The 52,558-nt window shown below is 64.7% G+C and carries 54 protein-coding genes and 1 pseudogene; 21 read left to right on the top strand and 34 right to left on the bottom strand.

The annotated features are described in order from the left end of the window. Nucleotides 1-707 (bottom strand): glycosyltransferase family 25 protein (locus JWR89_RS20650; RefSeq protein WP_299719588.1); only part of this gene is annotated, 707 nt, incomplete at its 3' end. A gap of 741 nt (nucleotides 708-1,448) precedes the next feature. On the opposite strand from JWR89_RS20650, the gene JWR89_RS20645 reads away from it, so the two are divergent. Further along, a complete protein-coding gene (locus JWR89_RS20645) occupies nucleotides 1,449-1,967 on the top strand; it encodes a hypothetical protein (RefSeq protein ID WP_299719585.1) in 519 nt (172 codons plus the stop codon). Nucleotides 1,968-2,105: 138 nt separating this feature from the next. Continuing rightward, the gene (locus JWR89_RS20640) at nucleotides 2,106-2,885 is read left to right on the top strand and encodes a FadR/GntR family transcriptional regulator (protein ID WP_299719583.1); all 780 of its coding nucleotides are present in this window, start codon (nucleotides 2,106-2,108) and stop codon (nucleotides 2,883-2,885) included. A gap of 159 nt (nucleotides 2,886-3,044) precedes the next feature. On the opposite strand, the gene JWR89_RS20635 is transcribed toward JWR89_RS20640, so the two are convergent. The 7 genes from JWR89_RS20635 to JWR89_RS20605 form a co-directional block, all read right to left on the bottom strand. Next, on the bottom strand, nucleotides 3,045-4,337 hold the full coding sequence (locus JWR89_RS20635) for a TRAP transporter large permease (RefSeq protein WP_299719581.1): 1,293 nt from the start codon (nucleotides 4,335-4,337) through the stop codon (nucleotides 3,045-3,047). A gap of 27 nt (nucleotides 4,338-4,364) precedes the next feature. Then, nucleotides 4,365-4,886, bottom strand: coding sequence for a TRAP transporter small permease (locus JWR89_RS20630; protein ID WP_299719579.1), 522 nt, complete (start codon nucleotides 4,884-4,886; stop codon nucleotides 4,365-4,367). 176 nt (nucleotides 4,887-5,062) lie between these two features. Further along, nucleotides 5,063-6,067, bottom strand: coding sequence for a TRAP transporter substrate-binding protein (locus JWR89_RS20625; RefSeq protein ID WP_299719577.1), 1,005 nt, complete (start codon nucleotides 6,065-6,067; stop codon nucleotides 5,063-5,065). Nucleotides 6,068-6,295: 228 nt separating this feature from the next. Then, entirely contained in the window at nucleotides 6,296-6,829 is a 534-nt protein-coding gene (locus JWR89_RS20620; protein ID WP_299719575.1) for a DUF2478 domain-containing protein, read from the bottom strand. A gap of 46 nt (nucleotides 6,830-6,875) precedes the next feature. After that, the gene (locus tag JWR89_RS20615) at nucleotides 6,876-7,007 is read right to left on the bottom strand and encodes a hypothetical protein (protein ID WP_299719574.1); all 132 of its coding nucleotides are present in this window, start codon (nucleotides 7,005-7,007) and stop codon (nucleotides 6,876-6,878) included. Between the two features lie 69 nt (nucleotides 7,008-7,076). After that, the gene (gene wrbA, locus JWR89_RS20610; protein WP_299719571.1) at nucleotides 7,077-7,676 is read right to left on the bottom strand and encodes an NAD(P)H:quinone oxidoreductase; all 600 of its coding nucleotides are present in this window, start codon (nucleotides 7,674-7,676) and stop codon (nucleotides 7,077-7,079) included. A gap of 90 nt (nucleotides 7,677-7,766) precedes the next feature. After that, complete coding sequence (locus JWR89_RS20605; RefSeq protein WP_299719569.1) at nucleotides 7,767-8,465, bottom strand: pirin family protein; 699 nt, start codon at nucleotides 8,463-8,465, stop codon at nucleotides 7,767-7,769. A gap of 93 nt (nucleotides 8,466-8,558) precedes the next feature. Here JWR89_RS20605 and JWR89_RS20600 point away from each other — a divergent pair, with 93 nt between their 5' ends. Then, nucleotides 8,559-9,494 (top strand): LysR family transcriptional regulator, encoded by a 936-nt coding sequence (locus JWR89_RS20600; protein ID WP_299719567.1) that lies wholly within the window; start codon nucleotides 8,559-8,561, stop codon nucleotides 9,492-9,494. Here JWR89_RS20600 and JWR89_RS20595 read toward each other — a convergent pair. Continuing rightward, on the bottom strand, nucleotides 9,486-10,562 hold the full coding sequence (locus JWR89_RS20595; protein ID WP_299719566.1) for a glycosyltransferase: 1,077 nt from the start codon (nucleotides 10,560-10,562) through the stop codon (nucleotides 9,486-9,488). The two genes, JWR89_RS20600 and JWR89_RS20595, sit on opposite strands and share 9 nt — an antisense overlap. 96 nt (nucleotides 10,563-10,658) lie before the next feature. Between JWR89_RS20595 and JWR89_RS20590 the strand changes: the two genes are divergently transcribed. The 3 genes from JWR89_RS20590 (at nucleotide 10,659) to JWR89_RS20580 (ending at nucleotide 13,024) form a co-directional block, all read left to right on the top strand. Beyond that, the gene (locus JWR89_RS20590) at nucleotides 10,659-10,901 is read left to right on the top strand and encodes a hypothetical protein (RefSeq protein WP_299719565.1); all 243 of its coding nucleotides are present in this window, start codon (nucleotides 10,659-10,661) and stop codon (nucleotides 10,899-10,901) included. Beyond that, nucleotides 10,898-11,896 (top strand): tripartite tricarboxylate transporter substrate binding protein, encoded by a 999-nt coding sequence (locus JWR89_RS20585; RefSeq protein WP_299719563.1) that lies wholly within the window; start codon nucleotides 10,898-10,900, stop codon nucleotides 11,894-11,896. Before JWR89_RS20590 ends, JWR89_RS20585 begins: the two co-directional genes overlap by 4 nt. A gap of 174 nt (nucleotides 11,897-12,070) precedes the next feature. Then, a complete protein-coding gene (locus JWR89_RS20580) occupies nucleotides 12,071-13,024 on the top strand; it encodes an ABC transporter substrate-binding protein (RefSeq protein WP_299719561.1) in 954 nt (317 codons plus the stop codon). A 200-nt stretch (nucleotides 13,025-13,224) separates the two neighbouring features. Here the strand turns inward: JWR89_RS20580 and JWR89_RS20575 are convergent, their stop codons facing one another. The 11 genes from JWR89_RS20575 to petA form a co-directional block, all read right to left on the bottom strand. After that, complete coding sequence (locus JWR89_RS20575) at nucleotides 13,225-14,121, bottom strand: HlyD family secretion protein (RefSeq protein ID WP_299719559.1); 897 nt, start codon at nucleotides 14,119-14,121, stop codon at nucleotides 13,225-13,227. Beyond that, a complete protein-coding gene (locus JWR89_RS20570) occupies nucleotides 14,118-14,327 on the bottom strand; it encodes a DUF1656 domain-containing protein (protein WP_299719557.1) in 210 nt (69 codons plus the stop codon). The genes JWR89_RS20575 and JWR89_RS20570 overlap by 4 nt, the downstream gene beginning before the upstream one ends. Then, the gene (locus JWR89_RS20565) at nucleotides 14,324-16,387 is read right to left on the bottom strand and encodes an FUSC family protein (protein ID WP_299719555.1); all 2,064 of its coding nucleotides are present in this window, start codon (nucleotides 16,385-16,387) and stop codon (nucleotides 14,324-14,326) included. The genes JWR89_RS20570 and JWR89_RS20565 overlap by 4 nt, the downstream gene beginning before the upstream one ends. Then, nucleotides 16,384-16,860, bottom strand: coding sequence for a MarR family transcriptional regulator (locus tag JWR89_RS20560; RefSeq protein WP_299719553.1), 477 nt, complete (start codon nucleotides 16,858-16,860; stop codon nucleotides 16,384-16,386). Before JWR89_RS20560 ends, JWR89_RS20565 begins: the two co-directional genes overlap by 4 nt. Before the next feature lie 89 nt (nucleotides 16,861-16,949). Next, a complete protein-coding gene (locus JWR89_RS20555; RefSeq protein ID WP_299719551.1) occupies nucleotides 16,950-17,495 on the bottom strand; it encodes an adenine phosphoribosyltransferase in 546 nt (181 codons plus the stop codon). Nucleotides 17,496-17,519: 24 nt separating this feature from the next. After that, nucleotides 17,520-19,682, bottom strand: coding sequence for an anthranilate synthase component I (locus JWR89_RS20550; RefSeq protein ID WP_299719548.1), 2,163 nt, complete (start codon nucleotides 19,680-19,682; stop codon nucleotides 17,520-17,522). Between the two features lie 198 nt (nucleotides 19,683-19,880). Beyond that, nucleotides 19,881-20,294 carry a PIN domain-containing protein gene (locus JWR89_RS20545; RefSeq protein ID WP_299719546.1) on the bottom strand — a complete coding sequence of 138 codons (414 nt, stop codon included), beginning with the start codon at nucleotides 20,292-20,294 and terminating at the stop codon, nucleotides 19,881-19,883. Then, entirely contained in the window at nucleotides 20,284-20,523 is a 240-nt protein-coding gene (locus JWR89_RS20540; protein WP_299719545.1) for an AbrB family transcriptional regulator, read from the bottom strand. The genes JWR89_RS20545 and JWR89_RS20540 overlap by 11 nt, the downstream gene beginning before the upstream one ends. A 54-nt stretch (nucleotides 20,524-20,577) precedes the next feature. Next, nucleotides 20,578-21,252 carry a dienelactone hydrolase family protein gene (locus JWR89_RS20535; protein ID WP_299719543.1) on the bottom strand — a complete coding sequence of 225 codons (675 nt, stop codon included), beginning with the start codon at nucleotides 21,250-21,252 and terminating at the stop codon, nucleotides 20,578-20,580. A 274-nt stretch (nucleotides 21,253-21,526) separates the two neighbouring features. Then, nucleotides 21,527-23,593 (bottom strand): cytochrome c1, encoded by a 2,067-nt coding sequence (locus JWR89_RS20530; protein ID WP_299719541.1) that lies wholly within the window; start codon nucleotides 23,591-23,593, stop codon nucleotides 21,527-21,529. A 59-nt stretch (nucleotides 23,594-23,652) separates the two neighbouring features. Then, nucleotides 23,653-24,180 carry a ubiquinol-cytochrome c reductase iron-sulfur subunit gene (gene petA, locus JWR89_RS20525; protein WP_299719540.1) on the bottom strand — a complete coding sequence of 176 codons (528 nt, stop codon included), beginning with the start codon at nucleotides 24,178-24,180 and terminating at the stop codon, nucleotides 23,653-23,655. A 345-nt stretch (nucleotides 24,181-24,525) separates the two neighbouring features. Here petA and JWR89_RS20520 point away from each other — a divergent pair, with 345 nt between their 5' ends. Continuing rightward, nucleotides 24,526-25,023: a tRNA (cytidine(34)-2'-O)-methyltransferase gene (locus tag JWR89_RS20520; RefSeq protein ID WP_299719538.1), complete on the top strand. Its 498-nt coding sequence runs from the start codon at nucleotides 24,526-24,528 to the stop codon at nucleotides 25,021-25,023. 282 nt (nucleotides 25,024-25,305) lie between these two features. Continuing rightward, nucleotides 25,306-27,048, top strand: a complete 1,743-nt coding sequence (locus JWR89_RS20515) for a methyl-accepting chemotaxis protein (protein ID WP_299719536.1) — start codon at nucleotides 25,306-25,308, stop codon at nucleotides 27,046-27,048. A gap of 191 nt (nucleotides 27,049-27,239) precedes the next feature. On the opposite strand, the gene JWR89_RS20510 is transcribed toward JWR89_RS20515, so the two are convergent. The 6 genes from JWR89_RS20510 to JWR89_RS20485 form a co-directional block, all read right to left on the bottom strand. Beyond that, complete coding sequence (locus JWR89_RS20510) at nucleotides 27,240-27,434, bottom strand: hypothetical protein (RefSeq protein WP_299719534.1); 195 nt, start codon at nucleotides 27,432-27,434, stop codon at nucleotides 27,240-27,242. Nucleotides 27,435-27,612: 178 nt separating this feature from the next. Then, the gene (locus tag JWR89_RS20505; RefSeq protein WP_299719532.1) at nucleotides 27,613-27,831 is read right to left on the bottom strand and encodes a hypothetical protein; all 219 of its coding nucleotides are present in this window, start codon (nucleotides 27,829-27,831) and stop codon (nucleotides 27,613-27,615) included. 186 nt (nucleotides 27,832-28,017) lie between these two features. Then, nucleotides 28,018-28,776 carry a Crp/Fnr family transcriptional regulator gene (locus JWR89_RS20500; protein ID WP_299719530.1) on the bottom strand — a complete coding sequence of 253 codons (759 nt, stop codon included), beginning with the start codon at nucleotides 28,774-28,776 and terminating at the stop codon, nucleotides 28,018-28,020. Nucleotides 28,777-28,961: 185 nt separating this feature from the next. Beyond that, nucleotides 28,962-29,333: a response regulator gene (locus JWR89_RS20495; RefSeq protein WP_299719592.1), complete on the bottom strand. Its 372-nt coding sequence runs from the start codon at nucleotides 29,331-29,333 to the stop codon at nucleotides 28,962-28,964. A gap of 185 nt (nucleotides 29,334-29,518) precedes the next feature. After that, a complete protein-coding gene (locus tag JWR89_RS20490; RefSeq protein WP_299719527.1) occupies nucleotides 29,519-29,689 on the bottom strand; it encodes a hypothetical protein in 171 nt (56 codons plus the stop codon). Nucleotides 29,690-29,803: 114 nt separating this feature from the next. Beyond that, complete coding sequence (locus JWR89_RS20485) at nucleotides 29,804-30,355, bottom strand: hypothetical protein (protein WP_299719525.1); 552 nt, start codon at nucleotides 30,353-30,355, stop codon at nucleotides 29,804-29,806. Nucleotides 30,356-30,515: 160 nt separating this feature from the next. On the opposite strand from JWR89_RS20485, the gene queE reads away from it, so the two are divergent. The 4 genes from queE (at nucleotide 30,516) to JWR89_RS20465 (ending at nucleotide 32,586) form a co-directional block, all read left to right on the top strand. Beyond that, entirely contained in the window at nucleotides 30,516-31,148 is a 633-nt protein-coding gene (queE, locus tag JWR89_RS20480; protein ID WP_299719523.1) for a 7-carboxy-7-deazaguanine synthase, read from the top strand. A gap of 30 nt (nucleotides 31,149-31,178) precedes the next feature. Next, entirely contained in the window at nucleotides 31,179-31,544 is a 366-nt protein-coding gene (locus tag JWR89_RS20475; RefSeq protein WP_299719520.1) for a 6-carboxytetrahydropterin synthase, read from the top strand. Between the two features lie 21 nt (nucleotides 31,545-31,565). Continuing rightward, nucleotides 31,566-32,294 (top strand): aspartate/glutamate racemase family protein, encoded by a 729-nt coding sequence (locus JWR89_RS20470; protein ID WP_299719518.1) that lies wholly within the window; start codon nucleotides 31,566-31,568, stop codon nucleotides 32,292-32,294. A gap of 91 nt (nucleotides 32,295-32,385) precedes the next feature. Then, complete coding sequence (locus JWR89_RS20465) at nucleotides 32,386-32,586, top strand: DUF2158 domain-containing protein (RefSeq protein ID WP_299719516.1); 201 nt, start codon at nucleotides 32,386-32,388, stop codon at nucleotides 32,584-32,586. A 161-nt stretch (nucleotides 32,587-32,747) separates the two neighbouring features. Here the strand turns inward: JWR89_RS20465 and JWR89_RS20460 are convergent, their stop codons facing one another. Beyond that, a complete protein-coding gene (locus JWR89_RS20460) occupies nucleotides 32,748-33,914 on the bottom strand; it encodes an ABC transporter substrate-binding protein (RefSeq protein ID WP_299719515.1) in 1,167 nt (388 codons plus the stop codon). A gap of 294 nt (nucleotides 33,915-34,208) precedes the next feature. Here JWR89_RS20460 and JWR89_RS20455 point away from each other — a divergent pair, with 294 nt between their 5' ends. Further along, entirely contained in the window at nucleotides 34,209-36,647 is a 2,439-nt protein-coding gene (locus JWR89_RS20455) for an EAL domain-containing protein (protein ID WP_299719513.1), read from the top strand. A 48-nt stretch (nucleotides 36,648-36,695) separates the two neighbouring features. Here the strand turns inward: JWR89_RS20455 and JWR89_RS20450 are convergent, their stop codons facing one another. The 4 genes from JWR89_RS20450 to JWR89_RS20435 are packed head-to-tail and all read right to left on the bottom strand — an operon-like array spanning nucleotide 36,696 to nucleotide 39,497. Continuing rightward, nucleotides 36,696-37,958 carry a CCA tRNA nucleotidyltransferase gene (locus JWR89_RS20450; RefSeq protein WP_299719511.1) on the bottom strand — a complete coding sequence of 421 codons (1,263 nt, stop codon included), beginning with the start codon at nucleotides 37,956-37,958 and terminating at the stop codon, nucleotides 36,696-36,698. Further along, nucleotides 37,955-38,218 (bottom strand): DUF6111 family protein, encoded by a 264-nt coding sequence (locus JWR89_RS20445; RefSeq protein ID WP_299719509.1) that lies wholly within the window; start codon nucleotides 38,216-38,218, stop codon nucleotides 37,955-37,957. The genes JWR89_RS20450 and JWR89_RS20445 overlap by 4 nt, the downstream gene beginning before the upstream one ends. Continuing rightward, a complete protein-coding gene (locus tag JWR89_RS20440; protein ID WP_299719507.1) occupies nucleotides 38,215-38,880 on the bottom strand; it encodes a CoA pyrophosphatase in 666 nt (221 codons plus the stop codon). The genes JWR89_RS20445 and JWR89_RS20440 overlap by 4 nt, the downstream gene beginning before the upstream one ends. Before the next feature lie 8 nt (nucleotides 38,881-38,888). Next, nucleotides 38,889-39,497 (bottom strand): DUF1285 domain-containing protein, encoded by a 609-nt coding sequence (locus JWR89_RS20435; protein ID WP_299719505.1) that lies wholly within the window; start codon nucleotides 39,495-39,497, stop codon nucleotides 38,889-38,891. 222 nt (nucleotides 39,498-39,719) lie between these two features. On the opposite strand from JWR89_RS20435, the gene JWR89_RS20430 reads away from it, so the two are divergent. The 7 genes from JWR89_RS20430 (at nucleotide 39,720) to JWR89_RS20400 (ending at nucleotide 49,838) form a co-directional block, all read left to right on the top strand. Beyond that, on the top strand, nucleotides 39,720-40,724 hold the full coding sequence (locus JWR89_RS20430; RefSeq protein WP_299719504.1) for a MoxR family ATPase: 1,005 nt from the start codon (nucleotides 39,720-39,722) through the stop codon (nucleotides 40,722-40,724). Beyond that, nucleotides 40,724-41,668, top strand: a complete 945-nt coding sequence (locus JWR89_RS20425) for a DUF58 domain-containing protein (protein ID WP_299719501.1) — start codon at nucleotides 40,724-40,726, stop codon at nucleotides 41,666-41,668. The genes JWR89_RS20430 and JWR89_RS20425 overlap by 1 nt, the downstream gene beginning before the upstream one ends. Continuing rightward, the gene (locus tag JWR89_RS20420) at nucleotides 41,665-44,481 is read left to right on the top strand and encodes a DUF4159 domain-containing protein (RefSeq protein WP_299719499.1); all 2,817 of its coding nucleotides are present in this window, start codon (nucleotides 41,665-41,667) and stop codon (nucleotides 44,479-44,481) included. The genes JWR89_RS20425 and JWR89_RS20420 overlap by 4 nt, the downstream gene beginning before the upstream one ends. After that, complete coding sequence (locus JWR89_RS20415; RefSeq protein WP_299719497.1) at nucleotides 44,481-44,642, top strand: hypothetical protein; 162 nt, start codon at nucleotides 44,481-44,483, stop codon at nucleotides 44,640-44,642. Before JWR89_RS20420 ends, JWR89_RS20415 begins: the two co-directional genes overlap by 1 nt. Continuing rightward, the gene (locus JWR89_RS20410) at nucleotides 44,642-46,705 is read left to right on the top strand and encodes a hypothetical protein (RefSeq protein ID WP_299719495.1); all 2,064 of its coding nucleotides are present in this window, start codon (nucleotides 44,642-44,644) and stop codon (nucleotides 46,703-46,705) included. The genes JWR89_RS20415 and JWR89_RS20410 overlap by 1 nt, the downstream gene beginning before the upstream one ends. 299 nt (nucleotides 46,706-47,004) lie before the next feature. Next, entirely contained in the window at nucleotides 47,005-47,367 is a 363-nt protein-coding gene (locus tag JWR89_RS20405) for a DUF2946 family protein (RefSeq protein ID WP_299719493.1), read from the top strand. 122 nt (nucleotides 47,368-47,489) lie between these two features. Next, a complete protein-coding gene (locus JWR89_RS20400; RefSeq protein ID WP_299719491.1) occupies nucleotides 47,490-49,838 on the top strand; it encodes a TonB-dependent receptor in 2,349 nt (782 codons plus the stop codon). A gap of 149 nt (nucleotides 49,839-49,987) precedes the next feature. Here the strand turns inward: JWR89_RS20400 and JWR89_RS20395 are convergent, their stop codons facing one another. Continuing rightward, a complete protein-coding gene (locus JWR89_RS20395; protein WP_299719489.1) occupies nucleotides 49,988-50,500 on the bottom strand; it encodes an N-acetyltransferase in 513 nt (170 codons plus the stop codon). Nucleotides 50,501-50,550: 50 nt separating this feature from the next. Next, nucleotides 50,551-51,039: an NUDIX domain-containing protein gene (locus JWR89_RS20390; protein ID WP_299719590.1), complete on the bottom strand. Its 489-nt coding sequence runs from the start codon at nucleotides 51,037-51,039 to the stop codon at nucleotides 50,551-50,553. A gap of 137 nt (nucleotides 51,040-51,176) precedes the next feature. Between JWR89_RS20390 and JWR89_RS20385 the strand changes: the two genes are divergently transcribed. After that, the gene (locus JWR89_RS20385) at nucleotides 51,177-52,061 is read left to right on the top strand and encodes a metallophosphoesterase (protein WP_299719487.1); all 885 of its coding nucleotides are present in this window, start codon (nucleotides 51,177-51,179) and stop codon (nucleotides 52,059-52,061) included. 138 nt (nucleotides 52,062-52,199) lie between these two features. On the opposite strand, the pseudogene JWR89_RS20380 reads toward JWR89_RS20385, so the two are convergent. Then, nucleotides 52,200-52,558 (bottom strand): annotated as a pseudogene (locus JWR89_RS20380) (hypothetical protein); the annotation flags it as partial.

Raw genomic sequence — 52,558 nt, 5'->3', positions numbered from 1 at the left:
TTCATCCAGCGCTTCAAATAGCGCCGCCGAAACTTCTGCACGGCGAACTGCACGCGCAGCCGTAGCTGGCCGTGGCCCTTGCGGTCGAGCGAGCTCTTGAACGCGCCGTTGAGGCTGCCCTGCTCCGCCAACGGCGGCTCGGGCCACAGAAATGGAATGCCCATGGCGGGATCGCCCGAGTTGAAGGCGATGTCGATCGGCTCGTGCATGGGATGCCGCGCGATCCAGTCGAGCCGCGCCTGCGCTTCGGGTGCGCCGAGCACATAGGCTTCCATGTTGCGAACGCGGTTACCGGGGTAGACGATCTGGCCGGCGCGGAGCTGCGCCGCCGGGGTGTAGAAATTGGTGGCGGCGCCGAGATGCAGAATGCGCGGCCGCGGCCAGCGTTCGGCCTCGGCCAGCACGCGCGCGAGCTGCGCGCAAAAATCCGGCACCAGCTGCGCATCGTCCTCGAAGATCAGCGCCTGGTCCTGGCCGCGCTCGCAGATCCGCTGCATGGCGACGATGTGCTTCAGCGCACAGGATTTCTGCCGCAGCGTCAGGTCGGCGCCTGCCGCGAAATAGGCCTGATCGACGTCGGAGGTGATCTCATCGGCGTCGAAATCCAGCACCCACTCGAAGGCAATGCCGGCGCGGTCGAGCTCGCGCTGGATGTGATCCGTGCGCTCGGGCAGCGATTTGGCATGGATCACATAGGCCGGCAGCATCGATATGTCTCTCCGCAACGGATCGGCCGGCGCAGCGCGCCGCCAAATGCCCGTATAGGGTCAAAACCGCCGGGAGGAAATGGCAGCGCACGGCGCCCGCCAACGAAAAACGAGCAGGCAATGCTGGGACTGCGCGCCCCGAATTGCCTGCTCGTCGAAGACTGGAACGCTATTGGCTATCCGCGTCCGGCGCCGTGATTGACACAGCGAGCGATCCTGTTTTCTTCGTCGGGACAACGGCACGGCGCAAAATCCGTTCCGTTCGATCTGGAATTTTCGTCTGCCGGCCGCGCCGGAAACAGCACAACCGCATCGCCATTTGCCCGCCACCAGTGCGGGCGTTGCTATTTTCGCGGCGGGCTGGACTTGGCCGCCGTGGCGCACGATTTTCCGGTTGTCGTCTGCAAGGACGTCAAGCCGCGCCGGATGCGCGGCGGTACCGGACCCCGACATGCGACTGAACAGCCCCATTCTCCGCAAGCCGCTCGCCAGAACCTGGCGCATGCTGGCGTCGATCGTCGCCGTGGCGGCTGAGGGCCTGCGCGCCACCGGCGCCTGAGCGGCCCGGTCACGGTCGACGTCAACAATCCCTGTAAATCCCACTGGCGATGGCTGACCGCGTTGTGCCTGCGCCCGCGGCCGTGGCAGATTGGCCGCGAGTCGCCGTTATCTTTATGTTGAAGGTATGGAACTACGGTACGCGCCGGAGCGACGAGAATTTTGTTCGGGGGACTTGGGACCATGCGGCTTGTGCCGATCAGCGACGCCGACCGGTCCTGGGGGTCGCTCAAGGGCCAGTGGCGCAAAGCGGCCGAAGCCATCGAAGAGGATTTTTCGACCTTCGCGCTCGGCCCGTTCGCGGCGCTCGATCTGCAGATGCAGCAAGGCGGCAAGGCCGGGCTGTTCGGCCTCTATGACGGCACGGTCCCGCACGCTTTCTGCCAGGTCAACAAGCTGTTGATGGCCAAGTTCGAAGGCCCGGTGCTACGCGCGCGCTTCATGACGGTGTCGCCGCTCTATGATTTTGGCGGCAAGGATCTCGCCGGCTACGGGCAGTTGCTGATCGAGCTGTTTTCCGGAATCGTCTGGCTGTCGCGCAACACCATGAGCGCCAGCCACGTGCTGTTTCACCTGCGCAGTCCGGCCGACGCCCAGTTCCTGGCGCCGCTGCAAAGCGTCGGCCCGGATTCGCCGTTTGTCCGGTTTGCCATCAAGGGCGCCTGGGTGGAGTGCGATCTTCGGCTTCCCGACGTCGAGTAGCCCCCGGGCCTGCTGCTACTCCTTCGACGGCTGCTCATCGCCCCCAATCCATGCCGGCCTTCTTCCTCCCCTGTAGAAGAGGGAAGACGCAGCGCGGACCTTGCCCGGCCACTCCCGCGGTGATAGCCAAGTTGTACGATGACCGTACAAGACAAAGCCAAGCCCGCACGCAAAAAATCAGGCGCTGCATCGTCCCCGCCGCTGCTGCGGCCGCTCGATCCGGTGCGGCGGCGCACCGAGGAAGTGGTCGAGCGCATCGCCGCCCAGATTACGGAGGGGCAACTCCCCGCCGGCGCGCGGCTGCCGACCGAACAGGCGATGATGGCGGCGATGGGCGTCAGCCGCACCGTCGTACGCGAGGCGATCTCGGCGCTGCGCGCGCGTGGCCTGGTGATGACCCGGCAGGGCGCCGGCGCATTCGTCAATTCGGATCCTACCCAGCAACCTTATGCCATCGATCCCGACGGGCTGGGTTCGCTCGGCAGCGTGATCGAGATTCTTGAACTGCGCACCGCTGTCGAGATCGAGGCCGCCGCGTTTGCCTCCGAGCGTGCCACCGCGACCCAGCTCAAGACCATCGCCCGGGCGGCGGCGACTTTCAGCCGCGCCATCGCCAATGGCGACCGCGCGGTGAAGGAGGATTTCGACTTTCATTTCGCGATCGCCATCGCCACGCAGAACTCGCGCTTCGTCGGCTTCCTGGAATTTCTCGGCGGGCTGATCATCCCGCGCCAGAGCATCCGTACCTTCGAGGGTAACGCCGAGTTGCAGACGCGCTATCTCGAAAGCGTCGAGCGCGAACACCAGGTGATCGTCGATGCGATCACCGCGCGCTCGCCGCGCAAGGCCCGCGACGCCATGCGGCGGCATTTGTTGAACGGCAAGGAACGGTATCGGCAGTTGGCGTTGGAAGTTTAGGCGGGCCTCTTCGCTGTCGTCCCGGACAAGTGAGCGAAGCGAACGCCTATCCGGGATCCATACGCCGTGCAGGTTTAGCGAAACGGCCGAGCCGCGATCGTAGCGTTACTCAAATCTTCAGCGTGTGAGTCCCCGCCTTCGCGGGGACAACAACTGCACTCACCTGAACCCGAACGCGTGCGGCAGCGCCATCGAGAACCACGGCACGTAGGTCACCAGCATCAGGACCGCGAACATCACGTAGTAGAACGGCCAGATGCCCTTCATCACCTCGTCCACCGAGACCTTGCCGATCGCGCAGCCGACGAACAACGTGGTGCCGACCGGCGGCGTCAACAGGCCGATGCCGAGGTTGAGCAGCATGACGATGCCGAAATGCACGGGGTCGATGCCGAAATTCTTCACCACCGGCAGCAGGATCGGCGTGCAGATCAGCAGCAGCGGCGCCAGATCGAGCGCGGTACCGAGCACCAGCAGCATGATGTTGAGCCACATCAGCAGCACGTATTTGTTGCCGGAGATCGCGACAAAGAATTCCGTCATATGCGCCGGCATCTGCATGATCGCGGCGACATAGCCGAAACAGGACGCGGTGGCGACCAGTGTCAGCACCATCGCCACCGTCTGCAGGGTGCGATAGGTCAGCATCGGCAATTCCGACCACTTGTAGTCGCGGTAGATGAACATGGTCACGAAGAAGGCCCAGACGCAGGCGACCGCTCCGGCCTCGATCGGCGTGAACACGCCGGTGAGGATACCGCCGAGCACGATGACTAGCGTGACGATGCCCCAAGTGGCGTCGCCGAGCATTTTTACCGCCTGCTTGATCGGCACCGGCTCACCCTTCGGGTGGCCGTCGCGATAGGCGAAATACAGGCACAGCAGCATGATCGAGAAGCCGAGCAGCAGGCCCGGCACGATGCCGGCGAGGAACAGGCTGGTAATCGAGACCACGCCGCCGGTGGCCAGCGAATAGATCACCGCGTTGTGGCTCGGTGGCACCAGGATCGCCTGCACCGACGCCGAGATGGTGACGTTGGTGGCGAACACGCGCGGATAGCCCTGCGCCGCCATCTGCGGGATCATCACCGAGCCGATCGCCGACGTATCGGCGACCGAGGATCCGGAAATGCCTGACATGATCGTGGTGGCGAGAATGTTGACCTGTGACAGGCCGCCGCGAATCCGCGTGAAGCCGACCACGACGGCGGCGAAATCGACAAGCCGCTTCGCCATGCCGCCTTCCGCCATGATGGCGCCGGCGAGCACGAAGAACGGCACCGTCAGCATCGACACCTTGCCGACGCCGCTGGAGAGCTGCTGCATAACCGCGGCGACTGGAAGATCGATCCACAGCGCGCCGACCAGCGCGGCGAGCGCGAGCGCGAACGCGATCGGCATGCCGACGGCGAAGAACAGACACATGCTGAGAAGCAGAACCGCGATGTCCATGTCAGTCTTTTCTATCTGGTATGATGTTTAATCGAGCGGGATATGGGCGTCGCTGCCGTCCTGCGGCGGCGGCCCGATGGTCAGTCGCTCAAGCACGAACAGCAACATCATGGCGCCGCTGACGGGGATCGGCAGATAGGTGATGCCGACCGACAAAAAGGGAAACTCATCGACCGAATTGCCCCATGTCGCGTTGACCAGCTTCAGGCCCCAGATCACCATGAACAGGGCAATGACGCCCATCAGCAATTCGCTGATGAAGGCGGCATGAACGCGAAAGCGCGGCGGCAACAGGTTGGTGCCCACCGTCATGTTCATGTGAATGCGCTGCCGGTAGCAGTTGGCAGCGCCGATGAAGGTGACGGCGATGGTCAGTAGCACGGCCAGCGGCTCGGGCCACGATGCCGCGCTGTTCAGAATGTAGCGGGTGTAGACGGCCCACGGGATGATCGCCGAAATCACCACCAGTGCCACGCAGGAAAACACCGCTCCGGTCCAGTAGACCGTATTCATCGCACGCCGGAACAAGCCGGCGGGTTGATCTGGCATCGCCATCTCGGAACTGACTTGGGACATACTGACCTTGGCTGTGAAATTTCAGTGACGTGAGAGACGATATCGTCCGGCGCGAGCGTCGCGCGCGCAAACCAAAGAATGTATCCCACTGGGAAAATACATTCCGGACTGCTCCCCAAAGGTGGAGCGCAGCCCGGAATGAGGACGTGTTAGCTGACCGCGGTAATGCGCTTGGTCATTTCGGCGTATTTGGAGCCGTACTTCTCCCAGACCGGCTTGACCGCTTCCTGGAACGGCTTCTTGTCGATCTCCGTGACGATTTCGGTACCGACTTCCCTCATCTTGGCGAGAGAGGTTTTCTCGGCCTCGTACCACAGCACGCGCTGTTCGGCCTGCGCCTCGCGACCGACCTTCTTGACCAGCGCCTGATCGTCCTTCGACAGCTTGTCCCAGGACGCTTTCGAGAACACCAGCAGCTCCGGAATGATCAAGTGCTCGGTCATCGAGAAGTATTTTGCGACCTGATAATGGTTTTGCGCGATAAAGGTCGGCAGGTTGTTTTCGGCACCATCGACGACGCCGGTCTGCATCGCGCTGTAGACTTGGTCGAAACCCATCGCGACGCCGTTGCCGCCGAGCGCGTTCATGGTGTCGATGAACAGCGGATTGCCGATCATCCGGATCTTGAGACCCTTGAGATCGGCCATCGACTTGATCGGCCGCTTGCTGTTGTAGATGTTGCGCGAGCCGGCATTCATCCAGGCCAGCGCGACCAGGCCGGTCTTCTCGTTGGCGGTGATCTTGTTCAGCAGCTCAGTACCGATATCGCCGTCCAGCACCGCTTCCATGTGCTTGGCGTCGCGGAACACGAACGGCATGTTGAAGACGTTGACTTCATCGACGACCGGACCCACCGCGCCGACCGAGATGCGGGCGATCTGCAGCGCGCCGACCTGGGCCTGCTCGATCATTTCCTTCTCGCCGCCGAGCTGCATCGAGGGGAACATCTGGATCGAGAGGCGACCGTTGGTAGCGGCCTCCAGCTTCTTACCCATCTTGATCACGGATTCGACCGTGGGATAGCCAAGGGGGTGCACGTCGGACGCCTTCAGCACCATCTTGCTCTGGGCGAATGCGGGGGTCAGGCGACCGAGGCCGGTGGCGCCGACCGCGAGCGCGGCGAGGCCGCCCTTGACGACATCTCTTCTTCTCATGGACGAAATCCTCCCTGTGAATTTCCGGTTTTCGGCACTTTGGCCGGTTTTTTGTTTGCCCGTTGCGGGCAAGATTGCAGCTAGTGTAGGAGCACCCGGGCGCGTCGTCTATTCGCTTCGTCGTTCGGGGGCATCATGAAGTTGTACGATGACCCGACATCTAGCACCGCCGCGCGACAGCGGCAAGCGCGCACGATGCAACCGTACATGGACTTAAGTCGAGGGTGTCTAGGCGACTTCAGCCGGGCGCGCCTGGGACGCCGCCGTCCACCACGCCTCGAGCGCTGCCCGATCGCAGGCCAGGCGCGTGGCCATGCCGCCCGAGAACGCCATCCAGTCGTCGAGCCGCGCGACGGGCACCGCGATGACAACGGGAATCCCGGCGCTGAGGGCGCGCTCGACCAGATAGGACAGCCCCTTGCCGTCGCGCTCCTGACGGCCGAAGCGATTGATAATGACGAGGTCGGCGCCTGCGTCGATCGCGTCGGCCACCTGTGTGCCGGCGGCAAGCAACTGTCCGAGGTCGAGTTTGCAGCCGGTGGCACCGGGGCCGAGATCCTGGAACAGCCGCATGGTATGGCCGCTATGGACCAGCAGCGCGGAGAGCTGCGGCGCGGCTCCGCCGGACTGGCCCAGTTGCACCATCCCGACGGCGCGCCGTCCGCAGCCGTTCAACTCCGCCGCGAATGCGCGCAGCAGCGCGTCGGGATCCTGACTGTCGTCATAGACCAGCGCAGCAAGATGGGGAAAAGCATCGGACATGGCGCCAGACCATGCTGCGCCGGCACCGGAAAATCAAATCGCCGGATTATGAGCGGCCGCATTCCGGGCAGCGGTATTCGCCCCGGGTAACGCGATGCAGGCCGCGGCACATCCAGCGCCGGGCTATCGCGTGGATCGGCCGGCGCGCCAGCTGATAGATGAAATAGATGTCGAGCATCGTTGGAATCCTCAACTCGCCACCTTAAATAGGGCGGCGATCTCCTGCGAGAACGCCGCCCCGGTCGTATCAGCCATGCAGCTTCTTGGCGGTCTCGGCGATTACCTTGCCCTGGTAGCGGGCGCCGGCGAGCTCGTTCGCGCTGGGCTGGCGGCTGCCGTCGCCGCCGGTGATGGTGGTGGCGCCATAGGGCGAGCCGCCGGTGACTTCATCGAGCTTCATCTGGCCCTGGAAGCCGTAGTTGAGGCCGACCACCGTCATGCCGAAGTGCAGCAGGTTGGTGATGATGGAGAACAGCGTAGTCTCCTGGCCCCCGTGCTGGGTCGCCGTCGAGGTGAACGCGCCGCCGACCTTGCCGTGCAGTGCGCCCTTCGCCCACAGGCCGCCGGCCTGGTCGAGGAAGTTGGCCATCTGCGAGGCCATGCGACCGAAGCGGGTGCCGGTGCCGACGATGATGGCGTCGTAATTGGCGAGATCGTCGATGGTCGCGATCGGCGCGGCCTGGTCGATCTTGTAGTACGAAGCCTTGGCGACGTCGGCGGGCACCAGCTCGGGCACGCGCTTGATATCGACGGTGGCGCCGGCCTCGCGCGCGCCTTCGGCAACGGCGTTCGCCATGGCCTCGATATGGCCGTAGGCGGAATAATAGAGGACGAGAACTTTGGTCATGGTCAGTCTCCTGTTGGGTAGTGATGGTCAGATAGTTGAAACGCTGTCATGGCCGGGCTTGTCCCAGCCATGACGAACGAGAGGTGAGGGTCAGGCCGCGTCGACCAGCACCAGTTCGGAATCTTCCAGCGCGGTGATGGTGAAGCTGGCCTCGTTGCGGATCGCGACGCCGTCGCGGGCGTTGACGCGGATGCCGTTGATCTCGATGGCCCCCACCGCGGGCACCAGGTAGCCGTTGCGCGTCGCGCCCAAGGCGTACTGCGCGCTCTCGCCAGATTTCAGCGAGGTCGCGAGCACCCGGGCGTCGGCACGGATCGGCAGCGCCTCGGTATCGGCCGGAAAGCCGCTGGCGATGGTGACGAGACTGCCGGAGCGGTCCGACTTCGGAAACGGCTTGGCACCCCAGCACGGCTGGCCGCCGGCCTGCGTCGGCTGCAGCCAGATCTGGAAGATCTTGGTGGTGGAGGGCTCCAGATTGTACTCGGAGTGCCGGATGCCGGAGCCCGCGCTCATCACCTGGACGTCGCCGGCCTCGGTGCGGCCCTTGTTGCCCAGGCTGTCCTGATGGGTGATGGCGCCTTCGCGGACATAGGTGATGATTTCCATGTCCTTATGCGGATGCGCCGGGAAGCCGGTGTTGGGCTGAATCTCGTCGTCGTTCCACACCCGCAGGCTACCCAGACCCATATTGTCGGGGTCATAGTGGTCGCCGAACGAGAAGTGGTGCTTGGCCCTGAGCCAGCCGTGGTCACCGCCGCCGAGTTTGCTGAAGGGTCGAAGTTCGATCATGACGAAATCTCCGGGGTTGCTGTTGCATCGGAGATAGGCCCTCCTCTATGCTTCATAAATAGAAATGATTGAAACTCATCGTTTAGGATTTTGATGTCGAAACTCCCCGACTTCGAGGCGCTGGCGATCTTCGCCAAGGTAGTGGAGCTGCGCTCTTTCGCGGCGACGGCTGCCGAGCTGGGGCTGTCCACCGCCACCGTCTCCAAGGCGGTGAGCCGCCTCGAGGAGCGGCTCGGCGCCCGGCTGTTCAACCGCACCTCGCGGCGCATCGCGCTGACCGACGCCGGCCGCACGCTGGCGGTGCGCGCGGCGCAGCTGCTGGCCGATGGTGAACTCGCGGAGAACGAGGCGCTGGCGCAATCGGCGACCCCGCGCGGGCTGGTGCGGCTGGCGGTGCCGATGACCTACGGCACCAACACGCTGGCGCCGCTGCTGCCGGAATTTCTCGCGGCCTACCCCGAGGTCTCCATCGACCTCAACCTCAGCGACGCCACCGTCGATCTGATTGGCGAAGGCTTCGACGCCGCGATCCGCATCGCCTCATTGCCGGACTCCTCGCTGATCGCGCGGCGGCTTTGCCCGGTGCGACGCTTCGTGGTCGCGGCGCCGTCCTACTTCGCCAGATACGGCCGGCCGACGCATCCGATGCATCTCGCCGACCATAAATGCTTTGGCTACACCTATTTATCGACGCCCGGCGTCTGGCACTTCACCAATGCCGCCGGCGAGCAGGCCAGCGTGCGCCCTGCCGGACCGCTGCGCGTCAACAACGGCGAGGCGCTACTGCCGGCCTTGATCGCCGGATTGGGGATCGGCGACCTGCCGGACTTCATCGTCGGCGAGGCCCTGGCGAGCGGCCAGCTCGAGGCCGTGCTTGCCGACTGGTCGCAATCCCAGAGCGGCGTCTATCTCGTCACACCGCCGGGCGGTCCACGCCCGGCGCGCGTCGAGGTACTACTGGAATTTCTGGCGAGGAAGCTTGCGACGGTGGCCAGGCACGGCAAGGGCGACCAGCGACCATCAAGCTAGGCCGCCTTTCATCATCTGACCGTAAATCGCGAAATACTGGTCACGCAGGTGGGCGATATCGAATTCGGCGACGAAGTGCTGCGCCGTTCTGGCAATGTGCGCCGCTATGTCCGGGCGCTCCGCAAGGGCCACGATCTTGTCGGCGAGATCCTGCGCCGAACCGACCTTGAACTTGATGCCGTTCGAGCCATCGACGACAAGCTCCGCCGGCCCGTCCACGTCGGCGGCAATCACCGGCACGCCCACCGCCATGGCTTCGAGCAGCACCAGCCCAAAGCCTTCATAGCGCGACGGCAGCACGAAAATGTCAGCCTCGCCGAGGGGTCCCCGCACGTCGGTCCTGCTGCCGAGGAAACGAATACGATCCGACACGCCCTCGGTGGCGGCGAGCCTCTCAAGCTCCGGTACCGTCTTCTGATCGCCTTCCGGCGGGTCGCCGACGAAATCGCAACGGACATCAAGGCCGCGGGCATGGCAGAGGCCGACCGCCCTGATCAGGATATCCTGTCCCTTCTGCCGCGGGTAAAGACGCGCGACATTGACGAGCCGCAGTGGCGCGGCGAAGCCACGCCGCCGGGCAACGGCGCCGAATGCCGCGAGCGGAATGCCGTTGTGGACCTTGAACACCGCCGGCAACCGGACCGCGCGACATTCGCGCTCGACGGCCGCAGAGATCGCGATGTTCCAATCGACAAAGCGCCGATGCAGCCGCAGCCTGACGCGGTCCCATGAAGTAGCGATGCCGGTATTGTGGATCGTGTAGCCCACGCTGATCGATCGGTAGAGTTTGCTGAGCATGGCTAAATGCTTCGCTCCGCTGTCGTGGGCATGGATCACGCGAATGTCGTGCCGGCGGATAATACGTAGCAACGTCAAAACGATGCGCGGGTCGCGATCACCCGGCCGCCGTTTCAGGAAGTAGGTCGGGTGGCCGGCGGCGGAGAGTTCGCTGGCCAGATCGGCGTTGCACTGATCGTTGATCACAACGAAGACCTGCGGCACGCCGTGGCTTTCGCAGCAACTGGCGGCGAAATTGATGAGCAGCCGCTCGGCGCCGCCGACGGTCAACGACGAAATCAGCTGAAGTACAGACGCCACAGCTATGCCCCCGGCCCGAAAGCCGGGCATGCCAAAATTAACCCTCGCCCTCACGCTGAAACGGGCGTGCTGATGAAAATCCTGTTGCCTGAAACCGCCCCTTTTCAGCAGCCGGCCACGGCTATTCTGCGGCGAAAGAAGTTTCTCCGTGAGGCGGAGGAACTCTTCTCGACGCGAGCCGCGGACAAATGTCCCGATGTGAGCCTCAATGATTTTGCTGGGCTGCGCGAAAACGCTGTTCTCAGCAGCACGCCGCGTTCTAGGCTCTGCAAAAAAGTCGAACAACCATTCTGGGGAGGTTTGCTATGAATCGACGCGATGTCCTGAAGGCCGCGGTGGCGGTTCCCGTTACGTATGCCGGGCTTGGTGCGCTGATGTCCATGTCGCGCGCAGAGACCGCCTGGCCCTCGCGCAACATCACCATGATCGTGCCGTTCCCGGCGGGCGGCCAGGCCGACCTCGCGGCACGGCCGGTGGCGATCGCGCTGGAACGGATTCTCGGCAAGCCGGTCATCGTCGATAACCGCGCGGGCGGCGCCGGCGGGTCCGTCGGCAATGCCCAGGCGGCACGCGCCGAGCCAGACGGCTATACGCTGCTGATGACGCTGTCGTCGCTGGCGGTGCTGCCGGAGGCCGACCGGCTGTTCGAGCGGCCGGTATCCTATGAGGTCGCGCAATTCGCGCCGGTGGCCCGCGTGCTGGCCGATCCCACGCTGCTGGCGGTGCCGGCCAATGCGCCGTGGAAGACGCTGCAGGATTTTGTCGACGATGCGAAGAGGCGGCCGGGACAGATTCCGTATGGCTCATCCGGTCCCTACGGCACGCTGCATGTGGCGATGGAGATGTTCGCCGCCAGCGCCGGCATCAAGCTGCTGCATGTACCGTTCCGCGGCGCCGGCCCTGCCCTCACCGCGCTGCTGTCCGGCACCGTGCAGGCGGTGGCCTCCGCACCGGGCACGCTGCGGCAGCAGGTCGATGACGGCAAAATGCGCGTGCTGGCGAACTGGGGCGCCGAGCGCGTGCCGAGCTTCCCCGACCTACCGACCTTCAAGGAGCTCGGCTACAAGGACGTGGAGTTCTACATCTGGGCCGGACTGTTCGCGCCGGCGGCGCTGCCCGCGCCAATCATGACGCGGTTGCGCGAAGCGATGGCGCAGGCGGTGCAGGCGCCCGAAGTGTCCAGGACCTTTGCCGCCGCCGGCAGCCCGGTCGCCTATCTGGACGCGCCCGACTTCGCAAAATTCGTCGATACCGACAGCGCGCGGCTGATCGCGGCGGTGAAGAAGATCGGCAAGGTGGAATGATTTTGTTTCCCTCCTCCCCTGTGGGAGAGGAAAGGAACAGCGCAAAACTTCCACGGCGCGATCAACGACGACATGATCGTTGCTGCGTCACGCAGATCTTCGGTCAGCCATTCCGTTGACCGGCCGCACATCACGCGTAGCTTTGATGGGACGCATCCCATCAGAGAAACCATCATGAACAAGCCGCTTTCCGCCACTTTGCTCGCCGCCGCTTTCAGCCTCACCGTTGCAACTTCCACCTTCGCCGCCGATCCCGTCACGCTGCGGATCGGCGACCAGAAGGGCGGCAATCGCTCGCTGCTCGAGGCCTCAGGTCTGGCGAAGGACCTGCCCTATAAGATCGTGTGGTCGGAATTTCCCGCCGCGGCGCCGATCCTCGAAGCGCTCAACGCCGGCGCGCTCGATGTCGGCCATACCGGTGATCTCGCGTTTCTCTCGATCTATGCGGCGGGTTCGCCGATCAAGGCGATCGGCGGGGTCCGTGCCAATGCCGACACGCAAGCCATTCTGGTGCGCAACGATTCCCCGATCAAGACGGCGGCCGACCTCAAGGGCAAGCGGCTCGCGGGCACCCGCGGCGGCTGGGGCCAGTTCCTGATCGACGCGACGCTGGAGAAGGCGGGCTACAAGATCACCGATGCGACCTTTGCGCCGCTCGGTCCCGTCGATGCCAAGATCGCGCTGGTGGCCGGCTCGATCGACGGCTGGGCGGTGTGGGAGCCCTACGTCTCCTACGCCGTGCTGAAAGACAACGCCCGCGTGGTGGCCGATGGCGCTGGGTTGACGCCGACGCTGACCTTCATCATCGCCTCGGATCAGGCCATCGCGACCAAGCGCGAAGCCATCGCAGACTTCCTGCAGCGCCTCAACAAGGCGCGAACCTGGTCGCGCGAGCATGTAGAGGAATATGCCAAAAACACAGCCGAACTGACCAAGCTGCCGGAAGACGTGCTGCTGCGCGCCTACAAGGCGCAGGACACGAGGCCGATCGCCATCGACGACGGCGTGGTCAAGGAATTCCAGGAAGCGTCCGATCGCGCCACGCGCTATGGAATTCTGTCGAAGCCGGTCGATGTCAGCAAGGCAGTGGACCGCAGCTTCACGCAGGCGGCGCCGGCGTCGAACTGAACCGACAGAGGCTCTTGCCCCGGACGCGGTGCAACGCGCCGCCTTGGCGGCGTGGCGCACCGCAGAGCCGGGGCCGTCCCACACTCCGGTTTTCGCGACGGTCCCGGCTCTGCGGAGCGGCACAAGAGCGCCGCGCCGCATCGGGACACAAGTCATTTAGACGGTCGCCGGCCTCCCTCTGCCGCACTTGAATCAGTATCTCAAAACGCCTTCGCCACGCTCGTCCCGTCCTTCGGCAAAATCTCCACCGTCGCCGTGCGGCCGGCCACCAGCGTCGCGCCAACTGGAATGCTGTCGAGCACGATGCGCACCGGGACGCGCTGCGCCAGCCGCACCCAGCTGAAGGTCGGCGTTACATTGGCGAGCAGGTTGCTGCCTTCGGCGCGGTCGCGATCCTCGATGCCGGCGGCGATGCTTTCGACACGGCCGGCAAGTTTTTCAGAGTCGCCCATCAGGTGGATGTTGACGGCATCGCCGATGTGGATGCGCGGCAGCTTGGTCTCCTCGAAGTAGCCATCGACATGAAGCGTATCGGTATCGACCAGTGCCATCACACCCTTGCCCGCACTGACATAGGTGCCGGGCCGCAGACCCATGTTGGAAATGGCGCCATTGACCGGCGCGTGCACTTCGCTGCGATCGAGATTGAGCTGCGCCACCGCCTGATCGGCGATGCCCTGATCATATGCGGCCTTGGCGAGCAACTGCGTCGCCGTCACCTGCTCCTGCTTCTGCTGCGACACCGCGTCGGTGGTGAGTTCGCGGTAGCGCTTCAGATCGGCATTGGCCTGATCGAGCGTTGCGTGGCGCCCGGCGACCACGGCTTGCGCCTGCTGCAGCGCCAGCGCGAAGCGCACGCGGTCGATGCGCATGATCACGTCGCCGCGCTTCACTTTCTGATTGTCCTTGACCAAAATCTCGGTGACGAAGCCGGAGACATCCGGCGCCACGGTGACCACGTCGGCGCGCACCCGCCCGTCGCGGGTCCAGGGTGCGTCCATGTAATAGACCCAGAGATAGCGGCCGACGGCCAAGGCGGCGACCACCATCAGCGCGGTGACGGTGAAACGGCGGACGAACCCAACGGTGTTTTTCATGACAGCAATCCGGACGAGAGATAGACCACGCCGCCGAGCAGGCAGACGTACAGCGCGAGATCGAACAACGCGCGATGCCAGACGAAACGGTACAGGCCGGAACGCTCCAACAGCGGCCGCAGCAGCGCGCCTATGAGGTAGGTAAGAATCAACCACAACAGCAGCGCCGGCACGAGGATTCCAAACAGATCGATTTCATATCTCATGCCGCAACGCTCCCGTGCCGAGGCAGCGCCATCGGCTGATAGGCCGGCGCCTCCGGAAACAGGCCGCGACGGATGCCCACAAGGCCGATCAGCGCATCGCCGCGCACCGCATCGCCGGCCTCGGTCATCGCCCCGGCCAGCGCGCGGTCGATATCGGCCAGCAGCCCGGGCGGCATCGTGCCGCCGTCATAGGTTCGGAAATCCGCGGCGAGCTCATCAAGCATGGCATCGATGGCCTGCAGCGTCTGCGGCGACAGGCCGTGACGGGCACGGCGCAGATCGACGATATTGAGGCCGACGCGCAGTTCCCTGAGATTATCGACGTTGCGCAGGTCGCTGTCCGGCAGCGCCGCGAGACGTGGCGCCAGCAGGCCGATGCGGTTAAGCATCAGTCCGGCGAAGGCGGCGCGGTCGCGGTTGCCGCGGCTCTCGGCGGCCCAAGCCAAAGCCGTCCAGCCCTTGCGCATCAGCCGGCGCACGCTCCATTCCGCGCCCACCGAACGCGCCAGCAGGATGGTCAGCGCCGAGATTTCGACGCCGACGAAGAAGGCGATACCGGCATTGGCGAAGGCCGCGAAATCGGCGCTGTAGGTTGACTGGATCGCCATCAGGCTGGCGGTGTTGGCGGCCAGCAGCATGCCGATGAAGAACGTCGCCGGGCGCGCGATCAGGTAGCCGAACAGCAGGAACGCCGGCGCCAGCACCGCAATCAGCATCTCGATGTTGGAGATTCCCGGCAGTATCGCGAACAGATAGGTCGCGACAATGACCATCGCCACCAGCGTCCATTTGGCGAAGCCGCGCAAGCCGACCGAGGGATCATCCATGTTCGCGAAAAACGAGCAGCCGACCGCAGCCATCATCGGCGCCGAGGCGCCATCGACCCAACCGGTGTAAATCCAAAACGCACAGCACAGCAGGATCGCGAGAATGGCGCCGCCGGCGGACCACAGCGCCATCCCGTGATCCACATGCCGCACCGGCGCGACTCCGGCTTCGGAACGAAATGCCAGCCTGGCGTCGGTCGGACGGCCGCCTTCGGCAATCGCCTGGTTGAGCACACGGCAGTCCGCGGAGATATCCACCAGTTCGCGCAGCCGCAGCAAGAGACTGGCGACCATGATCGTATCCCAGGACGAGCCGGCATCGAGCTTCGGCAACTGCGCGGCGATCGCCGCGCGCAGCCGGTCGGCCGGTTCGCGTGCGGTATCGTCATCGGCGATCCAGTGGGAAAGATCGTCGACCAGGGCCATCAGGCGTGGCTGCGTCGAGCGCACCTCGCTGCCGAGAGCATCGATGCGGTCGCCGATCGAGGACAGCAGCGGCAGCAGCATCAGCATGCGCAGCCGTAACGCGCGCAGCCAGCACGGCGTGTCGCGACTGACGTTGCGGTCGTAGGCTAGGTGATCCGACAGCGTGTCGATATCGACGGCGTCGGAGGCGAGGTGCAAGCGCTGCTCTCGCACCGCCTTGTCGGCGCCATGCCCGGCCAGCACCTGCTGGCTGATGGCGCGCGCGCCGCCAAGCCAGGTACCGACCCGCGCAGCAACGGCCGGGCCGACGCTGCGCGGCAGCACGATGGTGGAGACGATGCTGGCGCAGAGGATGCCGAGAATGATCTCCTCGCTGCGCGCCAGCGCGATGTCGAAGATCGCCGCCGGCTCTGAGACCGAGGGAAACCCGATCAGCGCCGCGGTGTAGCCCGCCAGCATGAACATGTAGCCGCGCGGCGTGCGGTCGAGCATCGAGATGTAGAGGCAGAGCCCAACCCACAGCGCGAGGCCAAGGCTGAGCAGTTCCGGTGAATTGACCAGGTTAGGCACCAGCGCAACGCTCGCGCAGGCGCCGATCAGCGTGCCGGCGACGCGAAAGAACGCCTTAGAGCGGGTCGCGCCGGCCAGCGACTGCGAGGCGATGTAGACCGTCGCCAATGCCCAGTACGGCCGCGGCAAGTCCATCGCCAGCGCGATCAGCAGCGCCATCACCGCCGCGAGAAATGTTTTCAGCGAAAAGATGATGTCGGCGTGGCGAACCAGAAACGTCGAGCGAACAGCGGTCATGGCAGGGAGTCCGCCTCCTCGGCGGCGAGCAGCGATCGGTTGGCGGAAAGTTCGATCCGCCGTAGCACATCGAAGGTGACCGCGAGTTCGTCGGCGGAGACGTCCTTCATCAGGTCGGCACGGACGCGGCGCATCACGCGCTTGATCTCCTCGGCCTTGGCTTCGCCGAGCGCGGTGAGATGCAGCATCTTGGCGCGGCGATCGGTGGGATCCTCGCGGCGCTCGACCAGTCCTTCGGCCGCCAGTAGATCGATCAACCGCACCACCGACGGGCCTTCCAGGCCCATCTCGTCGGCCAGCACGCCCTGGCGGACGTGCTTACCGCCGCGCGACAGGATCAGCAGCGGATGCGCGGTAGCTTCCGACAGCCCGTGCGCGGACAGCGCCTGGTCCGCCTTGCGACGCCAGACGCGGGCCAATCGTGCGACCAGAAGGCCGAGTTCCGCCTGAATGTGGGATGGAGCGAACGTCATCCGAATTAGATAGGATGCTATCGATTAGGCTGCAATCGATTTCCGGTATTCCGGCTTCACGGTGCGGTGAGGAACGGCCGGTCCGGCAATCAGTGCCCGTCGAACGTCATCAGCGTGCGCACCGGCACGCCCATCGCGCGCAGTTTGGCCGCGCCGCCCAGATCCGGCAGGTCGATGATGAAGCACGCCGCCATCACCTCGGCGCCGATCTGGCGCATCAGCTTGCAGGCGCCCTCCGCGGTGCCGCCGGTGGCAATGAGGTCATCGACCAGAATGACGCGCTCGCCGGGCTTGATGGCGTCGGCGTGGACTTCCATTTCGTCGAGGCCATATTCCAGGGAATAGGCGATGCTCACCGTGGTGTGCGGCAGCTTGCCCTTCTTGCGGATCGGCACGAAGCCGGCCGATAGCTGATGCGCTACCGCCCCGCCGATGATGAAACCGCGCGCTTCCATGCCGGCCACCTTGTCGATCTTCAGCCCGGCCCAGGGCTGCACCAGCTCGTCGATGGCGCGGCGGAACGAGCGCGCGTCGCCGAGCAGCGTGGTGATGTCGCGGAACAAGATCCCGGGCTTGGGATAATCCTTGATGGTGCGGACGGAGGCCTTCAGGTCGTGCTCAAGTTCGGGTGTCATCGACGTCTTTCAGAGGATTGAAGTTTAGTTGGATTTCTGGCCGAGTCGGAACGCGTTCTCGACGATGCGCAGGCCGACATCGCCGCCGAGCGACATCAGCGATTCCGGGTGAAACTGCACGCCGCCGATCGGCAGCGTGGTGTGTTCGATCGCCATGGCGACGCCATCCTCGGTGGCAGCGGTGACGGTGAGTACCGCGGGCATACTGTCCTGCTCGACGAACAGCGAATGATAGCGGCCGATCACGATCTCATTGGGCAGGTTGAACATCAGCTTGCCGCCGCGGTTCTGCACCCGTGACGGCCGGCCATGTGCCGGCTGCGCCAGTTGGCCCAGCACGCCGCCGAAATATTCGCCGATCGCCTGCACGCCGAGGCAGACGCCGAACACCGGCAATTGCTTCTCCAGCGCGGTATCGATGGTCGCCTTGATGCCAAAGTCCTCGGGGCGTCCCGGCCCCGGCGACAACACCAGCAGGTCAAATTTCTCCCGGTTCAGTACGGTCTGCGCATGGATGTGCCGGACCACGCTGACGGTGGCGCCGACCTGGCGAAAGTAGTCCGCCAGCATGTGGACAAAGCTATCATCGTGGTCGATCAGCAGCACCTTCTTGCCGGAGCCCGAGGCATCCGGCGCGAACGCCGACAGCGGCTTCGGCGCGTCGCCGCGCAGCGCCTGGAACAACGCCGCCGCCTTGGTCTGACATTCCTTCTCTTCGGCGACAGGATCCGAGTCGAACAGCAAGGTCGCGCCGACGCGGACTTCCGCTAGGCCGTCCTTCATACGGATGGTGCGGATGGTGATGCCGGTGTTGATACCGCCGTCGAACGACACGCAGCCGATCGCGCCGGCGTACCAGCGCCGCGACGAGCGCTCATTGTCCTCGACAAACTGCATCGCCCACAGTTTCGGCGCGCCGGTCACGGTGACTGCCCAGGCGTGGGTGAGAAACGCGTCGAGTGCGTCGAAACCCGGACGTAACACGCCCTCGACGTGATCGACGGTGTGGAACAGTTTTGAATAGGTTTCGATCTGGCGACGCGCCAGCACCTTGATGGTGCCGGGGACACAGACCCGCGCCTTGTCGTTGCGGTCGACGTCGGTGCACATGTTGAGTTCGAATTCGTCCTTCTCCGAATTCAGCAATTGCCGGATCTGCTCGGCATCGCCGATGGCATCGACGCCCCGCGCGATGGTGCCGGAAATCGGGCAGGTCTCGATGCGGCGGCCGTCGGAGCGCACGAACATTTCCGGAGAAGCAGCGACAAGAAATTCGCCGTCGCCGAGATTCATCAGCGCGCCATAGGGCGACGGGTTGATGACGCAGAGCCGCTGGAACACTTCCGCCGGCGAGCGTTCGCAGGGTTCGGCGAACAATTGCCCGGGCACCGCCTCGAACAGATCGCCGCGGGCGAAAGCGGCGCGCGCCGTCTCTACCGTCGCCTGATACTCGCCGGGCGCGTGGTCGGCAAAGCCCTGGCGCGGCTGTTTGTTATAGCCGCTGTCCGGCGTCTCGCGCGGCAGGCCGGCGGTGGCGTTGCCCTTCCAGACAAAGTCGTAGCTCAGCGTCACGCCGCGGCCGGTGGCGCGGTCATAGGCCAGCAATTGGTCCGGCAGATACAGCACGATGTCGCGCTGGTCGGCCTCGCGGGCGCGTTTCTGTTTCAGGTCTTCCATCTGAAACACCAGATCGTAGGCGAAGGCGCCGAACAGGCCGAGCATCGGATCGTCCGACGAAAACAGCTGTGCCACCATATCGCGTACCAGCGACATCACGCTGGCACGGCGGGTACGCTGGTCTTCCTCGATCGGGGCATCGCCGCGAACGATGTGGCCCTTCAACAGGTTGGCGGAGCGCTTGTCGATCACCACGCAGGGGTCGCGCAGGGAGTCGCCAAGGAACGCGATCAGCACCCGGCCGCGTGCATTCAGCGCGGTCAGGGAGAACTCGGGTCCGGTGGTCTCCAGCAGCAACGGCGGATCGGCGAAACCGAGGTCGAAGCTCTCATAGCGCCCGGGCACCGTGGTGCCTGACGACAGCACCACGCCGCGGCGGCGGTCCAGCAACTCGATCAGGTCGTCGAGTGCGGTGCCGCCGGTAAACTGCGCCACATGGCGCGCCACCGTGAGCCCGGCGCGGGTCTGGTAGGTACTGTCGGCGGGAAGTGAAAAGACCGTCCTGTTCATGATGTCCTCTTACGAAATCCGGGAGAGGCGCGCCACACAGGACAAACGAACAAAGGCCGTCGCACTGCGAGGGCGGCCTTTTGACGATTGAAAATAGAAAATCGCACAGCCACCTCGTTCAGGAGGTGCGCCACCAAAGACGGGTGTTGCGGCAGGCTGCGATCATGGGCGGCAATGAGCCATGGCCGGAGGGGAAGGTCAAGGGGCGGTTTCATCCCGAAACGGGTTGATAATCCGCAGCCTGCCATCGACCACCATCCCGTCCTGCATGTCCTCGGACCACAGGGTGTCGCATTCCGCGGCGAGCGCAGCGGCAACGATGAAACTGTCGTAGATCGAAAAACCGTAGCGTTCGGCGACGCGGAGGCCGGATTCGTGAATTTCCACGGTGATGGGAATGACCGTCAGATACGACCGGACTGTGGACAGCGTCGTGAAAGTATCTTTCCACGACATCGCATACTTTCGACGTGAGATATTCGTGATTTCGTTGAGGACCTGTACACTGACGACACCGCCCGCGCGGAGCAAAAACTCGACATGGTCGGCCTTTCGCTGGTCGTCTGTCGCGAGGTAAATCAACACATTGGTGTCAAAGAAATTACCTGGCATTCGCCTCGTCGCGGTCAAACTTGAAATTGGCGGGGATGCGTCCACGGAGTTGACGCATCCGCATCAACCACTCTTCTGGACTGAGGTCGGGCAAATCTTCGGGCGATACCTGGGGCTCCGGCCGCTTGATCTCGACATCCACCTCGTCGCCCTCCTTCAGTCCGAGGCGCGCCACGTCCTCCGCGGACAGGCGGACTCCGAGACTGTCACCCCATTTGGAGACGATCATGGCCATGCTCCTGATATGCACTCAATCCGAGCATATCAGGAGTTTGCCACTCCGTTAAGCCAGATGCTTCTTGAAGAACGCCGTGGCACGACCCCAGGCCAGTTCGGCGGCTTCGCGGTCATGCACGCTGGCACGCTGTTCGTTGACGAAGGCGTGGTCGGCCTCGTAGCGGAAGAATTCCGCGCTTTTGCCGGCCGCCTTGAGGCCGGCTTCGAAGGCATCGACCACCGCGGGCGTGCACCAGTCATCGCGGTTGGCAAAGTGTCCCTGCAGCGGCACCTGCACATCGGCGGGTCTGGCGGCGGCTTCCGGCGGAATGCCGTAAAATGCCACGGCGGCCTTCAATTCAGGAATCTTGCAGGCGCCTATCACCGTGACGGCACCGCCGAGGCAGAAGCCGGTGAGGCCGACCTTGGCGCCGTTGCGCGCCAGATACTGCGCGGCGCCGCGTACCGTCTGGGTGGTGGCGTCCATGAAATCCAGCGAGTTCATCTCTTTGCCGGCGGCGTCCGTGTCGTGATACGGCACCACCTTGCCGTTGTAGAGATCCGGCGCCAGCGCATCGAAGCCGGCCAGCGCGAAGCGGTCGGCGAGGCCCTTGATCTGCTCCGATAGCCCCCACCATTCCTGGATCACCACGACGCCCGGCGCGTTGCCGGCGGAAGCGTTGGCGAGGTAGCCGCCGGTTTCCTTGCCGTCCGGCCGCTTGAAAGTGATGTGGGTACCCATGGGAATCCTCCGAAGATGTTGAACGCCATTGATCGGTATTTTGACGGCGGGATGATGACAAGGCAATCGCCAACGCCGTCATTGCGAGGAGCGACCGCAGCGGCCGTAGGGTGGGCAAAGCTTCGATGCGCGGAGCGCGACGAAGCGTGCCCACGTCTGTCGTCGGTGCGTGGCAACGCGTGGGCACGGTGCAAGCGCGCCTTTGCCCACCCTACCAGAGCCCAACAAAAAAGCCCCCGCAGGGGCTTTCTCAGTTGGCATCGGCCGTCGCCGCTCAGTGCGCGTTGGCCCAGACCTTTTTCTTCGTGAAGTACAGCAGCCCCGCGAGAAGGATCAGGAACACCATCACCTGCAGGCCGAGACGTTTGCGGGCCTCAAGGTGCGGCTCCGCGGTCCACATCAGGAAGGTCGAAACGTCCTTGGCGTAGTTCTCAAGCTTCTGCGGCGTGCCGTCATCATAGGTGACCTGATCGTCGGAGATCGGCTTCGGCATCTTGATGGCGTGGCCGGGGTAGATCTTGTTGTAATAGGCGCCCTCGGGCAGCTTGAAATCGGCCGGCGGCGGATCGACGTAGCCCTGCAGCAAAGCGTCGATGTAGTTCGGGCCCTTCTCCTGGAACTGGGTGAAGAAGTCGAAGATGAACTGCGGGAAACCGCGGTCGTAGTTGCGGGCCTTGGCCATCAGCGACAGGTCCGGCGGCGCGGCGCCGCCATTGGCCGCACGCGCAGCCTGCTCGTTCGGGAACGGCGCGGGAAAGCGGTCGGCGAGCCGGCCGGGACGCTCGAACATGTCGCCTGCGTCGTTCGGGCCGTCCTTGACCTTGACGTCGGAGGCGACAGCCAACGCCTGCGCCGCAGTGAAGCCGGGGCCGCCTTCATCCGCGAGGTTGCGGAAGTACAGCAGGTTCATGGAATGGCAGGTCGAGCAGACTTCCTTGTAGACCTTGTAGCCGCGCTGCAGGGCACCGCGGTCGAACTTGCCGAACGGGCCGGCGAACGACCATTTCAGCGATGGCGGCGTCGGGCCGCCGTGCTCCTGGGCACGGGCGTCCTGCACGCCGCCGGCGATCAGGCCGCCGGCCAGCACCAGGACTGCGATCGCGGACACGACCTTCTTGCCATATTTGGCCAGAACGTCATCGGCGATCGAGTTCGGTACCGCGCGCGGTTTCTCGATGCGGCTGAGGATCGGCAGCACGATCAGGAAATAGGCGAAGTAGACGAAGGTCAGCACGCGCGAAGCGATGGTGTAGATGCCTTCGGCCGGCTTGCCGCCCAGCCAGCCGAGCAGGATGCAGGTCACCACGAACATCCAGAAGAACTGTTTGGCGAGCGGGCGATAGCGCGACGAACGAGTCTTGGCGTTGTCGAGCCAGGGCAGGAACGCCAGCACCACGATGGCGCCGAACATGCAGATCACGCCGCCGAGCTTGCTCGGGATCGAGCGCAGGATCGCGTAGAACGGCAGGTAGTACCATTCCGGCACGATGTGCGCGGGCGTTACGCCCGGGTTCGCCATGATGTAGTTGTCGGGATCGCCGAGGTAGTTCGGCACGTAGAACACGAACCAGGCGTAGAAGATCATGAAGCATACCATGCCGAAACCATCCTTGATGGTCGCGTAGGGCGTGAACGGCACGGTGTCCTTCTCGGTCTTCGGTTCGACGCCGGCCGGGTTGTTCTGGCCAGCCACGTGCAGCGCCCAGACGTGCAGCACGACCACGCCGGCGATCACGAACGGCAGCAAATAGTGCAGCGAGAAGAAGCGGTTCAGGGTCGGGTTGCCGACCGAATAGCCGCCCCACAGCAGGGTGACGATGCTGTCGCCCACATAGGGGATTGCGGAGAACAGGTTGGTGATGACCGTGGCGCCCCAGAAGCTCATCTGGCCCCACGGCAGCACGTAGCCCATGAAACCGGTCGCCATCATCAGGAGGTAGATGATCACGCCGAGGATCCAGAGGATTTCGCGCGGCTCCTTGTACGACCCATAATACAGGCCGCGGAACATGTGGATGTACACGGCGATGAAGAACATCGAGGCGCCGTTGGAATGCAAGTAGCGCAGCAGCCAGCCGAAGTTGACGTCACGGACGATGCTCTCGACCGAGTTGAACGCCATATCGACGTGCGGGGTGTAGTGCATCGCCAGGATCACGCCGGTGATGATCTGCACGCCGAGCATGAAGGAAAGAATGCCGCCGAACGTCCACCAGTAGTTCAGGTTGCGCGGCGTCGGATAGGCCACGAACGAGGAGTGGATCAGGCCGATAATCGGCAGGCGCCGCTCGATCCACTGCAGGGCGGGATTGGTCGGCTGGTAGGTGGATGGTCCGCTCATGATGCGATCCTGAGGAGAGAAACGACTTTATCGGCGAGGCTTCGGGCGGGACCCAAAACTCAGCCGATCTTGATTTTGCTGTCGGAAACGAAAGCGTAAGGCGGCACCGGCAGGTTCAGCGGCGCGGGGCCGCGGCGGACGCGGCCGGAAGAGTCGTACTGCGAACCGTGGCACGGGCAGAAGAAGCCGTCATATTCGCCTTCATGGGCGATCGGGATGCAGCCGAGATGGGTGCAGATGCCGATCACGACGAGCCACTGGTCGTGGCCTTCCTTGACGCGGGATTGGTCGGACGCGGGATCCGGCAGGCTCGCGGTCGGCACCGAACGCGCCTCATCGACCTGCTTCTTGGTCCGGTTCATGATGTAAATCGGCTTGCCGCGCCAGAACACCTTGATGTCCTGTCCTTCGGCGATCGGCGCCAGATCGACTTCGATCGGCGCGCCCGCGGCAATGGTCGAGGCGTCCGGGTTCATCTGGGAGATCAGCGGCCAGACGGCGGCGGCTGCGCCGACGGCGGCCACGGCGCCCGTCGCCACGAAGAGGAAATCACGGCGCGTGTGTTCCGCCGAAGACGTTGTCGTCACGATTCCAAGCCCTTTCTCGTTTGCTGCCGGTGAACAGCCCGAAGTGACGCAAGATGCGTGCGACTCGAGGTCGTTGCCGGCGCCCGCGGTCCCCACGGCGGCAGAACGTCACTTATCCCGGCACAAGTAGCCTAACAAGCAGTCCAGAATCGTTCTATTCGCACCCTTGCACCGGTAGTGCAAGCCTGCTTGCGGCTCTCCTGCGTGCAATGCACTAAATCCGCCGCGCACCGCCCTCCGAGACCGCCAGGCTGCGGGTCGGAAGACCGCCCGGCTTGCGACCTCGGCGCCGGGACGCTATCGCCTGCCCTGTCGGCGGGCAACGCCGCGCGGGAGCCGAAGTCCATGCGCATTGCGCTCTACCAGCCGGATATTCCGCAGAATACCGGCACCATCCTGCGGCTGTGCGCTTGTCTCGACGTCGAGGCGCATATCATCGAACCGGCCGGCTTCCCGATCTCCGACCGGCACTTCCGCCGCGCCGGGATGGACTATCTCGACCAGGTCCGCATCGTCAGGCACGATTCCTGGGGCCATTTCGAACGGTGGCGATATGACAACGGCCACCGCCTGGTGCTGTTCACCACCAAGGGCGCCGTGCCCTATCTCGATCACCACTATGCCGCCAACGACATCCTGCTGTTCGGCCGCGAATCCGCCGGCGTTCCCGACGCAGTGGCGGCCACTGCCGATGCCCGGGTGGTGATCCCAATTCGCCCTGGCCTGCGCTCGCTCAACATCGCCATGGCCGCCGCCATGGCCATGGGCGAAGCGCTGCGGCAGACCGGGCCGTCGCGTGGCCAGGTGCAAGGCCAAACGGTTCCGCTGCGGGGCGGCGAGTGACAGCGCGGGGACGAATGGCGCTGGGGCGGCAACGAGAGCTGCAGTTCTGTCGGGCCGGCGGGTTGCACGCCGCGACCTGAATCGCCAAGGCCACCAGCCCCGCGGTTCTTTTGACGACGCGTGCGGGGCGACCGTCGCCATTTGAACGATTTGGAGTGCCGCGACAGAAGCCTTTCTTGCGATAGGCGGTATTAACGTAGTGGTAATGCGAAAGGCCGATGTTCAATTCAAGTCGTCGATCTACGACGCAATTCCATTCAAGAACATCATCACCATCATGACGTGAACGATCGCCACGCAGCGATCGATCATGGCGTCGATCCGCATCCTGAAAGCCACGCCCCCATGCGCCTGACCTTGAAGACCACTCTCATTGGCATCGTAGCCCTCCTTGTCGTGTTGATGGCGGGGCAAACGTTCACGGCCCTCACCAAATCGCAGGAGATCAATGCCAGTGCCGACGATCTCGCGACGAGCTGGCTGCCGTCCCTCAAGGTACTCGGTGAAATCAAATATCTGACCACGCGCATCCGATTGTTCGAATCGCGTCTCGCACTCAACAACGATCCATCGATCCGCAGCGACCGGGAAAGCAGGCTGGTGACAGCGCTCCCGCAAATGGTGAAAAACTTCGAGATCTACCAGCCGATGATCTCGTCGCCCGAGGAAAGACAGGCCTGGACTGTTTTCACGGGAAAGTGGAATGCCTATCTCGGGGCGCAGAAGCTGATCCTCGAGGCCGCCGCGGCAAACAAGAGTGCCGAGGCCGCGTCGCTGCTGAACGGCAAGAGCGCCGAGCTTTTCAATGAGGCCCTGGCTGCCCTTGATGCCGGCGTCGATCTGAACACCAAGGGCGCGGCGAAAGCCGTCAATCAGGCCCGCGGCACTTACGCATCGGCAAAGGTCACGACCTATCTTGTCGCAACCATCGCACTGCTGATCGGCGTGGCATCAGCCTTCGTCGTCATCTTTCGCGTCACCAATCCGCTGCAGCGCATCAATGCGGCGATGGGCGTGATTGCCGGCGGCAATCTCGAGGAGAAGATCGTCGACACCGACCGCCGCGACGAAATCGGCGACATGGCCAAAGCGCTGCAGGTGTTCAAGGACAGCGGACTGCGTGTGCGTCAGATGGAGGCCGAGCAGAAGGACCAGCAACTCCACTCGGCATCCCAGCGCAAGGCCGATATGTTGAAGCTGGCCGGCGATTTCGAAGCTGCCGTCGGCGAGATCGTCGATACGGTCTCCTCGTCCTCGACCGAACTCGAAGCCTCCGCCAGCACCCTCACCGCGACCGCGGCACGCGCGCAGGATCTCACCACCGCCGTTGCCGCGGCATCGGAAGAAGCCTCCGCTAACGTCCAGGCGGTTGCGTCGGCGACGGAGGAGATGGCCTCCTCGGTCAACGAGATCAGCCGCCAGGTGCAGGAATCCGCCGGCATTGCCAATCAGGCCGTGGAGCAGGCCCGCAAGACCAACGAACGGGTTGGCGAACTGGCCAAGGCCGCAGCAAGGATCGGCGACGTGGTCGAACTGATCAACACCATTGCCGGACAGACCAACCTGCTGGCGCTTAATGCGACCATCGAGGCAGCGCGCGCCGGCGATGCCGGCCGCGGCTTCGCCGTGGTGGCCAGCGAAGTGAAGGCGCTGGCCGAACAGACCGCAAAAGCCACCGGCGAGATCAGCCAGCAGATCAGCGGCATCCAGGCGGCCACGCAGGAATCCGTCGGCGCCATCAAGGAAATCGGCAACACCATCGGCCGGATGTCGGAGATCTCCTCGACCATCGCCTCGGCGGTGGAGGAGCAGGGCGCCGCCACCCAGGAAATCTCCCGCAACGTGCAGCAGGCCGCGCAGGGCACCGCGCAGGTATCGTCCCACATCGCCGACGTACAGCGCGGCGCCCATGAGACCGGCTCGGCATCCTCGCAGGTGTTCTCGGCAGCGCAGTCGTTGTCACACGATAGCAACCGGCTCAAGACCGAAGTCGGCCGCTTCCTCAGTTCAGTCCGCGCGGCTTAACGGACCGGTCGGATGCCGGCATCTGCATAGCGGCTCCAGCGTCGCGAAGACCGCAGAAACTGGGGTCACCACGAAACCGGTGGGGGCTCACCGGCTACGCCGATACGTCGGCTGCCGAGTGCAGACAGCGAGACGGACGCGGATAAGGCGGATAAGGTGGTGCCGATCCGGCGGTTGGAACAAGCGCGCGCTCAGCCCTTCGGCGGCCGCCCTGGGCTGGGCGCAAACATGCTCCGTGTGTCGGCAGCGTTGCGCAGCACGCCGGCCTTTTTGAGCGCCGCGATGCGCTCCGGTCCGACCGGCATCTGGCGCGCGGCTTCCAGCGCGTCGGTGGCACGGGCATCCCAATCTTGCAGATCGGGGCGGGAGGGTCGCCGGGGCTTCATGACTGTCTCACGATCGAAGTTGACGACAAGGCCATCGCACCGGCCGGGTGCTTCTGGACGCGCCGGCAGTGCGGACATTTGAAAGACTGCAGATCGGTACCGATGGCGACCGCATCGATCTGTTGCTGCATCGGCGATCCGCAGGCCGTGCAGCAGGGATTCTGGCTGACCCTGGCGCTCATGGCTGCACCTCGGCGTTCGACGGATGGCTGTGCACGCTGAGCCATGTTTTGTTCCTGAACAGCGCACGCAGCGACAGCGCAATCTGGCGGTGCTGGTTGCGCTGGGGGCCAGGTGGAAACGAACGCGCGAAGCGCAACGTGCTGCGGCGCAGATCGAAAAGCTCGACCTCGCTGAACTGCCGAGGCATGACGGGCGTTCGTTCGATCGCGGACATAGGACTCCCCCAAATGTGGCGGGAGCGCTACCGAACTCTCTGTCACCGGCAAAGGCCAAAGGTTGCTGCGGCGATGGGTTAAGTTCTATACCGGACATTAATTAGGCGTCTGCCCGGTTCCGGACTTAGCCGTGAATTTCGGTGGCGAGTCCCATGAATCTTTCCCTGAGAATCTTTGCCTGCACCCTATGGCCGCGCACCGTCGCTGGCCCTTGAATCGACAACGACGGACTGCCGTCCGAGCGTGGCGGATTGATCGATCAGCGACTGATAGCATTCGCAGGTCAGCGCCTCGAGCCCGGGGCGGTCGATGATTTGAATGATGCCGCGTGTGAACGAGATGATGCCGTCCCTCTGCAGCTTGCCGGCCACTTCCGTCACCGAGGTGCGGCGCACCCCCAGCATCTCCGACAGCAACTCCTGGGTCAGCGCCACTGTGTTGCTTTCGGCACGGTCGGCCGATTGCAGCAGCCAGCGACAGAATCGCTCATCCACCGGATGCAGGGCGTTGCAGGCGGCGGTGACCCGCGCCTGGGTCAGCAACACCTCGTTGTAGCGAATGCAGGCATGTTCGATACTCTTGCTGGCCGCCACGGCGTGCCGAAAGCGCGCCGCGCTGATCTTGCTGGCACTCATCGGCAACTGCACGACGGCGCGCACCATCGAAGTGTAGAGCCCCAGTCCGGCCATGGCGCCGACCACGCCTTCGCGGCCGACGGTGGCGGTCTCGATGGCCTTGCCGTTCTGCATCACGGCCAGCAACGAGACCATCCCACTATGCGGGAAGTAGACGTGCTCGACCTCCTCGCCAGCTTCATAAAGCACCGTCCCCTGCTTCATCGCCACGACGGCAGAGTGATGGGTGATCAGGCCAAGCGACTCGACCGAAAGCCTGGCGAGCAAGTGATTATGATTTGAGCCGTGAAACGAGGGAAGTACGGTCATGGTGCTCTCCGGCACGAGGCGGGAGCACTAAACTCTCTGTCACCGATAACTGCCTAGGGCGTGCGGTGATGTCTAACCTTATACGCCTCATATGTCGGAGAAGCGACGTAATTCGGGCGAGGCAGTCGCGCCTCTTCTCGTCGCCACAATCGGCCGTTGGCGGCAGCCAATGTCGGTGGCAGAACTTATGCCGCCATCTCACGCATGGCGGCGATGATCTCACGGGAGTTGTAGGGCTTTTGAAAAAACCGGCTTCGCTCGGGAAGGTCCTGCTGATCGACGGCGCGATGGCCGGACACGATGATGATCTCGATGGGCGGCCAACGACCGCGAATCGCCGCAGCGAGCTTCATACCGTCCATGGAACCGGGCATGTCGATGTCGGTGAACACCATACGAATGTCGGTCCGCGCTTCCAACATTACCACAGCCTCATCGGCGTTGGCGGCGCATAAAGCCTGGAAGCCGGCGTCCTCGACCAGATCGACCGCCATCAGCCGCAGCAACGGTTCGTCTTCGACGACCAGGACGATTTGTTTGTCAGCCAAGCGTGCCACGTTCACCGCCATATTCGACCAGGGCAATCGGCGCGTGAGATTAAACGCGGAAACCTGCAGGGTCGTAACACTTATCGACGCCCCCTGTTCCCGGTAGCGCCACGTGAACGAGTCTTTTCCCCAGCCGCCTTCGCCAAGGTGCTTAACGCGGTCTCGATGTCACGCACATCCACCGCCGCTGCGCGTCAGTCCGTTTTTGCCCTCGGCGGGCCTTCCAGCTCTCGCACCCGCGCCTCCAGCTCATCGACCAGACCATGGATGCGGTGGACCGTTTCGCTGTCAGTGGTTAGCCGCGCCAGGACCCGGTATTTCGCAATCTTCTCGCGTAATTCCGCGATGTTGTCGTTCTGCTCCATTCTCGCACTCCTCGCCCGTAAGAACGAGGAGGCCCCTGAATGGTTGCGCGTTCAAAGGATTTGTCTCCATCGCGTGAACGACTTACGGGCTTTCACTCCAGGCGGCCGCGGGCTTCAGCGACCGCTCGCGACGCGGGTCGCGACATAGTCCTTGCCCTTGGCCGTGAAGGTCTCCCGGATGACAAAGCCATCGGCGGGTGACATCGGCCCGATCGGTACCGGGCCGGTCGGCATGATGAGGGTGGCGTTGCTGCCCACGAAGATCAGCAGGTGTCGCCGCTCCTGCAGCAGCCGTTCCGACCAGGCTTTCAAACCTGACAGATACGGCTCCTTCTGCCACGCAAACGGCGAACCGGGATCGACCTGGCCGTAGATGAAGCGGGTGGCCGGATAGACAGAGAAAACGATCTTGGAGATTTCCGGCTTCCAATCCGGCGCCATCGCCTCGTCCTGGATCCAGACGCAATCAAAGGCGCGGCATTGCTGCGGACGGTCGTCGTAGATCTTGCAGCCCTGCGCAATCGCGCAATGCGGACACCATTTGCCGGCCAGTTTGGCGAGATCGTCGATGCGGTAGACCTTGCAGCACATGGTACAGGTGCCGCAGCTGCGCGCGCTGGCGGTCGGTGTGGATGCGGTGATCAAGGGCGGTTGAACGGACGACATGAGGCCTGCGACAAGTTGACGGTCGAGCTTTGGCCCCCACGGCGTACCGGCGCAATCGATTCCGTCATCACGAAAACGCGAGCACAGGCTGTATACGTCGCGGCCATGGTATTGCCGCCGGCGCTGCGCTAGACCGTGCGCCAATCATTGAGTGGATGCGGTGAGTTACGCGGTAAAAGAGATCTTTCTGACCCTGCAGGGCGAAGGTGCCTATGCCGGGCGAGCATCGGTATTCTGTCGGTTCACCGGCTGCAACCTGTGGACCGGGCGCGAGCCGGACCGCGCCACGGCGACCTGCCAGTTCTGCGACACCGACTTCGTCGGCATGGACGGCACGCTGGGCGGACGTTACGCCACCGCTGACAAGCTCGCCGAGACCATCGCCGCGCAATGGGTGGGATCGGCCGCCAACCGCTATGTGGTGTTGACCGGCGGCGAACCGCTGCTGCAGGTCGATACCGCTTTGGTCGAGGCGCTGCATCGCCACGGCTTCAGCATCGGCGTCGAGACCAACGGCACCGTGGCGCCGCCGGACGGTATCGACTGGCTCTGCGTCAGTCCCAAGGCCGGCGCGGAATTGACGGTGAAGGGCGGTCACGAGCTCAAGCTGGTCTATCCGCAACCGCTGGCGATGCCGGAGCAGTTCGCCGGCCTGCCGTTCGAACGGTTCTCGCTACAGCCGATGGACGGGCCGGACGCGCGGGAGAACACGGCGCAGGCGGTGGAATACTGCCTGCGCCATCCGCAATGGCGGCTGAGCGTGCAGACGCACAAGACGCTGGGCATTCGATAGAACTTGATATTCGACAGGACGACACGACCGATGTGGGAACTAACAAAATCGTTTCGCTTCGAGGCGGCGCATGCGCTGCCCGGCACAACCTTGGGCGACGCCAGCCAGGAGATCCACGGCCATTCGTTCCGCGCCGAGGTGACGATTCGCGGCACGCCGGATCCGGCCAGCGGCATGGTGCTCGACCTCGGCCTGCTCGACCGCCACATGGCCGCGGTGCAGAAGACCCTCGACCACAAGTATCTCAACAACGTCGAGGCGCTGGGCCCCCCGACGCTGGAAAACCTGTCGCGCTTCATCTGGGAGCGCGTCGGCCATGCCGACCGGCTGGTCCGCGTCGGCGTTTTCCGCGACAGTTGCAACGAGAGCTGCACCTATTTCGGCCCGCAGGGCTAGGGCCGACCGAAGGAACGCGACGTGCGCATCCTGCTGATCAATCCCAACACCACCGAGAGCGTCACCGATCTGGTTGCGCGGCATGTGGCCGGCATCGCCGGGGATGCCGCCACGTTCGTGCCGGTTACCGGGGCGTTCGGTGCGCGTTACATCTCCACCCGGGCTTCGGCCGCGATCGCCGGCCACGCTGCGCTCGATGCGCTTGCGAAACACGGCGACGGCTGCGACGCGGTCTATCTCGCCTGCTTCGGCGATCCCGGGCTGCTGGCGCTTCGAGAGATCGCAAGCGTTCCGGTGGTCGGCATGGCCGAAGCATCTTGTCTCGAAGCCTGCAGGCGCGGCCGGCGTTTCGCCATCGTCACCGGCGGCGCCCTGTGGGAGCCGATGCTGACCGAATTCGTCGCCACCATGGGGTTGGCCGATCGCCTCGCCGCGGTACGCGCCATCGCGCCGACCGGCGGCGAGATTGCCGAAAATCCCGACGCCGCACTGGCGCAGCTTGCTGCCGCATGCACCGCCTGCGCGACGAACGATGGCGCCGAGGTCGTGATCCTGGGCGGCGCCGCGCTGGCCGGCCTCGCGGCACGAATACAACCGAATGTACCGGTGCCCGTGCTGTGCTCGGTGGAAGTCGGCACCCGCGCGGCGATCGCCGCGGCCGCCGCGCCGTTTCAGCGCCCTGCGCTACCGCCCGCACTAAACAGCGTCGGGCTCAGCGACAGCCTCGCTAAATCGCTCGGACAGGCGTAGAAGCCGACCCTTGCGCCGCTGCTTCTGTGATCGCCCTGTCATGACAGGGCGATAAGACGTCGGCTCGCATCAACCCCTTAAGGATACGAAGATGGAATTGAAATCAGGCGACGTCGCCATGCTGAAATCAGGCGGTCATCCGATGACCGTGGCCGAAGTCAACGGCGACTCGGTGGTCTGCGTGTGGATGGGCGACGAAGGCGACCTGTTCCGCGAGACGCTGCCGCTGGCCGTGCTCGAACTGGCGCTGCTCGCATCGGACGACGAAGAGGAAGAAGAAGACGAGGATTGATCCTCGCTTCCGCGAACCCGCCTCTCTCCGCTTGCGCGGGGAGAGGTCGGATTGCGGTAATATCAGCCTTCGGTTGAGGGGCAACCAGAGAGTTCTCGACTCCCCTTACCCCAGCTCAGGGCGTGAACTCCATAGACGGCCGAAGCGCAGTCGATCTTCACTCACAATTTCTCAACTGCCTTGAACGAGCCATCCGGCTGAATGACGGTAAGAAAAACCTTGGCCGGGGCGTCGTGCGTCTGCGGCCCGAACGTCATGATGTTTCCGCTGATGTCGAATCGGCCGATGCTGTTGATGAGCTGCAGCAAGCCCGCGCGCGTCGGGTTCGGCCCGCTCATTTCCAGAGCCGCCGCCACCAGGCGGCCGGAAAGATATCCCTCCAGCGACACAAATTCCGGCTTCAGATCGGGATCGAGCGCTTTTGCGGCGGCCTGATATTCGGCGACGACCTTCACCGAAGCATCCCATGGAAAAGGCACGACCTGCGAAACGATAACGCCGTTGCCCTCCGCACCGAGCTCTCTCGCCAGCGCGTTGGCGCCGACGAAAGAGATATTGACGAAAGTCGGGTTGAAGCCGCCCTTGTGTGCGAGCTTGATGAACTCGGCGCAGGGCCCGTACGTTCCGACCATGACGACCGCCTCCGGCTCCGCGCGTTTGAGCGTACGCAGGGCGCCGCTGACGGCTTTGGTATTGCGCTCGAACGTGCCTTCGGCGCTCAGCTCCATGCCGCGTTTTTCCAGGGCGCGCTTGACCCCGGCCAGCCCATCGCGGCCGAAGGAATCGTCCTGATAGAATATCGCGATATTTTTGAAATGAAGATCTTCGGTCAGGTGCTTGATCCAGGCCTCAGCCTCGGCTCCGTAGCTCGCGCGGATATTGACGACGTTGGATAACTCCGGCGCGCGGAGGAATTCAGCTCCAGTGAAGGGGCCAATGAAGGGGACATTCGCGGCTGCTGAAATGGGAACGGTGGCGGTCGCCGTCGGCGTGCCCACGGCGCCGATCAGCGCGAAGACCCGATCCTCTTCGATCAGCTTTTTGGTCTGCGCAATCGAGCGGTCGGGATCGTAGCCATCGTCCCGGCTGACCAGCTTGAGCTTGCGACCATGAATGCCGCCCTTGGCGTTGATCTCCGCAAAGGCCGCGAGGATCCCTTGCCGCATGCCCTGGCCGAGTGCCGACGACGGCCCCGCGAGCACAGCCGCCTGACCGAACAGGATCGAGTCAGAACTGACACCAATCTCGCCGGCCTCGGCATGAAGCGGATTCGCGACGGCGAACCAGATGAACAGGCTGATAACAATCCTACGGTGCAGTCGGCGCATGGCAACATTCCTGCGGGATGAAGAAGTCATCCACGGCGGGGGGCACCATATCGTCGCGATATGAAAAGCTCGCTAATCCTTCGACGCTTTATCGATGCTTCCGGGAACTACCCATGCCCATGCAGCCAAGAAGGTTGCCCACTACCGATCGCACTGGATTCGTTAACCGAACCGTCCGAACTAAGCTGCATTTCTCGCGACATTTGAGCATTTGTTTCAATTCTATGGCCGATCATTCGCCGATGGCGGGGCCGCGGTTCGGCGGCCGCTTTGCGGATCGAACGAAAGACGACGATGAGCGACCAAGACCAGCACAGCGATAGCCGGGGAGACCAGATCGAGCGGCGGAGAATCTCCGGAGCGCAGTCAGGGATATACCGGCCAGCGCTGGTCGCGGCTGCCGTTGGCGTTCTTCTGTCGCTGGCCGCCGCCTATGCGATAGCCCAGTGGGAAGAGCGGGTTGCCAAAGTTGAGTTCGAGGGCGTGGCCGAGACCCAGGCGATCATCCTGCAAAACGGCATGAACGAGTACACCAGCCGGCTGGTTGCTCTGCGCGCGCTGTTCGAATCCTCCAACGAGGAAATTACCCGTAGCGAGTTCGAAACGTTTAGCGCGCGCCTGTTCGAACAGCATCGGGGCATCCTTCGTATCGGCTGGATTCCCAAGATTAACCGAAAAGAACGAGCGGAATACGAGGCTGCCGCGATCAGCGATGGAGTTTCGGGCTACCAGATCAAATCGCTCGGTGCGGACGGCAGCATTGCGACGGCCCCCCAGAGCAACGAATATTTCCCGGTCTTCTTTTCCAACGAACCAAAGACCTCCAGGGTTTACGGGCTGGATTATTCGACGGACCCGGCGCGCCGGGCTCTGTTGGAGCGGGCACGGGACAATGATCAGATCACGGCGTTGCGCGCACAACTATACGAAGTGAAAAACGGAATCCGCAGCTTCGCCGTGATGATCTGCTTACCGGTGTATGTGAAAGGCACTTCGCGCACCACCGCTGTCGATCGGCGGCGCAATCTGGCCGGTTTTGTCGTCGGGATATTCAATCTGCCGCAACTGCTGCAGACGATCCGCACCGCGACAGCGGCGACTCCCGCTATTGACGTCAGCGTCTATGCGCCCGGCACGAACCACATCGCGGGACGGAAAGATCTACCGCTTCCCGATTTTGCCTCGGAGCGCCAGATACCTCGATCGAGATCGACCTTTGCAAAGGGCCAGGAGTGGGCGGGCACGCTCAGGATCGGTGACACCAGCTGGCCGGTACAGGCCACCCCTGCCGTCAATGGCCGACTGATCACGCACTACGACCGCTCCCTGACCGTACTCGCGGCCGGCATCGTCATCACGATATTCCTCGCCGTGTATCTCAGTCTCGCAAGCCGCAACTCGCGTCAGCTCGCACTGGCGAACCGGCGCGTTCTGGAAATCGCGCAGACCGACATCCTGACCGGAGTTCCGAATAGGGCGTATTTCCTCGAACAGCTGGAAGCGCTCAACTCGCACGGTCGCGGTCGCAAGGGGACGTTTTCAATCCTCATGCTCGATCTCGATCGGTTCAAGAACGTCAACGACTCGCTTGGTCACGCCGCCGGCGACGCCTTGCTTCGGCAGGTGGCGGATCGCCTGAGATCCACGCTGCGGGGCACCGACGTGCTGGCGCGTTTTGGAGGCGACGAATTCGCCATCATTCAACCGGGCCGCAACGATCAGAAAGCCGGCTCGATCGATCTGGCGAACCGAATTTCGAAACTCATCGCCGCGCCGTTCCTGGTCCAGGGGCATCGCGTGGAAATCGGCACCAGTATAGGGATTGCGATGGCGCCGGAGCACGGCAACGATGAAGCGCAGCTGCTGAAAAAGGCCGACCTTGCGCTGTATCGATCGAAGTCGGCGGGCCGGAATTGCCTGACCCTCTATGATGAAGCAATGTGCGCGGAGCTGGAGGCGCGCAACACCCTGGAAAGTGACTTGCGGGACGCCATCGCGATGTGCCAGTTCGAGGTGCATTACCAGCCGTTCTTCGACGTCCAGACCGGCGATCGGAGAGGCATGGAAGCTCTCGTCCGCTGGCGCCATCCGACCAGAGGACTGATCCCACCCGACCAGTTCATCCCGCTGGCCGAGGAGACCGGGCTCATTGTCCCGCTTGGCGAATGGGTGCTCAGGCAAGCCTGCGACGACGCGACATTTTGGCCGGCAGACGTCAGGGTCGCCGTGAACCTGTCGCCGGTGCAGTTCAAGCAGGCCGAGCTGTTCGATGTCGTCCAGTCCGCACTGCGGAATTCGGGCTTGCCGCCGGAGCGGCTGGAACTTGAGCTCACTGAATCCGTCCTGCTGGAACGAGCGGACGAAAATCATGCTTTCATGGAGAAACTCAAGAGCATCGGAATTTCACTGGCCCTTGACGACTTCGGCACGGGATATTCGTCCCTCAGCTGCCTGACGGCATTCCCATTCGACAAGATCAAGATCGACAAGTCGTTCATCGGTAGTTTGAACAAGCGCCAGAAGAGTTCGGCGATCATATCGTCGGTTGTGACGCTCGCATGCGGTCTGGACATGTCGGTCACCGCTGAAGGCGTGGAGACGCCCGAACAACTCGAGATGCTGAGAACGCTCGGGGTCAATTACGCTCAGGGCTACCTGCTCGGTCGGCCGGCGCCAATTGCCAGCCTGCACGAGCCGTCACGATCCCGTCGTTCGCGCCAGGATGCGGCTTAACGTCGGCGCCACGGGCTGCCAACTCAAGCGAAGAACCGGCGAAGGCTGCTAATCGCCTGATCGCTGCTCGCTGCCGAACCGCGCCACGATCTGATCCGCGATCGCCTGCACGGCCTCCGGCTCCAGCGGAAAATCCTGGGCCAGCCAGGCATCCTCCGCCAGCGCGATGACGTGGCCGAGCCCCGGTCCCTTGGCAATGCCGCGCGCCATGAAATCCGCCGCCTTGAGCGGAAACACCGGCGCTTGCCAACGGTCCGGCAATGTCACCAGCGTCCGCCATGGCTGCGGATCGGCGCCGAGCCCGGCCCGCGTCCAGGCCAGCATCATCCGATTGCGGTAGCGATCGACGCCGAGCCGGTACAACCGGCGCCGCGCAATCGCCTCGTCCATGCCCGCGAGACGCCACCAGCGATGGCCCATGGAGTCCAGCGCCTTGGCCTCCGCATTGGTGAGCCGCAGCCGCTGCGCCAGCCGCTTGGCATCTTCGGTGACGGCGACGCCGAGCGCGCCGAGCCGCAGCACCGCGTCGGGCCTTCGTCCAAGCGCCGCTTCCGCCGCGATCATCGCCGCCAGCGGACCTGTATAGGGGACGCCACCGAAGATCTGCAGCAGCAAGCCGCCATCCACCATCGCCACCACGGCCGCGAGCGCGCCTTCCGCGACCAGCAGCTTCAGCATTTCCATCCGGACCCGCTCGGCGGACAGGCCGGCAAGGCCGATGCGGCCGCGGATGCAGGCCAGATAACCGTCGCGGTCCGGTTCGCCGGCGCCATAGGCGGCGTGGATGCGGAAGAACCGCAGCACGCGCAGATAATCCTCGGCAATGCGGCGGTCGGGATCGCCGATGAAGCGCACGCGCCTGCGCTCGACGTCGATGAGCCCGCCGACATGATCGTGCACGACGCCGTCGGCCGACACCGAAAGCCCGTTGATGGTGAAGTCGCGGCGCTCGGCGTCGCGCGCCCAGTCGCGGCCGAATGCGACTTTGGCCTTGCGGCCGAAGGTCTCGACGTCCTCGCGCAGCGTGGTGACCTCGAACGGATGGCCGTCCACCACCAGCGTGACCGTGCCATGCTCGATGCCGGTCGGCACGCTCTTGATGCCGACGGCTTTGGCGCGGCGCACGACTTCGTCGGGTAATGCGGTGGTGGCGATATCGAGATCGCCCACAGGCACCCGCATCAGCGTATTGCGCACCGCGCCACCGATCACACGGGCTTCCTCGCCATCGCCGTTGAGCAGTGCCAGCACTTTTGCCGCGGGGCCGGAGGTCAGCCACGGCGCATCGTCGAGCACGCGCACGTCGCTCATTTCTCGACTCCGGGAACTAGCCGCCCGTTCTCGATGTGCGCGGGAATGTAGGTCGAACTCGGCGGCGCGCCGGAGAATTGCGCCAGCAGCACCAGGCTGAGGACCACCAGCAGCAGGGCAGCGATCGCCAGCCGGCCGAGCACATGCAGCGGCCAGGACGATTGCACCGTTACGCCGCTGTTGCTGGCGAGCAGGAACAGCGCATAGAGCGCGAACGGAATCAGAAAGATGCCGATTTCAGTGAAGACCGGCCGGATCATGGCAGGCAAATCCGTTCATACAATACGCGCAGGATTCCCGCGGTCGCGCCCCAGATGTAGCGTTCGGCAAACGGCATCGCATAATAGGAACGCTCGATGCCGCGGAATTCCTTGCTGTGCAGCTGATGGTTGGCGGGGTCCATCAGGAACGCCAGCGGCACCTCGAAAGCGCTTTCGACTTCGTTCTCGTTGATCGCGAGCGTGAAGCCGGGCTTGACCCGCGCCACCGTCGGCAGGATGCGAAAGCCGAAGGCGGTGCCGTAGAGATCGAGATAGCCGATCGGCTCGACGAACGAGCGATCGAGGCCGACCTCCTCCTCCGCCTCGCGCAAGGCAGCATCGAGCGGCGAGGCGTCTGACGCGTCGATCTTGCCGCCCGGAAACGAGATCTGCCCGGCATGGTCGTTGAGATGCGCGGCACGTTGCGTCAGCAGCACGGTGGGATGCTCGTGTTCGATCACCGCAATCAGCACCGCCGCGGGACGGATCGGACGCTCGGTGGCAACGATCTGTAGCATGCGGTCGTTACCTGCATCGCCGGACATCGGCACGATGCTGGCGTCGGCGAGACCTTCAGGCACGACAAAATTCAGCCGCGCGTGGGCCCGCTTGAAAAATTCGCCAGAGCCGATATTCGCGGCGGCCGCATCCGTCTTCAGCATCGGCCCGTTCAAGGCGCTTCCCTCATCTGCTCCGCGTCCGCCATGGCAAAGAATTCCCCGGCGGAGACGATGCCGAACATCGGCTTACCATCGACCACCCGCTCCTCGCCCATGTCAACCAGATCGTAATAGAGCGCCCGCGTCACCTTGGCCCACAAATCGGCGCGGACATGCAGGTAGGGCATCAGTCCACCATCGTCCGCTACCTCGAATCGCAGCCGGTGATCGGCATCGCAATCGACCCAGTCATCGACATTGGTGCGAAAGCGCAGCACGGAGCCGCGCGAATCCTGCTCCTTGAGCATCTCGACCGCGAGAAACGGGGCGTCGTCGACGACGATGCCGACCTTCTCGACCGGGGTCACGAGAAAGTGCTTGCCGTCCTCCCGCTTCAGAATGGTGGAGAACAGCCGCACCAGTGCTGGCCGGCCGATCGGCGTCCCTAGGTAAAACCAGGTGCCGTCACTGGCAATTCGCATGTCGAGATCGCCGCAGAACGGCGGATTCCACAAATGCACCGGCGGCAGCCCCTTGGCTTTACCGCCGGCAGCGGCGTCCTTGGCGGCGGTGGTCAACCCATCGAGGCCGCTGGTCGCGATCTGCCCTTGCTTCGCCATGGTTATCCCTGAGTTTGTCGTATCGATCTGGCACGATTGGTGCACGTCCCCAAGCCATGTGGCGTTCTGTCCAAATCGCCATACCGTGATGCAGTTCATAGCCCGCATCGTAATAAGGTGGGGATAGTTTAATTCAACAAAACCATGACCTTCGCTACAGATTAGCATGAGGTTCATGGCATGACGACGCCCGCAGGCGGCGTTTACACGAAGGAGCTGACGATGGCTGGCGCAGACAGTGTCGAGAAACTCGAAGACGTGATTGTCCGCTCGGCCGAGCAGGTCGCTGGCCAGATGCGTGCCGCCAAGGAGGCGATCTCCACCGTCATCTTCGGCCAGGAGAAAGTCGTCGAGAATACGCTGGTGACGATCCTGTCCGGCGGCCACGCGCTGCTGATCGGCGTTCCCGGCCTCGCCAAGACCAAGCTGGTCGAAACCCTCGGCGTCACCCTCGGCCTCGATGCCAAGCGCATCCAGTTCACACCGGATTTGATGCCCTCCGATATTCTCGGCGCCGAAGTGCTCGACGAGAGTGTGGCCGGCAAGCGTTCGTTCCGCTTCATCGCCGGTCCCGTGTTCGCGCAGTTGCTGATGGCCGACGAGATCAACCGCGCCAGCCCGCGCACGCAATCCGCGCTGCTGCAGGCGATGCAGGAGCAGCACATCACAGTGGCCGGCGCGCGGCACGATTTGCCGAAGCCGTTCCATGTGCTGGCGACGCAGAACCCGCTGGAACAGGAAGGCACCTATCCGCTGCCGGAAGCGCAGCTCGACCGCTTCCTGATGGAAATCGACGTCGATTATCCCGACCGCGACGCCGAGCGCCGCATCCTGTTCGAGACCACCGGCGCCGACGAGACCATCGCGAAAGCCGCGATCACCTCCGACGTGTTGATTACCGCGCAGCGGCTGGTGCGACGTTTGCCGGTCGGCGATAGCGTGGTCGAGGCGATCCTGACGTTGGTGCGCTCGGCGCGCCCCGGCCCGGATGCCGGCGATGCCTCGAAGCTGATCGCGTGGGGCCCCGGCCCGCGCGCCAGCCAGTCCTTGATGCTCGCAGTGCGCGCCAAGGCGCTGCTCGACGGCCGCCTCGCGCCGTCGATCGACGACGTGCTCGATCTCGCCGAGCCGATCCTCAAGCACCGCATGGCGCTGACCTTCTCGGCGCGCGCCGAGGGCCGCACCATTCCCGACGTGATCCGTCAGCTCAAGTCGCGGATCAGTTGATGGCCGCAGCGCCGGACCACGCCACCCAGGAGATTCTTGCAGTCCGCCGCGCCGATGGCGAAAGCCGTTCGCTTGCGGCGTCATTGCCGCGCCTGGTGCTGGAGGCCCGTCGCATCGCCGCCACCGTGATCCATGGGTTGCACGGCCGTCGCCGCGCCGGCCATGGCGAAAGCTTCTGGCAGTACCGCCGCTTCGTGTCCGGCGAGCCATCGCAGAACGTCGACTGGCGCCGCTCGGCGCGCGACGACCATCTGTATGTCCGCGAGCAGGAGTGGGAGGCCGCGCATACCGTGTGGCTGTGGCCGGACCGCTCGCTGTCGATGGCGTTCGCGTCGAAGGGCGCGCTGAACAGCAAGCTGGAGCGCGCGCTGATCGTCACCTTCGCGCTGGCCGAACTGCTGGTGGCCGGCGGCGAGCGCGTCGGCGTGCCAGGCCTGATGAACCCCACCGCCAGCCGCAGCGTGATCGACAAGATGGCTCAGGCAATGCTGCATGACACAGCGACCCGCGACAGCCTGCCGCCGACCTTCGTGCCTTCCGCGCTGGCCGAAATCGTCGTGCTGGGCGATTTCTGGTCGCCGATTTCCGAGATCAAGACCATGCTCGCCGCCCTGTCTTCCAACGGCGCGCATGGCACGCTGGTGCAGATCGTCGATCCCGCGGAAGAGAGCTTCCCCTATTCCGGCCGCGTCGAGTTCATCGAGCCGGAAAGCGGCAACATGATCACCGCCGGTCGCGCCGAGAAATGGGCCGTCGACTACACTGCGCGGGTCGCCGCCCATCGCGACGAGATCCGCGCCGAGACCGGCAAGCTCGGCTGGCTCTTTTCGACCCATACCACCACGCGGTCCGCCGCGGAGCTACTATTGTTCCTGCACGGCGGGATGATGGTCAGCAAATCCGCCGGAGGCGGCATCACAGTCAAGGCGGGACGTTCAGCATGATGGGCGCTTTCCCCCTCGCCTTCGCCGAACCGTTGCTGCTGCTCGGCCTCGTCAGCCTGCCGGTGCTGTGGTGGCTGCTGCGGGTGATGCCGCCGCGGCCGCAGCGCGTCGCGTTTCCGCCGACAAGGCTGCTGTTCGAGATCGCTCCAAAGGAAGAGACCCCGTCGCGTTCGCCGTGGTGGCTGACGCTGCTGCGCCTGCTGGCCGCGGCCCTGATCATTTTCGCCGCCGCCGGTCCGATCTGGAATCCACAAACCGGCGCCACCGCCAGCAAGGCGCCTTTGGTGATCCTGCTCGATGACGGCTGGTCGGCCGCCTCATCCTGGGATGCACGGATCAAGGCCGCCGACGAGTTGATCGCCAATGCCGATAGCGATCGCCGCGGCGTCGCCCTGGTGCCGCTGTCGGAGCCGACCCGCGACATCACCATTTTGCCGGGCGGCACCGCGCGCGTGGCGCTGCGTCAGTTGTCTCCAAAGCCCTATGCCATCGAGCGCGTCGAGACGCTGCCGGCGCTGGAGCGCTTCCTGAAAGCCACCGGCGACAGCGAGCTGGTGTGGCTGTCCGACGGCGTCGATACCGGCCGCGGCAGCGAATTCACGCAAGGCCTGAGCAAAACCATCGGCGACCGCGCGCTGACCATCTATGACGGCGGCGCGGCGCCCGCCCATGCTTTGGTCGCGGCCGAAAATGCCGCGGCGAAGATGACGGTGAAGGTGCTGCGCGCCTCCGGCGGCGGCATCGATACGGGCGTGGTGCGCGGGCTCGACCAGAAGGGCTCGCCGATTGGCGAAGCGCCGTTCAGTTTCGCGCCGGCCGACCGCGAGACCGAAGCCTCGTTCGACCTGCCGGTGGAATTGCGCAACGACATCGCGCGGCTGGAAATCGCGGGCGAGCGTTCTGCCGGCGCGGTTCAACTTCTCGACAAGCGCTGGCGCCGCCGCGCCATCGGCATCGTGTCCGGCGCAACCAGCGACACCGCGCAACCGCTGCTCGCCTCGACCTTTTATCTCACCCGCGCGCTGGCGCCGTTCGCCGACGTGCGGCTCGGTGACCGCGGCGCGCCGCAGCAGGCCATCACCCAATTTCTGGACCAGAAGCTGCCGATGATCGTGCTCGCCGATGTCGGCACGCTGTCGCCGGAAATCCGTGAGCGCATTAACGCCTGGATCGAACAGGGCGGCGTGCTGGTGCGCTTCGCCGGACCGCGGCTGGCGCAAGGCGATGACGATCTGGTGCCGGTGAAACTGCGCCGCGGCGGCCGCAGCCTCGGCGGCAGCCTGACCTGGGAAAAGCCGCAGCATCTAGCGTCTTTCACCGCCGACGGCCCATTTGCCGGCCTGCCGGTGCCGCAGGACATCACCATCACCCGGCAGGTGCTGGCCGAGCCCGACGCCGCTCTGGCAAGCCGGACCTGGGCCTCGCTGGTCGATGGCACGCCGCTGGTCACCGGCGAGCGCCGCGGCAAGGGACTGGTCACGCTGTTCCACGTCAGTGCCGACATGCGCTGGTCCGACCTGCCATTGTCTGGCACCTTCGTCGAGATGCTCAGACGAATTGTCGATATGTCCGGCTATACCTCAACGCCCGGCGCGGGCGTCGCCGGCGAGACCGGCGCCGAGACAGTGGCGCCGCTGCGCACGCTCGACGGCTTTGGTGCGTTCGGCCCGCCGCCCTCGACGGCCAAGCCGCTGCCCGCCGATTTCCGCGACCGCGCCGGCCTCGACCATCCGCCCGGCTTCTACGGCCCTGCCGACGGCCCGCTCGCCGTCAACGCACTGGCCGCCGCCGACCGCATTGCGCCGCTCGATACGTCGGCGCTGAAGGCGCGCCACGCCAGCTACACCAATGCCGAACCTCGCGACCTGCGCGGCATCCTGCTGTCCACCGCGCTGCTGCTGTTCCTGATCGATGCCGTCATCGTGGCGCTGCTCGGCGGCGGCATGGCCGCGCTGCTGCGGCGGCGCACGGTGCCGGCGGCGCTGGCGATCATGCTCGCACTGGGCACCGTAACGGGATCGTACTCGCCGGCGCGCGCGGATGCGGCCTCCGACGACTTCGCCATCAAGGCCGTCGCGCAGACGCGCCTCGCTTACGTCATCACGGGCAATGCCGACGTCGACTCCATCGTCAAATCCGGCCTGACGGGATTGACGCTGTTTCTGGCGCAGCGCACCGCGCTGGAAGCCGGCGAGCCGGTCGGCATCGATCCGGCCAGAGACGAGCTGTCGTTCTTCCCGCTGATCTACTGGCCGATCATTCCCGGCGCCGCCAAGCCGCCGCAGGACGCCATCAACCGCATCGACGCCTACATGAAACAGGGCGGCACCGTTTTGTTCGACACCCGCGACGCCATCGAGGCGCCGCCCGGACCGAACGGCGAGTCGCAGACGCCGGGCATGCTGACCTTGCGCAACATTCTGTCGTCGCTCGACGTGCCCGAGCTGGAGCCGGTGCCGCGCGAACACGTGCTGACCAAGACGTTCTATCTGCTGCGCGACTTCCCGGGCCGCTTCAACTCCGGACCGACCTGGGTCGAGACGCTGCCGCGCGACGACGGCGATGACGCCGCCTCGCGCCCGGCCCGCGGCGGCGACGGCGTGTCGCCGATCATCATCACCTCGAACGATCTCGCTGGCGCCTGGGCGATGCGGCCCGACGGCCAGCCGATGCTGCCGCTGACGCCCGGCGAACCGCGCCAGCGCGAATTCGCCTTCCGCGCCGGCGTCAACATCGTGATGTACACGCTGACCGGCAACTACAAGGCCGACCAGGTGCATGCGCCCGCGCTGATCGAACGGCTGGGGCAATGATGCGCAAGAATTTCACAGAGGCCGTCATCCTGAGGAGCGAGCGCAGCGAGCCTCGAAGGACGGCGGCCGCGCGCGCTGAACATGCATCCTTCGAGGCGCGCAAGCGCCTGCACCTCATGATGACGGTTGAATGTGTCGTCGGGCCGAAGGGCATCGCGTAATGCAATACGGCATCGTTTTCACACCGCTCATCCCGACGCTATTCCTGTGGGTCGCGCTCGCGGCCATCGTAGTCATCGGCATCGTGCTGCTGATTGGCAAGCCTCGCGGCGCGCTGGTGCGTGTGGCGGCGTTGGCGCTGATCCTGCTGGCGCTGGCCAATCCTTCGTTCACCCGGGAGGAGCGCGAACCGCTGACCTCGGTGGCGGCGGTCGTGATCGACAAGAGCCCAAGCCAGAATTTTGGCCAACGCAGCAACGAAACCGCCGAGGCGCAGAAGCAGCTCGTCGATCGGCTGAAGCAGGTCAAAGGCCTCGAAGTTCGCGTCGTCGAGGCCGGCCAGGCTGACGGCGAGACCGACGGCACAAAATTGTTCGGCGCGCTGTCCTCCGCGTTGTCCGACGTGCCGACCGACCGCGTCGCCGGCGCCTTCCTGATCACCGACGGCCGCGTCCACGACATTCCGGCCAACATGGCCGCGCTCGGCTTCACCGCGCCGGTACATGCGCTGATCACCGGCCGCAAGGACGAGCGCGACCGCCGCATCGCCGTTACCGCCGCGCCGCGCTTCGGCATCGTCGGGCAGTCGCAGAAGGTCACCTTTCGGCTCGACGACCAGGGCGTCACGGGCGAGCGTGCCCGGGTGGTGATCCGCCGCGACGGCGACACCATCAACGAGCGCACGGTATTGAGCGGCCAGACCGTCAGTATCGATATCGACATCAAGCATGCCGGGCCGAACATCGTCGAGATCGAGGCCTCGCCGCTGGAGAACGAACTGACGCTGGTCAACAACCGCGCCGTGGTGGCCATCGACGGCGTGCGCGATAAGCTGCGCGTGCTGCTGGTGTCCGGCGAGCCGCATTCCGGCGAGCGCACCTGGCGCAACCTGTTGAAGTCCGACGCCTCCATCGACCTTGTGCATTTCACCATCCTGCGACCGCCGGAAAAGCAGGACGGCACGCCGATCAACGAACTGTCGCTGATCGCGTTTCCGACCCGCGAGCTGTTCCAGCAGAAGATCAACGAATTCCAGTTGATCATCTTCGATCGCTACGCCCGCCAGGGCGTGCTGCCGATCGCCTATTTCGACAATATCGCGCGCTATGTGCGCGCCGGCGGCGCCGTGCTGGTGTCGGCCGGGCCGGACTACGCCTCTACCACGTCAATCTGGCGCACGCCGCTGGATTCGGTGCTGCCGGCCGAGCCGGTCGGCGTTACCGAAAAGCCGTTCTATGCGCATCTCAGCGACGTCGGCAAACGCCATCCGGTCACCCGCGGCCTCGAAGGCGGCGCGTCGGAGCCGCCGAAGTGGAGCCGCTTCTTCCGCACCGTGGAGACCCGCAACACCACGACGCCGCCGGTGATGACCGGCGCCGACGGCAAGCCGTTGCTGCTGCTGTCGCGATCCGGCGAAGGCCGCGTCGCATTGCTGCTGTCGGATCACATCTGGCTGTGGGCCAGGGGCTATGAGGGCGGCGGGCCGCATCTCGATCTTCTCAGACGGATGTCGCACTGGCTGATGAAGCAGCCGGACCTCGACGAGGAAGCGCTGAAGCTCTCGAGCGCCGGCAAGGATCTGGTGGTACAGCGCCAGACCATGGGCGACACCGTGGCGCCGGTCACCGTCACCTCACCGTCCGGCAAGACCCGCGAACTCACGCTGGCCGCCGGCGAGCCCGGCCTGTGGCGCGCCGCCACCCCGGCCGACGAACTTGGCCTGTGGCAGGCCACCGACGGCACGCTGAAGGCGCTGATCAATGTCGGCCCGATCAACCCGAAGGAGTTTTCGGAAGTCACCTCGACCACAGAGACGTTGCGCCCGCTGGCTCAGGCCACCGGCGGCGACGCCCGCCGCATCAACGAGGGCAACGGCGTCGAGGTGCCGCGCATCGTGCCGATCCGCGCCTCCACGATCTTCCGCGGCGACGGCTGGATGGGCGTCCACATGCGCGACGCCAGCGTGGTCCGCGGCGTCGGCGTGCTGCCTATGTTCGCCGGACTGATCGGATTGCTGCTGCTGTTGGGGGCCTTTGCGGCGACGTGGCTGCGGGAGAGCCGCTAAGGCTGCTCGCGCACGCGGCTTCGCCCACACTCCATCTCATGGTGAGGAGCGCGCCCTTGCGCGCGTCTCGAACCATGGCGTGTGCCGCCATCCTTCGAGACGCGGCCAAGAGGCCGCTCCTCAGGATGAGGGAGAGTGTGTGGTAGCGTGGCGATAATCACACAGCCCCGCGGCTATGGACGGACGCGGGCGCTCGCCCGTTCGCCAGCCGTTGACACTCCGCCCCTCCCGCGCGATGTTATATTATAACATCGGCCGCGGCGAAGATCGCTTCCCGCCCGATGGAGGCTTGGGTCGGCATGAAGTGGTTTCGCACACATATTCAGACGGGATCGCGGCTGGCGCTGTTGGCGCTGGCGATCCAGATGGTGCTGTCGTTCGGGCACTTTCACGCCGACAACGCGCAGGCGGCATCGGTCGATTCGACCATCGAGTCGGTCCAGCTCCCGGCGAGTCCCCACCACGCGCCGCACCCGCATCCCGCCGATAGCTGCGCGATCTGCGCCGTCATGGCGCAAGCGAGCGCGGTGCTGCTCGCCACGCCGCCGGTGCTGCAACTGCCCCAGGCCGCGGAATTTCTCTATCGCGTCACCCGTGCCGAGTTTTTCCATCTCGACGCCTTCAACGTCGCGTTCCAGCCGCGCGCGCCTCCGCTCTCCTGACATCGATTGCTTGCTGATCGCTGCCTCCCGCAGCGGCTCCCAAACATTCGACCTGCTCCGCGCAGGTCCCGGTTCGAAGCGACCCGCATCAGGGTCGCCGCCGGTCCAGTCAGGATACAACCATGCCCTTCCGTTACACCCGCGCCGTGCTGCTCGGCGGCTCCGCCCTTGTCGTTTTTAGCCAGTCGGCTTTCTCGCAAACCGCGGCGCCCACCGAACTGCCGGCGATTTCCGTGACCGCGCCAAGCCCCATCGTGCGACGAAAGCCCGCGCCGTCCCGCACGCCCGCCCGCCTCTCCCGCGCCACACCCGGCCGCAACGCCGGCACGCCGCCGCCACAAACCGCCGCAGCCCCGGCGCCGCAGCAGGGCGTGACGCCGATCGTGACCGACCAGTTCGCTACCGTCACCGTGGTGCCGCATGAGGAAATCGTCCGCGCCGGCGGCGCGACGCTGGGCGACCTGTTGTTCGCCAAGCCCGGCATCACCGGCTCCAGCTTTGCGCCGGGCGCCTCGAGCCGGCCGATCATCCGCGGCCTCGACGTCAACCGCGTCGGCATCGTCGAAAACGGCATGAGCGCCGGCGGCGCGTCTGATCTCGGCGAGGACCATTTCGTCCCGGTCGATCCCTTGGCCACCAACCAGATCGAAGTGGTGCGCGGCCCCGCCGCCTTGCGTTACGGATCGACCTCGATCGGCGGCGTGGTGTCGGCCTCCAACAACCGGATTCCCGACGCGCTGCCGTCCTGCGCCGTGGCGCCGTTCCAGACTTATGGCATGGCGGTGAAGGCGCCGGCTGCCAACCTTGGCCAGCCGTCCTGCATGACGGCGGAAACCCGCACCTCGATCAGCTCGGCGGATCGCGGCATCGACGGCGGTATCCTGCTCGACGCCGGCGGCGGCAATTTTGCGGTTCACGCCGACGTCTACGGCCGCAAGGCCACCGACTACAGCATCCCGGGCAACCCCTATCTCGCCGATCCCGCGCGTGGCGTGAGCGAACGACAACCGAATTCGGCAGCGCAGACCGATGGCGCCTCGATCGGTGGTTCCTACATTTTCGACGGCGGCTTCATCGGCGCGGCCATCACGCAGAACGACGCGCTGTATCATATCCCCGGCATCGACGGCGCCGATCACCAGACCCGGATCGACGCGCATCAGACCAAGATCACGGCCAAGGGCGAGTATCGTCCGGATTCCGCGGCCATCGAGGCGATCCGGTTCTGGGCCGGCGCCACCGACTATCGCCACAACGAGATCGGCCTCGCCGACATCAACGATCCGACCACCGACGGCGTGCGCCAGACCTTCACCAACAAGGAGCAGGAAGCCCGCGTCGAGGTGCAGCTAATGCCCTTCAACGCCCGCTTCGCTACCGTGACGACGGCCTTCGGCCTGCAGGGCGGCCATCAGGAATTGACCGCGCCGAGCCCGGACGATCCGGGCGCGCTGTATAACGGGCTGTGGAATCCGAACCACAATTCGCGCATCGCCGGCTATGTGTTCAACGAGCTGAAGTTCAGCGACACCACCAAGGTGCAGGTCGCCGGCCGGATCGAGCATGTCGCGTTGAGCGGCTCGACGCCTGACTTCCCGGCGGACTTTCTGCCCGACGGCAGTGCGCAGACCAGCATCGGGCGCAATCCGTCCTACACGCCGATGAGCGGCAGCGTCGGCCTGATCCAGGCGCTGCCGGGCGAACTCGTGGCCTCCATCACCGGGCAATATACCGAGCGCGCGCCGAAGCCCGCCGAGCTGTTTTCGCGCGGCGCCCATGACGCCACCGCGACTTTTGACATCGGCAACCCGAACCTCACGCTGGAGACCGCGAAGTCCGTGGAGATCGGACTGCGCAAGGCCACCGGCCCGGTGCGGTTCGAAGCCACCGCCTACTACACCAAGTTCGACAACTTCATCTACCGCCGGCTCACGGGCGTGATGTGCGGCGAGGATTTTGCGTCGTGCGGCAATGGCGATCCCGGCAATGAAGGCCGCCAGGCGGTATACTCGCAGCGCGACGCCACCTTCTTCGGCGCCGAATTCCAGAGCCAGTTCGACGTCGGGCGTTTCTACGGCGGCACCTGGGGCATCGAGGACCAGTTCGACGTGGTCCGCGCCACGTTCTCGGACGGCAGCAACGTGCCGCGCATCCCGCCGATGCGCGCCGGCGGCGGATTGTTCTGGCGCGACAGCAACTGGCTGACCCGCATCAACCTGCTGCACGCCTTTGCGCAGAACGATATCGCCACCATCGGCGAGACGCCGACCGCGGGCTACAACCTGCTGAAGGCCGAGATCAGCTACAATACCAAGCTGGATCCGCGCACCTTCGGCGCGAAGGAGATGACGCTCGGATTGGTCGGCAACAACCTGCTCAACGAGAACATCCGCAGCGCGTCGTCCTACAACAAGGACGAGGTGCTATTGCCAGGCGCAAGCGTGCGAGCGTTTGCGAATTTGAAGTTCTGACGCTGCAGGCTCTTGCCCCGGACGCGATGCGATACGAAGTATCGCATCGCAGAGCCGGGGCTGTCGCGGGCGCTGGCGCCTGATACGGTCCCGGCTCTGCGGAGCAGCGCTACGCGCTGCGCCGCGTCCGGGACAAGTCAGAGTTTGAACTACTTCGCCGCGTTCCAGTCCGGGCGAATCGCGCCGGCGATACCGTCCGATGCGCCTTCGACCAGTTCCAGCACCAACAACCGCTTCTGATCGACCGGACCGGGCATGGTCACCGTCCCCTTGGGAATCATCTTGAAGCCGACGCGGCTGTAATAGGGTTCGTCGCCGACCAGCACGATGAGCCGGTTGCCCTGCTTGCGGGCGTCGCCAATGGCACGGTCGAGCAGTGCACGGCCGACGCCGCGGCTGCGGAACGGCGGCTCCACCGTGAGCGGACCGAGCAGCAGCGCCGGGGTATCGCCGATGCAGATCGGCAACTGCCGGACCGAGCCGACCAGCAGCGTGCCGATCCGGGCGGTGAACGACAGCGCCAGCAGGTGGCTGACGTGCTCGCGCAACCGGTAGGCTGACAGCACGTAGCGGCCGGGGCCGAAGGTGCGGGCGTGCAGCCGCTCGATGATCTGGGCGTCGTTGGCGGTTTCCGCCAGAATGGTCAGGGAGAGATCAGTCATGTCGGGGGCGGGATAGCATCTGGCGACGTTGCGGTCCATCGCCGGACCGATCAGCCGCGCCAGGTGGCAATGACCGGCCGGCCGTCGAGCACTTCGGCGAGCCGCAGCCGTGTGCCCTCGGTGGTGTCCGGCGGCAGCGCATCCAGCGCGAAAAAGCCGGATTCGGCGATCTCGCGATTCGGGTCGGGCGGGCGATCCTGACGAAACTGCCGGACGATATAGACCGCGACATGGTCGCGGGGCGAGACGTGGCTGTTGAGGAAAACGCCGTGCAGCACGGGTTCGCCCAGCACTTCGATACGGCCCTCCTCGATCAGTTCGCGTGCCATCGCCTCGCGAAACGTCTGGCCGACTTCGACCCCGCCGCCGGGCAGGTACCAGCCGCTGACATAGGTATGGCGGACCAGGAAGACGCGGTTGTCGGCATCCAGCACCACGGCGCGGACGCCAAGCGTCATGCCGCGGGCAAAGCGGAAATACAGGTGGATGACTTTTCGCAAATACGGCTCGAGCCGTTGCCGCAGCGTCGGTTGGGTCATCGCGGCGGGCGTCCTGATCTGGCTGGCGGCTGCATCCTTGCGTAACATCCCCCACCTTGCCAAAACATTGAAGGATTTCACAGGGATGGTGCGGACGTGATCAGACTGATCGAGACTCGAAGCGCCGGCCGGGCCCGATGACGGCGTTCACCCTCGCGCATCTGTCGGATCCGCACATTCCACCGTTGCCCGCGCCAGATATCGGCGAATTGCTGGGCAAGCGCATGCTCGGCTATCTCAACTGGACCCGCAACCGCCATCGCATCCACCGTCGCGAGGTGCTCGATGCCCTCGTTGCCGATCTGCGGGCGCAGCATCCCGACCACATCGCGGTCACCGGCGACCTCGTCAACCTGGCGCTGGCGGCGGAGTTCGCGCCGGCGCGCGCGTGGCTGGAAAGCGTAGGGCCGCCCGACCATGTCACGCTGGTGCCGGGCAACCACGACGCCTATGTGCGCGGCGCGCGGCAGCGCTTCGCCGATACTTTCGGCGACTACATGCACGGCGACGCTGGGGTCGCCGGCGACTTTCCGTTCCTGCAGCGCCGCGGACCGCTGGCGCTGATCGGCGTCTCCACCGCGGTGCCGACCGCGCCGTTCATGGCCACCGGCACGCTCGGGCAGACGCAGATCGATGCACTGGATCGCCTGCTGGCGGGGGTGGCCGGCCAGCAACTGTTTCGCGTACTGCTGATCCACCACCCGTTGCGTTCAAAACATTCGCACAAGCGGCTGACGGATTCGGACGCGCTGCAGGCCGTGCTGAAACGCCACGGCGTCGAGTTGATCCTGCACGGCCACGATCACATTCATTCGACCATGTGGTTCGAGGGCCCAATCGGCCGCATCCCCGCGGTCGGCGTCCCCTCGGCGTCGTCGATCGCTCACGGGCACAAGCCGGCGGCGGCGTATAATCTGTTTGCTATTACGCGCGAGAACGATGCGTGGCGGTGCGAGCAGCGGGTGCGCGGATTTGGCGACGGGCTGGACGTCCGAGAGTTGCAGTGCGCTACACTGCTCTAACGCTTGTCATTCCGGGATGCGCTTCAGGCGGCGAAGCCGGCTGGAGTGCAGACCCGGAATCCCGCGATGTTCAGCCATTACTGGATTCCGGGTTCGCTCGCAGCTAGCGCTGCGCGCGCCCCGGAATGACAGTGAACCTTAATGAGCTCTTAGCGCCACGAATAGCGCCGCGCCGAACAGCGCCAGCGCGCCGACAATCACGCCCAGCACGAACGGCCAGAACCGGCCGCGCTGTTTCTGCTCGACCACCGGCGCCGGAGCCGAGACCAGCGCATGCTCGCGCTCGATCATGCGCCGAGCAATGTAGTCGGTGACGGCCTTCACGACCGTCGCGACATCATGCGATTCCGCGAGCACCACCCGACCGAAGCGGGTGTCCTGGACGAAGCGGTAGATCCGCTTGTCGCGTCCCATCCCCACATGGGCGACCATGTCGATCCACAGCCGCGGCGTGTCGCCCTGGCTGATGCCGCGGTCGAACATCTCGACCCTGGGCG

The organism is Tardiphaga sp., from assembly GCF_028290785.1.
In the GTDB taxonomy this organism is placed as follows: domain Bacteria; phylum Pseudomonadota; class Alphaproteobacteria; order Rhizobiales; family Xanthobacteraceae; genus Tardiphaga.
Note: the sequence above shows the minus strand (reverse complement) of the source record. Positions and strands in the feature narration are given on the sequence as shown.

Coding starts and splice junctions, on each gene's coding strand:
- JWR89_RS20645 (WP_299719585.1), top strand. CDS start 1,449: ATGCGGCTTGTGCCGATCAGCGACGCCGACCGGTCCTGGGGGTCGCTC.
- JWR89_RS20640 (WP_299719583.1), top strand. CDS start 2,106: ATGACCGTACAAGACAAAGCCAAGCCCGCACGCAAAAAATCAGGCGCT.
- JWR89_RS20635 (WP_299719581.1), bottom strand. CDS start 4,337: ATGGACATCGCGGTTCTGCTTCTCAGCATGTGTCTGTTCTTCGCCGTC.
- JWR89_RS20630 (WP_299719579.1), bottom strand. CDS start 4,886: ATGCCAGATCAACCCGCCGGCTTGTTCCGGCGTGCGATGAATACGGTC.
- JWR89_RS20625 (WP_299719577.1), bottom strand. CDS start 6,067: ATGAGAAGAAGAGATGTCGTCAAGGGCGGCCTCGCCGCGCTCGCGGTC.
- JWR89_RS20620 (WP_299719575.1), bottom strand. CDS start 6,829: ATGTCCGATGCTTTTCCCCATCTTGCTGCGCTGGTCTATGACGACAGT.
- JWR89_RS20615 (WP_299719574.1), bottom strand. CDS start 7,007: ATGCTCGACATCTATTTCATCTATCAGCTGGCGCGCCGGCCGATCCAC.
- wrbA (WP_299719571.1), bottom strand. CDS start 7,676: ATGACCAAAGTTCTCGTCCTCTATTATTCCGCCTACGGCCATATCGAG.
- JWR89_RS20605 (WP_299719569.1), bottom strand. CDS start 8,465: ATGATCGAACTTCGACCCTTCAGCAAACTCGGCGGCGGTGACCACGGC.
- JWR89_RS20600 (WP_299719567.1), top strand. CDS start 8,559: ATGTCGAAACTCCCCGACTTCGAGGCGCTGGCGATCTTCGCCAAGGTA.
- JWR89_RS20585 (WP_299719563.1), top strand. CDS start 10,898: ATGAATCGACGCGATGTCCTGAAGGCCGCGGTGGCGGTTCCCGTTACG.
- JWR89_RS20580 (WP_299719561.1), top strand. CDS start 12,071: ATGAACAAGCCGCTTTCCGCCACTTTGCTCGCCGCCGCTTTCAGCCTC.
- JWR89_RS20575 (WP_299719559.1), bottom strand. CDS start 14,121: ATGAAAAACACCGTTGGGTTCGTCCGCCGTTTCACCGTCACCGCGCTG.
- JWR89_RS20570 (WP_299719557.1), bottom strand. CDS start 14,327: ATGAGATATGAAATCGATCTGTTTGGAATCCTCGTGCCGGCGCTGCTG.
- JWR89_RS20565 (WP_299719555.1), bottom strand. CDS start 16,387: ATGACCGCTGTTCGCTCGACGTTTCTGGTTCGCCACGCCGACATCATC.
- JWR89_RS20560 (WP_299719553.1), bottom strand. CDS start 16,860: ATGACGTTCGCTCCATCCCACATTCAGGCGGAACTCGGCCTTCTGGTC.
- JWR89_RS20555 (WP_299719551.1), bottom strand. CDS start 17,495: ATGACACCCGAACTTGAGCACGACCTGAAGGCCTCCGTCCGCACCATC.
- JWR89_RS20550 (WP_299719548.1), bottom strand. CDS start 19,682: ATGAACAGGACGGTCTTTTCACTTCCCGCCGACAGTACCTACCAGACC.
- JWR89_RS20545 (WP_299719546.1), bottom strand. CDS start 20,294: ATGCCAGGTAATTTCTTTGACACCAATGTGTTGATTTACCTCGCGACA.
- JWR89_RS20540 (WP_299719545.1), bottom strand. CDS start 20,523: ATGATCGTCTCCAAATGGGGTGACAGTCTCGGAGTCCGCCTGTCCGCG.
- JWR89_RS20535 (WP_299719543.1), bottom strand. CDS start 21,252: ATGGGTACCCACATCACTTTCAAGCGGCCGGACGGCAAGGAAACCGGC.
- JWR89_RS20530 (WP_299719541.1), bottom strand. CDS start 23,593: ATGAGCGGACCATCCACCTACCAGCCGACCAATCCCGCCCTGCAGTGG.
- JWR89_RS20520 (WP_299719538.1), top strand. CDS start 24,526: ATGCGCATTGCGCTCTACCAGCCGGATATTCCGCAGAATACCGGCACC.
- JWR89_RS20510 (WP_299719534.1), bottom strand. CDS start 27,434: ATGAAGCCCCGGCGACCCTCCCGCCCCGATCTGCAAGATTGGGATGCC.
- JWR89_RS20505 (WP_299719532.1), bottom strand. CDS start 27,831: ATGTCCGCGATCGAACGAACGCCCGTCATGCCTCGGCAGTTCAGCGAG.
- JWR89_RS20500 (WP_299719530.1), bottom strand. CDS start 28,776: ATGACCGTACTTCCCTCGTTTCACGGCTCAAATCATAATCACTTGCTC.
- JWR89_RS20490 (WP_299719527.1), bottom strand. CDS start 29,689: ATGGAGCAGAACGACAACATCGCGGAATTACGCGAGAAGATTGCGAAA.
- JWR89_RS20485 (WP_299719525.1), bottom strand. CDS start 30,355: ATGTCGTCCGTTCAACCGCCCTTGATCACCGCATCCACACCGACCGCC.
- JWR89_RS20475 (WP_299719520.1), top strand. CDS start 31,179: ATGTGGGAACTAACAAAATCGTTTCGCTTCGAGGCGGCGCATGCGCTG.
- JWR89_RS20465 (WP_299719516.1), top strand. CDS start 32,386: ATGGAATTGAAATCAGGCGACGTCGCCATGCTGAAATCAGGCGGTCAT.
- JWR89_RS20460 (WP_299719515.1), bottom strand. CDS start 33,914: ATGCGCCGACTGCACCGTAGGATTGTTATCAGCCTGTTCATCTGGTTC.
- JWR89_RS20455 (WP_299719513.1), top strand. CDS start 34,209: ATGAGCGACCAAGACCAGCACAGCGATAGCCGGGGAGACCAGATCGAG.
- JWR89_RS20450 (WP_299719511.1), bottom strand. CDS start 37,958: ATGAGCGACGTGCGCGTGCTCGACGATGCGCCGTGGCTGACCTCCGGC.
- JWR89_RS20445 (WP_299719509.1), bottom strand. CDS start 38,218: ATGATCCGGCCGGTCTTCACTGAAATCGGCATCTTTCTGATTCCGTTC.
- JWR89_RS20440 (WP_299719507.1), bottom strand. CDS start 38,880: ATGCTGAAGACGGATGCGGCCGCCGCGAATATCGGCTCTGGCGAATTT.
- JWR89_RS20435 (WP_299719505.1), bottom strand. CDS start 39,497: ATGGCGAAGCAAGGGCAGATCGCGACCAGCGGCCTCGATGGGTTGACC.
- JWR89_RS20430 (WP_299719504.1), top strand. CDS start 39,720: ATGGCTGGCGCAGACAGTGTCGAGAAACTCGAAGACGTGATTGTCCGC.
- JWR89_RS20425 (WP_299719501.1), top strand. CDS start 40,724: ATGGCCGCAGCGCCGGACCACGCCACCCAGGAGATTCTTGCAGTCCGC.
- JWR89_RS20420 (WP_299719499.1), top strand. CDS start 41,665: ATGATGGGCGCTTTCCCCCTCGCCTTCGCCGAACCGTTGCTGCTGCTC.
- JWR89_RS20415 (WP_299719497.1), top strand. CDS start 44,481: ATGCGCAAGAATTTCACAGAGGCCGTCATCCTGAGGAGCGAGCGCAGC.
- JWR89_RS20410 (WP_299719495.1), top strand. CDS start 44,642: ATGCAATACGGCATCGTTTTCACACCGCTCATCCCGACGCTATTCCTG.
- JWR89_RS20405 (WP_299719493.1), top strand. CDS start 47,005: ATGAAGTGGTTTCGCACACATATTCAGACGGGATCGCGGCTGGCGCTG.
- JWR89_RS20400 (WP_299719491.1), top strand. CDS start 47,490: ATGCCCTTCCGTTACACCCGCGCCGTGCTGCTCGGCGGCTCCGCCCTT.
- JWR89_RS20395 (WP_299719489.1), bottom strand. CDS start 50,500: ATGACTGATCTCTCCCTGACCATTCTGGCGGAAACCGCCAACGACGCC.
- JWR89_RS20390 (WP_299719590.1), bottom strand. CDS start 51,039: ATGACCCAACCGACGCTGCGGCAACGGCTCGAGCCGTATTTGCGAAAA.
- JWR89_RS20385 (WP_299719487.1), top strand. CDS start 51,177: ATGACGGCGTTCACCCTCGCGCATCTGTCGGATCCGCACATTCCACCG.